The 57,671-nt window shown below is 41.4% G+C and carries 36 protein-coding genes (2 of these 36 cut by a window edge); 14 read left to right on the top strand and 22 right to left on the bottom strand.

What is annotated here, in order from left to right:
- Positions 1–302: the start of a glycoside hydrolase family 130 protein gene (locus tag LQ227_RS24035; protein ID WP_371824755.1), read on the bottom strand. Its footprint begins 730 nt before the window's first position; 302 of the gene's 1,032 nt are visible here — the first part of the coding sequence; its start codon is at positions 300–302; the stop codon falls past the left edge of the window.
- Between the two features lie 199 nt (positions 303–501).
- On the opposite strand from LQ227_RS24035, the gene LQ227_RS24030 reads away from it, so the two are divergent.
- Positions 502–684: a hypothetical protein gene (locus LQ227_RS24030; RefSeq protein ID WP_230151541.1), complete on the top strand. Its 183-nt coding sequence runs from the start codon at positions 502–504 to the stop codon at positions 682–684.
- 238 nt (positions 685–922) lie between these two features.
- On the opposite strand, the gene glgX is transcribed toward LQ227_RS24030, so the two are convergent.
- Complete coding sequence (glgX, locus tag LQ227_RS24025; protein ID WP_230146216.1) at positions 923–3,037, bottom strand: glycogen debranching protein GlgX; 2,115 nt, start codon at positions 3,035–3,037, stop codon at positions 923–925.
- Positions 3,038–3,682: 645 nt separating this feature from the next.
- Between glgX and LQ227_RS24020 the strand changes: the two genes are divergently transcribed.
- From LQ227_RS24020 to LQ227_RS24005, 4 genes are all read left to right on the top strand, one after another.
- Entirely contained in the window at positions 3,683–4,123 is a 441-nt protein-coding gene (locus tag LQ227_RS24020) for an Hsp20/alpha crystallin family protein (protein WP_230146215.1), read from the top strand.
- A 76-nt stretch (positions 4,124–4,199) separates the two neighbouring features.
- Positions 4,200–4,508: a hypothetical protein gene (locus tag LQ227_RS24015; protein WP_230151538.1), complete on the top strand. Its 309-nt coding sequence runs from the start codon at positions 4,200–4,202 to the stop codon at positions 4,506–4,508.
- Between the two features lie 94 nt (positions 4,509–4,602).
- Positions 4,603–5,049 carry a response regulator gene (locus LQ227_RS24010; protein ID WP_230146213.1) on the top strand — a complete coding sequence of 149 codons (447 nt, stop codon included), beginning with the start codon at positions 4,603–4,605 and terminating at the stop codon, positions 5,047–5,049.
- 181 nt (positions 5,050–5,230) lie between these two features.
- On the top strand, positions 5,231–5,863 hold the full coding sequence (locus LQ227_RS24005) for a TetR/AcrR family transcriptional regulator (protein ID WP_230146212.1): 633 nt from the start codon (positions 5,231–5,233) through the stop codon (positions 5,861–5,863).
- Between the two features lie 399 nt (positions 5,864–6,262).
- Here the strand turns inward: LQ227_RS24005 and LQ227_RS24000 are convergent, their stop codons facing one another.
- Positions 6,263–6,907: an alpha-ketoglutarate-dependent dioxygenase AlkB gene (locus tag LQ227_RS24000; RefSeq protein WP_230146211.1), complete on the bottom strand. Its 645-nt coding sequence runs from the start codon at positions 6,905–6,907 to the stop codon at positions 6,263–6,265.
- A 58-nt stretch (positions 6,908–6,965) separates the two neighbouring features.
- Between LQ227_RS24000 and LQ227_RS23995 the strand changes: the two genes are divergently transcribed.
- The 3 genes from LQ227_RS23995 to LQ227_RS23985 are packed head-to-tail and all read left to right on the top strand — an operon-like array spanning position 6,966 to position 12,449.
- Positions 6,966–7,703, top strand: a complete 738-nt coding sequence (locus LQ227_RS23995) for an ImuA family protein (protein WP_230146210.1) — start codon at positions 6,966–6,968, stop codon at positions 7,701–7,703.
- Positions 7,704–7,705: 2 nt separating this feature from the next.
- Positions 7,706–9,202 carry a DNA polymerase Y family protein gene (locus tag LQ227_RS23990; protein ID WP_230151536.1) on the top strand — a complete coding sequence of 499 codons (1,497 nt, stop codon included), beginning with the start codon at positions 7,706–7,708 and terminating at the stop codon, positions 9,200–9,202.
- A 19-nt stretch (positions 9,203–9,221) separates the two neighbouring features.
- On the top strand, positions 9,222–12,449 hold the full coding sequence (locus LQ227_RS23985) for an error-prone DNA polymerase (protein ID WP_230146208.1): 3,228 nt from the start codon (positions 9,222–9,224) through the stop codon (positions 12,447–12,449).
- Between the two features lie 167 nt (positions 12,450–12,616).
- On the opposite strand, the gene LQ227_RS23980 is transcribed toward LQ227_RS23985, so the two are convergent.
- The 3 genes from LQ227_RS23980 to LQ227_RS23970 form a co-directional block, all read right to left on the bottom strand.
- Entirely contained in the window at positions 12,617–13,003 is a 387-nt protein-coding gene (locus LQ227_RS23980) for a hypothetical protein (RefSeq protein ID WP_230032652.1), read from the bottom strand.
- A gap of 22 nt (positions 13,004–13,025) precedes the next feature.
- Positions 13,026–13,709 (bottom strand): lipid-binding SYLF domain-containing protein, encoded by a 684-nt coding sequence (locus tag LQ227_RS23975; protein WP_230146207.1) that lies wholly within the window; start codon positions 13,707–13,709, stop codon positions 13,026–13,028.
- A gap of 410 nt (positions 13,710–14,119) precedes the next feature.
- The gene (locus tag LQ227_RS23970; protein ID WP_230146206.1) at positions 14,120–14,524 is read right to left on the bottom strand and encodes a VOC family protein; all 405 of its coding nucleotides are present in this window, start codon (positions 14,522–14,524) and stop codon (positions 14,120–14,122) included.
- 202 nt (positions 14,525–14,726) lie between these two features.
- On the opposite strand from LQ227_RS23970, the gene LQ227_RS23965 reads away from it, so the two are divergent.
- The gene (locus tag LQ227_RS23965) at positions 14,727–15,629 is read left to right on the top strand and encodes an SDR family oxidoreductase (protein ID WP_230146205.1); all 903 of its coding nucleotides are present in this window, start codon (positions 14,727–14,729) and stop codon (positions 15,627–15,629) included.
- Positions 15,630–15,672: 43 nt separating this feature from the next.
- Positions 15,673–16,587, top strand: a complete 915-nt coding sequence (locus LQ227_RS23960; protein ID WP_230146204.1) for an AraC family transcriptional regulator — start codon at positions 15,673–15,675, stop codon at positions 16,585–16,587.
- A 397-nt stretch (positions 16,588–16,984) separates the two neighbouring features.
- Here the strand turns inward: LQ227_RS23960 and LQ227_RS23955 are convergent, their stop codons facing one another.
- From LQ227_RS23955 to LQ227_RS23940, 4 genes are all read right to left on the bottom strand, one after another.
- Positions 16,985–18,091, bottom strand: coding sequence for a glycoside hydrolase family 105 protein (locus LQ227_RS23955; RefSeq protein ID WP_230146203.1), 1,107 nt, complete (start codon positions 18,089–18,091; stop codon positions 16,985–16,987).
- 197 nt (positions 18,092–18,288) lie between these two features.
- Positions 18,289–19,959, bottom strand: a complete 1,671-nt coding sequence (locus tag LQ227_RS23950; protein ID WP_230146202.1) for a RagB/SusD family nutrient uptake outer membrane protein — start codon at positions 19,957–19,959, stop codon at positions 18,289–18,291.
- Positions 19,960–19,969: 10 nt separating this feature from the next.
- The gene (locus tag LQ227_RS23945; RefSeq protein WP_230151533.1) at positions 19,970–23,035 is read right to left on the bottom strand and encodes a TonB-dependent receptor; all 3,066 of its coding nucleotides are present in this window, start codon (positions 23,033–23,035) and stop codon (positions 19,970–19,972) included.
- 216 nt (positions 23,036–23,251) lie between these two features.
- A complete protein-coding gene (locus LQ227_RS23940) occupies positions 23,252–24,826 on the bottom strand; it encodes a family 43 glycosylhydrolase (protein ID WP_230151531.1) in 1,575 nt (524 codons plus the stop codon).
- A gap of 272 nt (positions 24,827–25,098) precedes the next feature.
- Here LQ227_RS23940 and LQ227_RS23935 point away from each other — a divergent pair, with 272 nt between their 5' ends.
- Both LQ227_RS23935 and LQ227_RS23930 read left to right on the top strand, forming a co-directional pair.
- Positions 25,099–28,281: a two-component regulator propeller domain-containing protein gene (locus tag LQ227_RS23935; protein WP_230146199.1), complete on the top strand. Its 3,183-nt coding sequence runs from the start codon at positions 25,099–25,101 to the stop codon at positions 28,279–28,281.
- A 2-nt stretch (positions 28,282–28,283) separates the two neighbouring features.
- Positions 28,284–29,066, top strand: a complete 783-nt coding sequence (locus tag LQ227_RS23930; protein WP_230151528.1) for a DNA-binding response regulator — start codon at positions 28,284–28,286, stop codon at positions 29,064–29,066.
- Positions 29,067–29,121: 55 nt separating this feature from the next.
- On the opposite strand, the gene LQ227_RS23925 is transcribed toward LQ227_RS23930, so the two are convergent.
- Together LQ227_RS23925 and LQ227_RS23920 are read right to left on the bottom strand one after the other, a co-directional pair.
- Positions 29,122–30,477 carry a Gfo/Idh/MocA family protein gene (locus LQ227_RS23925; protein WP_230151612.1) on the bottom strand — a complete coding sequence of 452 codons (1,356 nt, stop codon included), beginning with the start codon at positions 30,475–30,477 and terminating at the stop codon, positions 29,122–29,124.
- A gap of 8 nt (positions 30,478–30,485) precedes the next feature.
- Positions 30,486–31,223: a DUF1080 domain-containing protein gene (locus tag LQ227_RS23920; RefSeq protein ID WP_371824754.1), complete on the bottom strand. Its 738-nt coding sequence runs from the start codon at positions 31,221–31,223 to the stop codon at positions 30,486–30,488.
- Positions 31,224–31,743: 520 nt separating this feature from the next.
- On the opposite strand from LQ227_RS23920, the gene LQ227_RS23915 reads away from it, so the two are divergent.
- Complete coding sequence (locus LQ227_RS23915; protein ID WP_230151525.1) at positions 31,744–33,474, top strand: glycoside hydrolase family 43 protein; 1,731 nt, start codon at positions 31,744–31,746, stop codon at positions 33,472–33,474.
- Positions 33,475–34,239: 765 nt separating this feature from the next.
- Here the strand turns inward: LQ227_RS23915 and LQ227_RS23910 are convergent.
- Genes LQ227_RS23910 through LQ227_RS23895 form a run of 4 tightly spaced genes read right to left on the bottom strand, consistent with a single transcriptional unit; the run spans position 34,240 to position 41,840 of the window.
- On the bottom strand, positions 34,240–35,241 hold the full coding sequence (locus tag LQ227_RS23910) for a DUF4973 domain-containing protein (protein ID WP_230146195.1): 1,002 nt from the start codon (positions 35,239–35,241) through the stop codon (positions 34,240–34,242).
- 20 nt (positions 35,242–35,261) lie between these two features.
- Positions 35,262–37,340, bottom strand: a complete 2,079-nt coding sequence (locus tag LQ227_RS23905; protein ID WP_230146194.1) for a RagB/SusD family nutrient uptake outer membrane protein — start codon at positions 37,338–37,340, stop codon at positions 35,262–35,264.
- A gap of 12 nt (positions 37,341–37,352) precedes the next feature.
- Positions 37,353–40,430 carry a TonB-dependent receptor gene (locus LQ227_RS23900; protein WP_230151522.1) on the bottom strand — a complete coding sequence of 1,026 codons (3,078 nt, stop codon included), beginning with the start codon at positions 40,428–40,430 and terminating at the stop codon, positions 37,353–37,355.
- 24 nt (positions 40,431–40,454) lie between these two features.
- Positions 40,455–41,840: an IPT/TIG domain-containing protein gene (locus tag LQ227_RS23895; protein WP_230151520.1), complete on the bottom strand. Its 1,386-nt coding sequence runs from the start codon at positions 41,838–41,840 to the stop codon at positions 40,455–40,457.
- A 1,487-nt stretch (positions 41,841–43,327) separates the two neighbouring features.
- Here LQ227_RS23895 and LQ227_RS23890 point away from each other — a divergent pair.
- On the top strand, positions 43,328–44,404 hold the full coding sequence (locus LQ227_RS23890; protein WP_230146191.1) for an RICIN domain-containing protein: 1,077 nt from the start codon (positions 43,328–43,330) through the stop codon (positions 44,402–44,404).
- Positions 44,405–44,847: 443 nt separating this feature from the next.
- Here the strand turns inward: LQ227_RS23890 and LQ227_RS23885 are convergent, their stop codons facing one another.
- The 6 genes from LQ227_RS23885 to LQ227_RS23860 form a co-directional block, all read right to left on the bottom strand.
- Positions 44,848–49,089, bottom strand: coding sequence for a two-component regulator propeller domain-containing protein (locus tag LQ227_RS23885; protein WP_230151518.1), 4,242 nt, complete (start codon positions 49,087–49,089; stop codon positions 44,848–44,850).
- Positions 49,090–49,343: 254 nt separating this feature from the next.
- A complete protein-coding gene (locus tag LQ227_RS23880; protein WP_230151509.1) occupies positions 49,344–51,272 on the bottom strand; it encodes a beta-L-arabinofuranosidase domain-containing protein in 1,929 nt (642 codons plus the stop codon).
- Between the two features lie 32 nt (positions 51,273–51,304).
- Positions 51,305–52,939 carry a glycoside hydrolase 43 family protein gene (locus LQ227_RS23875; protein ID WP_230151506.1) on the bottom strand — a complete coding sequence of 545 codons (1,635 nt, stop codon included), beginning with the start codon at positions 52,937–52,939 and terminating at the stop codon, positions 51,305–51,307.
- Positions 52,940–52,987: 48 nt separating this feature from the next.
- Positions 52,988–54,520, bottom strand: a complete 1,533-nt coding sequence (locus tag LQ227_RS23870; protein WP_230151504.1) for a glycoside hydrolase family 43 protein — start codon at positions 54,518–54,520, stop codon at positions 52,988–52,990.
- A gap of 207 nt (positions 54,521–54,727) precedes the next feature.
- Positions 54,728–56,848, bottom strand: a complete 2,121-nt coding sequence (locus tag LQ227_RS23865) for a hypothetical protein (protein WP_230151502.1) — start codon at positions 56,846–56,848, stop codon at positions 54,728–54,730.
- Between the two features lie 204 nt (positions 56,849–57,052).
- On the bottom strand, positions 57,053–57,671 hold the final stretch of the coding sequence (locus LQ227_RS23860; protein ID WP_230151500.1) for an NPCBM/NEW2 domain-containing protein. 1,415 nt of this gene lie beyond the right edge of the window; only the last 619 of its 2,034 coding nucleotides appear in the window; its start codon lies off the right edge, out of view; its stop codon occupies positions 57,053–57,055.

Genomic DNA, 57,671 nt, shown 5'->3' with positions numbered 1-57,671 from the left:
CTGAGCAATCTGAGATGGGAGACGGTGGTAAGATAATCCAGTCCCCGGTAATTCATAACCCTGGCATCTGTAGAAACCAGATCAGGATCGTTAATGGCAACTTCGATAATTTCCAGCTTGCCCAGTTCGTTCATAACGGGAAAAAACACAAAGCCCTCTTTCTGCGCCTTGTTTTCTGCTACCCTTACCAATAGCCATGTCTTTCCCTTAAAACGGAAAACGCCTGGATTTAACAGGCAGATAACCTGAAGGGAACTATTACTGGGTGTGATATCTTTGGGTAATAAGATCGGATTTGACAAAAATCTTTTAGCAAGGTCTTTCATAATGAAAAAACAACCATCACGTGGCTAAAGTTTTCATATAACATAGTTATAAGACCTGGCCAACCGGAAAAGCAAAAAAATCAACCCTATTTCTGTTTTTTGACGAATGGTCGGGATCATGTCCATAGGTATAAACCTTTATCTGTTTATCATAGTTTCCGAAAATTTAAAGCCTATGTCAATTCCAGGATACGATGCGCCAAAATATCCCTTTCTTGATACGGTTACCTTAAGCTCAAATACCATCGAACTGGAGCGTGCTACGGTTACTTGGAGAATGAAAAAGGTATTAACAGACAATGAAAAGATCAAACTAACAGACGAAAACAGGTATTTATCTCCCTCATTTCCAGTATAAAACCATTTTAGATCAGGCGCTCATGAAGTTAAATTTACGTCATTAAATTAAATCAACGGGACGATTTAGATTAATCAATTTAGCCTTTCAGAAACGAAAGGCTTTTTTTATTAACCCATTTTTCATCGGTGGCAAATTACCCTGAAACAACCCAATGATTTCCCTTTTAAAGTACAGCGTTTAGCAATAGTTTTTTAGCAACCAAGAATGGTCTTCAGGGTTATTAACCTTAGGCCAGCTATCCTGCCTTAAGTACCATTAATGTTCTTCCTCCAACCGCTATACTGCTATCTGCCTCAAATTGCGCTTTCGGATTTATACCTTCATCAGTAGAGATCTCAACAGACCATTTAGGCGCATATTTCTCTTCAGGCAGTTTGAAGGTTACACTTTCATGATGGGCATTGAAGATGAGAAAAAAATGGACATCAAGAATATCCGCTCCATTTTCTGCTTTCCCCTGTATTCCCTCCCCATGAAGAAAAATCCCGATACTCCCAGAACTATCCGATTGCCAATCAGCTGTTTCCATAATTTTACCGCTTGGAGAAAACCAGGCAATATCCAAAAGACCATCCGAATCTATCCTATCACCTACTATCCATTCCTTTCTACGCAGGCTTGGATGTTTTAGGCGGAGTTTGATCAGATCTTGGGTAAACTTCAAAAGTCCCTCATCTTTGTGCTGCCAATCGATCCACGAAATTTCATTGTCCTGGCAATAGGCATTATTGTTGCCTTTTTGGGTCTTTCCTAATTCATCACCCGAGGTGATCATCGGGATACCTTGTGAAAGCAGCAGTGTGGCTAAAAAATTACGTTTTTGTCTTGCTCGGAGCGCGTTTATGTTGTTATCATCCGTTTGTCCTTCCGCACCGCAATTCCACGAATGGTTCTCGGCCTCGCCATCGGTATTATTATCACCATTTGCCATATTGTGCCGCTCATTATAGCTTACCAGATCGTGAAGGGTAAACCCATCGTGTGCCGTAATGAAATTGATGCTCGCTGTTGGCCTTCTATAATCCTGCATATAGATATCAGGACTACCCAAAAATCTTTTTGCAAACTGCCCGAGTGTTCCCTGATCACCTTTCCAGAAACGGCGCATCAGATCACGGTATTTGCCATTCCATTCTGCCCAGCCAGGAGGAAACTTGCCTACCTGGTAGCCACCTTCTCCCAAATCCCAGGGTTCAGCAATCAGTTTTACCGTAGAAATGATCGGATCCTGGTGGATAATATCAAAAAAAGCACCCAACCGGTCAACATCGTGCAGCCCCCTTGCCAAAGTTGAAGCCAGATCGAACCTGAATCCATCTACATGCATCTCCTGTATCCAAAACCTCAGACTATCCATAATAAACCTGAGTACGGTAGGCATTCTTGAGTTTAAGGTATTCCCCGTTCCCGTATAATCTGTATAATATCGTTTGTTGTTTTCTTCAAGCCTATAATAGGTTAAATTATCTATGCCCTTAAAGGAGAGTGTAGGGCCTTTTTCGTTGCCCTCGGCAGTATGGTTATAAACCACATCTAAAATCACCTCTATTCCGGCGGCATGCAGCGCTTTTACCATATCCCTAAACTCCCTGACCTGACTTCCACTGGTACCAGAAGAAGAATACCTGGATTCGGGCGCGAAAAAACCTATGGTATTATACCCCCAATAATTATTCAATCCCCTTTCAATAAGATGGCCATCTGAAACAAATTGGTGTACCGGCATCAGCTCAACGGCAGTAATGCCAAGCGATTTGAGGTATTGGATGCTTGCCGGATGTGCCAACCCCGCATAAGTACCACGTTGAGATTTGGGAATTAAAGGGTTTAACTTAGAAAAACCCTTTACATGAAGTTCGTAGATAACACTTTGGTTATAGGGAATCTGCAAGGGTTTATCATCCTCCCAATCATAGGTCATATCAACAACTACCGATTTGGGCATGTAGGGCGCACTATCGGTTTCCGAGAAACTCAGATCGTCTTTTTCTCCTTCCAGATCATAACCAAAAACTGCAGAACACCATTCCACATCACCAGATATTGCTTTTGCATAAGGATCAATAAGTAATTTATTGGGGTTAAACCTATGGCCATTAATGGGTTCATAATCTCCATGTACCCGATAACCATATAACTGCCCGGGGCCAATATCGGGAATATAGCAGTGAAAAACATGGTGATCACGTTCGGCAATCTCAACCCGCCCAATTTCTGTACCGTGTTCATCGTACAAGCAGAGTTCTACTTTTTGTGCATGCGCAGCAAAAAGCGCAAAGTTAGTCCCTTTGCCATCCCAGATAGATCCAAGCGGATAAGGACGGCCAGGAAGCTGGTAAACTGTATGCATATCAACTGTTATTTAAGTGCATTTATTCACGTTTTCAGTATTACTCATCAGCGAAACCCCGGAAAATTATCAGCCTCCGGGAGTGCGTCTAGTTAATATAAGGTTGAAATCCTTACATAAACCAACAAAATAACTGATGAACAAACAGAAAATCTTCATTTGAAAAATAAGGTCGAAAAGGCAAATAAACGCCTTTTTAATCTTCTGGATTTCCAGCCAGCTCTCCGGATACATTGTTTTCTTTATCACTCCACCTATAAGCCCCGATGAACTTCATTGTCTTCGAGACCTTTAACTGCAGGGCATCGATGTCAAAATATTGATAGTCTGTTCCGTAAATTTTCCCTTTATTAACAATCAAATTATCAAAAAGGTTTAATCGTTGCTGCGCTAAAGTTCAAGAATATAAAATTAACAGCCACTTATAAGCACCCGACCAGCAAACTGAAAATTTTTCAGTTTAAAGCTGAAAAAAGTTCAGAATTTATGAAAATTTTTCAGCAAGGGTTTCTAAAAAGTAGTTGAATATTCTTAAAAGTACCATTGGCACAGCACTTGAAGTTGATATTTCAAAACCGTTTAAAAGGGTTTATAGAAAATTAATTGATTAATAGTCCATTTTTTTTTTTAAAAGGAGAACACACTATGACATTGGTTAAATTCAATCCAGAAAAGAAAAACAGCACATTATTGCCAGGCTTTAATGACATTTTCGAATCCGTACTGGGCGATACTTTTTTTTCAGACCGCCGAATCAACAGCCTTCCAGCTGTAAACATTTTAGAGTCCGGCGAAGAATATGATATCGAGCTTGCCGCTCCCGGCCTGAAAAAAGAAGATTTTAAAATTTCGGTAGAGCGGGATATGCTCACTATTTCTACCGGGCAGTACAGCGAAAACAATACATCGGAAAAAACCTACAACAGACGTGAATTCAGCTACTCGGCTTTCACCAGGGCATTCACACTTCCTGAAAGTGCCGATGTGGACCGTATCCAGGCAAGTTATATCGACGGGGTACTTAAGCTCACACTTCCAAAAAAAGAGGAAGCAAAGGCAGTTTCAAGACAGATTGAGATTCGCTAATAAATTTGAAAATGCCGCACCAAGCGGCATTTTTTTTAATCCCGAAGTATACTGATCATAGAAAAATAAAAACGAAATGGAATCTGCATTTGCAATAATAGTGGTGTTTCATTTAAAGGGCACCAAAATTACCTATGGAAAATTTACGCTTGGAACAGACCGGGACGCTGCACTTGAAACCTTTAACATGCTCAAAGGAAAAAAGGAATTTTTAGGTGCTTGTATGATCCAGATGGAACTTATCCAAGAAATTGCAGGTCTTCCGGTACCTTTAGGAACAATATCCTGTAACCTGGAGCAACTAAAGGAAAACGTAGCGATTATTTCGAAAGAAATCTTCCGGATTGCGCAACTCGATGACCTGGAAATCAAGCCATTGCAATAGACAAAAAAATGATGAACTTTTTGGAGGGCATCAGCACCTATCCGGCCGGAGATTGAACGATTTCAAAATAGCTGATGTTAACAAGGAGAAGACTATGGAAGCAAAAAAAATATTTATTGTAGAGGACGACCTGATGTTACTGGAAACGCTGCAAGAAGTCCTTAAATTGTACGGTTATCAATGCCAAGGCTGCCACGATCCGGAAAAAGCGGTTAAACTAATTGAGCATTACCGTCCGGATCTGGTCATTTTAGACTACATGCTGCCCGAATGGAACGGAGGAGAGCTTTGTAGTGCCATCCGCGCTATCGATGGATTTGAGTACATCCCGATCATCATTATTTCTGCCTATACTAAAATACTATTTTCACTGTCTGATTATGGTTGCGATGCGATATTGGAGAAACCATTTTCTATCCAGGAAATCACCCGCCTCATCAGTACCCTACTTTCAGAAAAACGCAGCGACAGCGGTCTTCTTCCAAAGCTCAAAACGGCTATAAAAAATGTGCTGCAAGAGGTAAAGGCCAAAAATATATAGTGGCTTTATTTATTTACTTTATTTACTGAAACAGGATAAATCAACAAATTGATAAAAAGCAATGCAGCAAAATAGTGCCGTTTAAATGTGTTCTGTTGAAAAAGATGGAACAATTAGCATTGCATTATATATATTTGGATAATCTCCAGATCAAGAAATTGTTGTAACCCAAAATTCCCGAATGACAAGAAAACCTACGAGCGGCCCCATCAGAAATAAAGAATGGACAAAACAAAAACTTCTGACCGCTGTTGGTAAAATCTTAAAAAATGACGGTTTTACTGGCTTAAACGTTAGCAAAGTAGCATTAAATGCCGAAGTTGACCGAAAGTTAGTTTATGATTATTTCGGCAGTATGGAAGGTCTGGTAAAGGAATACCTGAACAACAGCGATTTTTATACTGCAAACATCGATCAGTCAAAAGAAATAATCGAGCAAAACAGAAGTGATCAGGGCAGAGAGATGTTGTATCATTTATTGGAAGATCAGCTCGATTCATTAATTGCAAATGAAGAAATGCGAAAGATCATCAGTTGGGGAGTGTGCGAAAGTTCAAAGGTATTAGAGGAGTTGAATGAGAAACGTGAATCTTTGGGAGAGCTGTTTTTTAGTGAACTTACTGACGAATATTTTAAAGACAAAGACAAAAACATCAGGCCGGTTGCAGCCCTTTTAGTAGGGGGTATATATTACATTACCATGATTGCTCATACGAATAATGGCCTGATCTGTGGAGTTGATATCAGGAAAGAGGAAGCACAGTCCGAAATAAAGAAAACCATTAAACAAATCATTGAATGGGCATACCTGTAGCCATTTCTAAATAAGCTAACCTTCCAGGACAGGAAAGCAATTTAAAGCAAAGCCATAAAACTGTCCCGCAAAGTTCCAAATAAATCCTGTTGAATGAAACCGATAAATATCAGTATTCCAACTGATTTCTTACCATGAAGGAGAGCATACATTTCCGATAGCTTCGCAAAGATTGAAAACCGTCTGCTACTGATCAAATTTTCTGAACAGCAATTAACCCTTGAAAGCGACAAATTACTTTGCCGCTTTTTTTGTGCAAAACAATTCAAATCCTGGCAGAAAAACCAGCACAAAAGGAAAGCTAGAAAAGTATGACCAATTTTGAAACCGGGGATTGACATTTTGCCTGCTCAGCAATAGAAATATAGTGAGCTGAAATCATGAGATTATATGTGAATTTTAAGCCCCAATGATTTTTCTAAAAGTCAGATTGACCCTTGGCCCCATCGGTCTGGCTGATTTTGCAATCCTATGGTCCCACATGGTCTGTAAATCTCCTTTCATCAATAGCAGCGAACCATGTTCAAGCCTGACGGTATATTTTTCAGCATGATCAGTTTTCCGGCGGATATCAAAACCCCTCACCTGCCCGAAAGACACAGATGCGATAACGGGGTGTGAACCCATAACCGTTTCGTTGTCACTATGCCAGGCAACCGAGTCCTGTCCATCGCGGTAATAGTTAAGCAGCACACTATTAAAGCTGATCCCTGCCGTTGCTTCGACAAAAGCTTTCAGTTTTAAAAGTTCAACTGTCCATGGCAAAGGTGTGGATTTTCCAAGAACATTGTAATCCATTCCCTCAGGATCCCCGTACCATGCAGAAAGTCTGGGGGTAATTACCGCTCTATCATACATCTTCACTATCTTCTGCGTCCAGGGTGTAGTTGAAATAAAAGATAAAAGCAAAACGTCTGCCTCTTCAATATCAATAAATCCCGGCATATACTCCAGCACCTCTTTTGGCAGCCCGGGTGTCTGGCCTGATTCCCTAAAAAAACTCAGCTGTTCCATATCCAACACAAATGTGCAAAATAATTTCAAAATACTAATATTTTTAGTATTATATTTGTCCATGTAATTCTAAAAAAGGAGGTTGATCATGGAACAGGCAGTAAAAAAACAGGTCATTGAGGGCTTAAGGGAGCAGATCCTTTCCATGCAGGGTTATAAGACCGTATCCAAAAGTCAACAGAATATCTCAGGTCTTGAGCTTTTTGCTCCTGCTTTTCCAGTCCACAGCTTTCCCCTGCAGGGCATCCATGAATTCATATCGGAAAGCCGCGAACAGACCGCGGCCAGCAGTGGCTTTATCAGCGGAATACTGTCCACACTGATGAAAGACGGCAGTCCTTGTATCTGGATCAGTGCCTCCAGAAAATTCTTCCCGCCAGCGGCCAAAAGATTTTCGCTGAATGCTGCATCGATTATCTTTATTGACCTTCAAAACGAAAAAGAACTCTTATGGGTAACCGAAGAAGCACTTAAGTGCGAAGGGCTCGCTGCTGTGGTCTCAGAAATCCCAGACTTGAATTTTGCCACTTCCAGAAGATTTCAGCTGGTGATCGAAAAAAGCAAGGTCACCGCCCTGTTCTTAAGGGAAAACCCCAGGATTCTTTCCAATACCACCTGTTTAGCCCGCTGGAAGATCAGTCCATTGCCCAGCATATTGCCCGAAGGCATGCCGGGCGTTGGCCAGCCCAGCTGGAAAGCAGAACTACTAAAAGTGCGTAACGGCGCGGGTGGCACCTTTGAAGTATGCTGGTCTGGCAGCACATTCGAGCAGCCACAAAAAGAAAACATCAGGGCCTTACCTATCCATGAACTGCAGGCAGGATAAAGATGACAAAGCGATTCTTAAGCATATGGTTTCCGTTTCTACTAACGGACTGGAAGACTATCCGCCGCCCTGAATGGAAAGAACGGGCAATGGTATGTGCTGGAGCCAGTCACGGCCGTATGATGGTTATCGCTGCAAACAAGGAAGCGAACGCCCAGGGCATCCATAACGGAATGCCACTTGCAGATGCGCGTGCCATTGTCCATGAGCTCGAAGTTTTTGATGAAAAACCGGGAAGAAAAGAAAAACTGCTCGAAGGCCTTGCCAGATGGGCCATCCGTTATACCCCGCTCTCTTCTACCGATCCTGATGGCATCCTACTCGACATCACGGGATGCAGTCATTTATGGGGAGGAGAAGAAGCTTACCTTAAGCACATCACCAGCAGACTCCAGTCATCAGGTTATACCATAAAAGCGGCAATCGCCGATACCATTGGTACTTCCTGGGCACTATCCCGGTATGGTAAAGGAGTTGAGATTGTAGCACCATACCAGCAACACTTTGCTTTACTTCCCCTTTCACCGGCAGCGCTCAGGATCCCCGGTGAAATTACTGAAAAACTGCACAAACTGGGCTTAAACCGAATCGAACGCTTTATCCAGATGCCACGCAGTACCCTGCGCAGAAGGTTTGGCGAGAACCTGCTCATCAAAATAGCACAGGCCATGGGCGATGAACCTGAAGCCTTCATCCCAATTACGATTATTCAGGAATTCGAAGAAAGATTGGCCTGTATGGAACCTATCCGCACAGCTAAGGCTATTGAAATCGCCATCGAAAGACTGCTTGGTAAACTTTGTTTAAGACTTAAAAAAGAAGGCCTGGGCCTGAGAAAAGCAGAACTGAAAGGTTACCGGATAGATGGAAAAACAATATCAACTCCTATCGGCACCAACCGTCCAAGTGATGATCCCATACACCTGATGAAACTCTTTGCGCTCAACATTTCGGGAATTGCACCCGGCATGGGCATTGAGCTTTTCACGCTGAGTGCTGAGAAAACTGAAAAAATGGAACGTCCACAGGAAAAAATCTGGGCCGGTCAGGCCGGCCTAAATAGCCAGCCCTTGGCAGAATTACTGGACCGCGTGGCTGGAAAGGTAGGTAAAAACGCCATCCACCGTTATCTGCCAAAGGCAGACTACTGGCCGGAAAGGGCAGTTAAACAGGCTAAAGATCTCAGCGAAGACAGCGGAATAAGTTTCCACAATCCCTTGAACCGTCCCATACAGCTGCTTCCAAGACCGGAACGCATCGAGGTTACCGCACCTATCCCCGATTATCCGCCCATGCTCTTTATCTACCAGGGTGTGCGCCACAGCATCAAAAAAGCAGACGGGCCGGAAAGACTTGAGCGTGCCTGGTGGCTGGAAGAAGGGGAACACCGCGATTATTATACCGTGGAAGATGAAAAAGGGAACCGTTACTGGCTCTTCCGCGCTGGCCACTATGCAGCAGAAAACTCGGCCTGGTTTATCCATGGATTTTTTGCCTAAACCTTAAAAAAGAATAGAGATGGAATATACCGAACTTCAGGTTACCAGCAACTTTAGCTTCCTCCGTGGCGCCTCGCACCCTGAAGAAATCGTGGAAGAAGCAGCCAGGATGGGTTATAAAAAAATTGCCATTACCGACCACAATACCCTTGCAGGGATCGTGCGTGCACATGCAGCAGCCAGAAAACTTGGTCTCAAGCTCATCCCTGCCTGCAGGTTAAACCTCATGGACGGTGTATCCCTGCTTGCCTACCCTACAGACACCGAAAGTTACGGAAGGCTGTCTGCACTACTCAGCCTTGGCAACCTTCGCACCGAAAAAGGAAGTTGCGAACTTTATAAAAAAGATATATTTGAATATTCAAAAGGTATTATTTTCATCGCCATCGCGCCCGATAGCCTTTCAGAGAATTTTGATTTTCAGGCGGATTTTTATGAAGACCTTCAGCGCTACAAAGAAGCACTCGGGAAAAACTTGTACCTAGGCATTAACAGGAGCTATCAGGGAGAAGACCAGAAGAGGATGTTCCGTCTTTCAGAAACCTCCAAAAAAACCAATATTCCACTGGTGGCAACCAATGATGTTTATTATCATAGCCCCGAAAGACGTGAACTGCAGGATGTGCTGACCTGCGTAAGGGAAAAATGCACCATCCAGAATGCAGGCTACTTGCTTTTCCAGAATGCCGAGCGGCACTTAAAGCCCGAAGAAGAAATGAAAAGGCTTTTCCGCCAATATCCCGATGCGCTGGAAAATGCGGTAAAAATCTCCCAAGCCTGTACCTTCAGTTTGGATAGCCTAAAATACATCTACCCCGAAGAAATTACCTCGGAAGGCAGAACGCCGCAACAGGAACTCGAATACCTGACCATGAATGGGGCCCACGAAATCTTTGGTGAACACCTACCTAAAAAAGTAACAGATAACATCAGCCATGAAATGAAATTTGTGGAGGAAATGAACTATGCTTCCTATTTTCTCACCGTTTATGATATTGTGCGTTTTGCAAGAAGCCAGCATATTCTTTGCCAGGGACGCGGCTCTGCTGCCAATTCCACCATCTGTTACTGTTTGGGTATTACCTCGGTTGACCCCACCAAATTCGATCTTTTATTTGAACGCTTTATCTCTTCCGCCCGCAACGAACCGCCCGACATTGATGTGGACTTTGAACATGAACGCAGGGAAGAAGTAATCCAATACATCTATAGTAAATACGGACGCGACCGCGCGGCGATTGTAGCCACCGTCACCCAGCAGCGCCAGAAAGGCGCAATCCGGGATGTGGGCAAAGTGATGGGGCTATCGGTGGATACCATTAACCGGCTCTCTTCCTCCATCTGGGAATTTACCGATGAATGGTTCGAGGGCGGAAAACTTACCGAACAGGGCCTCAACCCGAATGATCCACTGCTTCGAAAAGTGCTTAGCCTTACCGCCCAGATGATGGGCTTTCCAAGACAGTTGGGTCAGCATACAGGCGGCTTTGTCATCACCAGGGGTAAACTGACCGACCTCTGCCCTATCCTCAATGCCCGTATGGAAGAGCGGACCAATATCGAGTGGAACAAAGACGATATTGACACGTTAGGCTTTTTGAAGATAGATGTACTTGCCCTGGGCATGCTTACCTGCATCCGAAAAGGATTCGATCTGGCCAAAGCACATTATAACCTTGATCTGACCATGGCCAAGATCAACGAAAAAGAAGATCCAAAGGTTTATGAAATGATCAGCCATGCCGATACCCTGGGAGTATTTCAAATCGAAAGCCGTGCACAGATGTCCATGCTCCCACGGTTAAGACCCAAATGTTTTTATGACCTGGTGATCGAAGTGGCCATTGTCCGTCCGGGTCCCATCCAGGGTGATATGGTCCATCCATACTTAAGACGACGTAACGGAGAAGAAAACGTAGAATATCCTTCCGAAGAGTTAAAAGATATCCTGCACCGAACATTGGGCGTTCCCTTGTTTCAGGAACAGGCCATGAAGATCGCCATTGTTGCCGCAGGCTTTACCCCAGCCGAGGCGGATGAACTGCGCAGGAGCATGGCCACCTTTAAGGCCAAGGGCATGGTAACCAGGTTTGAAGAAAAACTCATCACCGGCATGACCAGCAAAGGTTATACCGAGGACTTTGCCAAAAGGGTGTTCAAGCAGCTCGAAGGTTTTGGCAGTTATGGCTTCCCAGAAAGCCACGCGGCCAGTTTTGCCCTGCTGGTCTATGTTTCCTGCTGGCTCAAATGTTATTATCCCGATGTCTTTGCCACCGCCCTGCTCAACAGCATGCCCATGGGCTTTTACCAGCCTGCCCAGATCGTCATCGATGCCAAAAAGCATGGTGTGGAAATCAGGCCCATAGACATCAACTATTCCGGATGGGACAATCTGTTAGAGGAAAAAACCAATAAATACCATGCTTTGCGTCTTGGTTTTAGACAGATCAAGGGCATGAATGCTGAAGATATCGAATACCTGACCAATGGCAGAAAAAAAGCATATAGTCATATCCACGAACTGATGGATGCCGGGCTCAGCCTATCTGCACTGGAACGGCTTGCCGATGCCGATGCCTTCCGCTCCCTTGGCCTGGACAGAAGAGCTGCCCTTTGGGAAGTATCCGCCATGGCTGACCGCCCGGTTGCACTCTTTGAAAACCAGCCTTCAGAAAGCAGCCTGGAAATGCAGGCCACCCTGCCCCTGATGAGCAAAGGCGAACATGTAATCCAGGATTACGCTTCTACTTCCCTGTCACTAAAAGCACATCCGGTCAGTTTTGTACGTGAACAGTTAAGCCTCCTCCGCGTTTTGCCAACCCAGGACCTTGCCCAGGCAAAAGACGGACAGACCGTCAAAGTAGCCGGTCTCGTCCTGGTCCGCCAGCGTCCAGGCACGGCCAAAGGTGTGTGTTTTATTACCATTGAGGATGAAACAGGTTTCACTAACCTGGTCGTATTTGAGAACCTGTTTGAAAAGTTCCGCAAAGAAATCATCCAGTCCAGACTACTTATGGTTGAGGGAAAACTGCAGATAGAAGGCGAAGTGATCCACGTAATCGTTAAACGCTGCTTTGATCTAACCAGCCTGATCCGATCAATGGACAGGGAAGAAAACAATGGTTTCCCGGCAGTCGCTTTCTCAAGATCTGATGAAAGGACCGCACCATACTCCGGCAACAGAGATGTACCAGATAAAGGTGCTCCAGTAGCCTCAGCCATTCCCGGGGGTAGAAATTTCAAGTAAGCTGCATTGTTTCCACCATCATAAAATTTTCCTACATCAGCTTCAACCGAAGCGATCAATCCTTTATCTGTCTGAATTTGTCCATAACTATATCATATAATCTGTTTAAAAATCAAGATATAAATACCACCCGACTTTCACCCTACCGTACTTTTCCCATACAGCAATCACCTCACAGCCCTGGTCGCCTTATCAAAAGACAGCACCAGATTCTTCTGATCAATATCTTTTAACGAAACCTCATGAACACCACTGCCCAGACCTGCAGTAAAATAAACATCAGCCTTAACAGTAGTCCCTTTCTCAAGTCCCTCTTCAAACAAGGCAATCCCGAACAAAGTACTGTCCACCTTAGATGAAACGACTATACTTATCGTACCCAAATCATACTTTCCATTATTCTTCAAGGTAACAACCCCTTGCTTATATGTATAACTCACTCCTTTCAGTGTTTCCAGATAAGTCTTATTCTTACTTGTGATACCCTGATAGGTTTGTGCATAACCTGAAAAACCAGCGATTACCAGCAATAAAACAAAAATGATTTTCTTCATGATCATAAGCATAATAATTCAATTATTTCATTTTCGTAAGCGCGGCTTTAAGCTCTCCTATTTCATCATCAGGATCCCCATCGGAAGCAAAGATTTCCGCAACATCCATATCTTTGCCATATACCACAGCATTTGCAGCCGCATCAATCTCCAGCGATGCGCCATTTACGGAAAGCCCTGCAAAAAGCCCCTTACTACGGGAATAGGAATACACCTCGGCATCGAGTTTGTAATCTGTATTCACAGCAGAACTCCGTCCCAGGGGACCTGCCGCAATAGAAAGATCACCACCAAGGGTAAAGCTGCTTTTCTTGATCGCACTCAGACTATTGGCATGGGTAAAAACAAGCACAAGATCAGTCGACTGTACACCCGCCTGAAGACCTACACTTCCGCCGGTAATGGTTACAAATACAGGATTGCTCCAGGAGCCGTCTGCCCTTTTCACCATAGCAATGCCCCTTCCACGTTTTCCTCCGATCACAAAACCTGCATTGATCAGCTTTGGAACAATAACAATGCCCTGGGTAAGCTCAAGCAGCCTTGAGGGAATAGATTCTTTCATTTTCCCGAAACCCGAAAGTACCTGGACTGAAGCCTTTATTCTTTTTTGCTCCTTATTCTGCGCAACGGCCATAGTAGGAAATAGTAATGCTACGCAGCAGAGCACAGCGAGATTTAGCTTGATCAAATTGATTATGTTCATATATATATCGAAAAAATAACCGGCACTATTCGAGCAGATCTGTGCTTACAAGCGGTCCGGAAATGCAATATTATACCTTTTATTTCTTTTCCCGAACGGTCCACAGGTAAATTACCTTTCTGTGAGAAATCCCCTTTGGTTCAATAAAAATTCAACAATATAACGAAAATGAAACCTATACCGGCGTTGTATATAAAGCAATATTAACTTATTGAACATTACAGCAGCTCAACTGCCCTCATGGAATAAAACAGATAAGCCACAACATCCGTTGCGGCTTATTTACTAAACCAAATGATATAACTAATATGTATATTGTAAAATTAGAAGCCAAACATGAACAAACCATGAAGCCCTGGCGCTGCGTTAATGGTAATGAAGATTGAACTGCTTGTATCGGATAGCTTATTTTATAAGAATTTCTTTTTCGCTTGGTCACTTACGGGAGTGAAAAAATTAATCAAATTACCGTCTGGGTCTCGAAATAGTAAAGAACGATTACCCCAAGGCATTGTTGTCGGTTTCTGAACAATGTCGCCAGTTAAATCTTTAATCCTTTCGTAATCATCATCTACATTCTCAACAAGAAACTCAATGATAATACTTTTGTTATTTCCAGGTTGCGCAACACCTTCTCCGAAGAAAGCCAATGTTCGTGTACTTCCAATTGCCAAAGTAAAAGACTCCAATTTAACCTCCGCAAAGTCATCTGTTGCCCATTCGGCCGTTGTTCCTGTTGCATCCTCAAAAAACTGAACTAATCGTCTTATGTCAGCTGTAATGATTCTCATTGATACTAAATTTGATTTACTCATCCTTCTTTTTGTTTTTAAATTAATATTAGCAAAAGTGCAATGGCATGATGACAACAGTATGTCATTGCATGAAAAATTCACAGGCTAATCCATCTGGAATTCAGAAAGTCATCTAATTAAATTTTCGGCTACAAGAAAGTATTTTTCGGCTACAAGAGTACAGAAACGAAATCTGAACTTTGCTTCATTAAATTATATCAAAATGAAAGTATTTGTTACAGGCGCTACAGGTTTCGTAGGAACTGCCGTAGTACAGGAATTATTAGCCAATGGACACCAGGTTTTGGGATTGGCCCGTTCGCAAGAATCAGTAAACAAATTAATTGCAGCCGGCGCAGAAGTACACCGCGGAGATCTAAACGATTTTGAAAGTTTGAAATCAGGAGCTATCGCTTCAGATGCAGTGATTCATTTAGGATTTGTCCACGATTTTACCAGATTCGAGGAAATGTGTAAACTCGATGGAAAAGTAATTGAAACAATAGGCGAAGCTTTATTGGGAACAGACAAATCTTTTCTCATTACTTCAGGAACTGCACTTTTTTCAAAAGACGGAATCACAACCGAAAAAGATCGCTTTGCAAACAATCCGCATCCCAGAATTGCGACAGAAAATGCAGCCGATGCCGTAGCTGCAAAAGGTGTGAAAGTTGCCGTAGTAAGACTCTCTCCATCTGTTCACGGTAAAGGAGATGTAATTGGTTTTGTTCCGACCTTAATTAATATTGCAAAAGAAAAAAGAAAGGCTGCAATTATTGATGATGGCCATAATTTCTGGCCTGCTGTCCACAGACTTGATGCAGCAGAACTGTACCGGTTAGCTTTGGAAAAACCTTTCATCAGCGGAACGAGATATCACGCAGTTGCAGAACAGGGAATTCCGTTTAAAGACATTACAACTTTTATTGCAGAAAAATTGCAGATTCCAATTGTTTCCCTAACAAACGATGAAGCAGCAGCACATTTCGGCTGGTTTGCACATTTTGCAAAGCTTAATAACCTCACTTCAAGTGAAGCAACTAAGACAACATTAGGTTGGGATCCTCAACACCCAACATTGATGGAAGATTTGCAAAATGATGTTTATTTCTCTGAGGTAAAATAGTCTGTACCTTTATATTCATTAAATTTGATTAAACAATAAACGGATGTCTGATTCGCCAATAAGAATAAAAACCATCTCTCAGTTCCATACTTTACGTGGCTTGCCAAAGCCAAAACATCCGCTCATCAGTGTGATTAATTTTGAAGATATGGCGCCGGCTTTGGAAAATGGAAAGCAGCGTTTGATGTTTGATTTTTATATGATTTCTGTCAAGAGAGATATGAATCATAAATATAGATATGGGCAGCAGGATTACGATTTTGATGAAGGCGTGATGTTCTGTATGGCTCCACATCAGATTCTGAGCGTCATACGAGAAGAAAAGGGCAAAAATCCGTCAGGATGGATGATGATGATTCATCCGGATTTTCTTTGGAATACGCCATTGGCAAGCGCAATCAAGAAATATGAATTCTTTGATTATTCTGTCAATGAAGCATTATTTTTATCCGAAGATGAAGAAATAAAAATCCAGCAAATCACTGATAATATCAAGCAGGAATATCAAACCAACATTGATAAATTCAGTCAGAGCATTATTATTTCTCAGTTGGAAACGCTTTTGAATTATTCTGAAAGGTTTTATCAGCGACAGTTTATTACGCGTCACAAAGTGCATCATCAATTTTTAGAACGACTGGAAATTCTGCTCAAAGATTATTTCGAAGGAAATAACCTCAAAGAACAAGGTTTGCCGAGTGTTCAGTTTCTTTCAGACAGATTCAACATGTCGAAATACTATATGCGGAGTCTTTTAAAAACTTTAACCGGACAAACCACACAACAGCACATCCACGAAAAGCTGATTGAAAAAGCCAAAGAAAAACTCTCAACAACTGAACTTTCAGTGAGTGAAATTGCTTATGAATTGGGGTTTGAGCATTCTCAGTCTTTTAGCAAATTATTTAAAGCTAAAACGGATATTTCGCCTCTGGAATTCAGGAAGTTGTTAAATTGAAATTATTCGAAAGTTATTCTAAGTGTTATTAATTTCAAACATTACCAAAGTGATGTTTTATTTTTTGGTATTTAGTGGCTTTTTTAACCAAATAACGCATATGTGAAAATTCTTCACGAAAATACCAATCTTACTTCTTCCCGGCTTTAATGGCTGTATCGTCATTCACTATTTTGCCATGAGTGCGCTAAGCTTCAATTTTGATCATGAGTTGGGACTACTGCTTAATTTTAAAGATAACCTGGGGACAATGCCCCAGGATTATCACCGTGTGCACTCGCCATTACTATGAGATCTGCCGGCGTTATACCAAATACGGCACACGAAAGATCATTTTTTTTATACAGATGATTGCCTGATTATAAACTATCAAAATTATTTACATTGCTACCATAGTTTACTTTTCCAACAGTGCAAAAACGCACCATAGGTATGGAGATTGTCCGTGCGAGTCGCCAACATTCCGTGGACGGTCGTAATAATACTGTTTATCGTTCTTCTTATTTGTTCCAACGCAAACTTCTGCCACATCCCCTTTTTCGTTGATGTACGGCACCAATGCCAGCCAGGCTTTCCGCGCCACAGGAGCATATTCCTGTTTATCTAACCAGCCATGTTTTACCCCACTAATCAGCGCATAGGTAAACATCGCCGATCCTGATGTTTCGGCCCAACAGTCTGGCTCATCAATCAGCTGGTTCCACATTCCGCTTGGTCTTTGGTAATCTTTCAGGCTTTTCATCATTGTTTCATAGCCTTTAAGTATACGTGGACGGTCTTTATTATCTTTGGGTAACAACCGCAAAAGCTCCGTCATGCCTGCAGCCATCCAACCATTGCCGCGCCCCCAATAAAACGGCACATCAGGTGCATGATAGAAAAGACCGTTAGGCCGCTGTAATTCATCCAGATAAAGCACCATTTCTTTAGCCGCACGATCGATATATTTTTTATCACCGGTAGCTTTGTAAGCCTGGGTCTGAACGATCGTGATCATATACATATCGTCAATCCACAAACGGGTTTGCCATGAAAAACCTTTATCAGCCCATTCCTTTTGCTGTAAACTTGCTTTCTGCGGAACCGCCCATTGGCTATCTGCATACGGCATGCCTAACTCAAAATATTTTTTATCTTTGGTAATCTGATACAATTCCAAAGGAAGGCTGCCAAACATATTCAAATCAACATGGTTCATAATTGGCAATAGTTGCTTTTCCTGTGAAGTTAGTTTCTCAAACCTTTCTTCCAGGTGCGACAAGAGCGCTTTGTCTTTTGTTAATTTAGCATATTTAAGTGCTCCGGTCCAATTGAAAGTTTCGGGATAGCTGATCCATTTCCCCGCGTGGAGCATATGTTTTTTGTCAAGAAAGCGGTAAGCTAATCGTTTCCCTACTTCTTTCGGACCAAATCCCTGAGGAAAATCTTTTAGCAGATTGTTCTGCGCAAACAGGAACTGGGATGAAGTTAAAAGGACAAATAAGGCAATTAATTTTCTACACATATAAATTATAATTTGGTTTAAAGTCTTTTTGATTACAGGAAAAATTTCTCAACTTAGGCTGTATGCTAATGGCCATTACACGATACTATAGCCTAAAAAGATCAGTTAGGACTTCTATTTTTTTACTATTTTTCCGATCATTTTTTCCATACTGTCACCTTTAAAGACAGCTTTTACCTGTAGTAATTATCCTGCGGCTAATAACCCGGGTTTTGCTCCAATTTTGCACCATTATTTCGTTCAATTTCGGAAGCGGGGATTGGCCACAGGTTATAGGTGGTTAAAACATCGTTGTAATAAGGATTACATTTTTTTACACGATCGTAAACCAGTCCCAGCCTCATCAAGGTTATCCGTCTTTTTTCTTCGGAGCCCAGTTCGCGCATACGCTCGTCCAAAATGTAATCCATATTTACATTAGTAGGCAATACAGCCGATGCATTTGATCTGCTGCGTACCACATTGATATCTGCAGCTGCTTTATCCAACTGATTTAAGCCAAAATAAGCTTCGGCTCTTAAAAGATAAGTTTCTGCCAATCGGAACATATACTGATCGGCATAAGTCCCCCCAGCACTTGCCTTAAGCAACAGCTGTGATTTATCCTGGAACATGCCATCAGGATGATCGCCTGGCGTGGTTACTTTTGATTGAAAGGCATAGAAATCTCTTCTTGGTACAGTTATACCCGCAGGTGGATTAATGGTAGATATGGTTTGACCAAAACGTGGGTGTGCAGGATTGGTTACTTTAAATTCGCGTACAAAATTAAAGGGTGCATTCCTAAGGTCGTTATTAAAATCGCTTTGCCATATTACATCCGAAAAATATTTGGTCGGTATGGCCCAACCGATCCCCCTGCCACCAGTATAATCGCTAATTGGATACAGAAATGGCTGAATACTGCTACCAGAGAGTCTAAAGTTTAGAAATTGTGGTGCAAAATGTCTTTCCATTTGATAAGAACCGCTGATACCTGTAGAAACGGCACCACCGCCCGGAACATCGGTTTCAAACTGGATTACCCAAAGACTTTCTTTATTGGTACCATTTTTTCTATTTTGGTTCCCTCTCTGAAAAAGATCCCAATACACATTTTTTGTGGCATCTGATGCTTTAACTCCAAATCTGGTGGTCATTAGGCCAACATTGGGATTACTGATTACAGTAGACGCAGCATCTGCCGCATTTTGAAACTGCCCTGCAGCCAGGTATACTTCTGATAAAAGATGATACGCTGCAAGGTTGTTTACCTCTCCATCCTGCACCAGATTAATGGCCGGCAAATTTAACGATGCAAATTTGAGGTCGCTGATAGCCTGCTCCAGTACTTCGGTTTTGGGTGCCCTTACATAATCTGTTTTGGGCGATACCACTTCTGTTGTATTTAAGGGTACACCGCCATATAGATAGGCAAGGGTACGAAAGGCCATACCCCTGAAAAACTTCGCTCTCGCTTCCATTAGTGTCCTATCGGTTGGTGCCAGTTCAGAAGCTGAGATTCGTCCGATAATGGTATTGGATTCTGCAATAATCTTGTATAGTGAAGTCCAGTGGATCAAAGGGATTTCGGTGCTCAATGGCGAATAGGCGGCAACCATATTAGTGTGCCTCGTGGTAGCCGGCTGACCATCAAAAACCAGATCGCAACCAAATACATAATCGAATGGCCTTTGCTCTCCACTGTTATAAAACTCGCTTCTTACGCGGCTATACAAATTGTTAACTGCAGCATCAAAATCTTTAACAGTGGTGTAGGCATTGGTTGTACTTAAGAAATCGAGCGGTTCTTCATCCAAAAAAGATTTCTTGCAGGAGAAAAACAGGATAGTAGTTGCAGCTATAATGGTAAAGGTTATCTTTTTCATCGCTTTTAGTTTAAAATGTAACATTAAGGCCTACAGAATATCCTTTAAATACAGGCCTTCCGTCGTTGGTTAATCCTTGATTGGTTTCTGGGTCCCAACCGTCCCACTTGGTCCATGTAGCCAGGTTTCTTCCACTTACAAATACATTTAGGTTTTGTAGTTTCATACGCTCAATCAGTTTTCCGCTAAATTTATAGGAGAGCGATACATCCTGTAAGCGCACAAAACTTCGGTTTTGAAAAAGTGGCGGATTTAAGGTTGCCGAAACGATAGAACGGGGATATTTACCATCGGGATGATCAGGCGACCAAAAGTCTATTCCACTGAGGTAATTGTTCCTGATGGAGTTATCATCTCTGATGAGCCTTGGGGTATTGCCGGCGAGATAAGATTTATCGCCGCCCTGCACTGAATTTAAAAATATACTCAAGGTAAAATTCTTATATTGAAAATTATTCAGCAAACTGATCCTGAAGGCCGGAGCTGATGACCCTAAAACAGTTCTATCGCTGGCATTGATTGCCCCATCGCCATTTTGATCTACAATGCGGTAGGTCCCTGGTGAATAGCCCGTTGGGATCTGCTCCCCAACCTGCCAAATTCCATTTACCTGATAGTCGTAAATTACGGCGGTAGGCTGCCCAATGAAAAGGCCACTTTGCGGAAGATCATCTTCAACTCCATCGCCATTAAGATCACCCAAAAGTTTAACCACCTTGTTCACGTTTCTGGCAAAATTTAAGGCAGAAGTCCATTTGAATTCGCCACTATTGATATTTTTCGAGTTTAAAGAAAGTTCAAGTCCTTTGTTGTTCAGTTGCCCAATATTGGTGAGGATATTACTGAAACCCGTAACCACTGGGATATTAACCGAATATAAAAGATCGGTTGTTTTGGTATCGTAATATTCAATTACACCCGATAGCCTATTTTTGAAAAGGGTAAATTCCAAACCCAGATTTGCACCTGTGGTACGCTCCCATCTTAAATCTGGATTAGACAATGAATTTACCTGTTGACCAAACTGCGTAGAACCGCCATCACCAAAAACATAAGCAGCACTCACGCCTACATTGGCCAATGAAGAATATCTTGTGGTTTGATTTCCGGCAACACCATAGCCTACCCTTAATTTAAGGTTATCTACCCAATTAACTTTAAAAAACGATTCTTTCGAAATATCCCAACCTGCTGATATTGATGGAAAAATTCCGTATTTGTTATTTTCTGCAAAGCCAGAAAATCCATCCCTCCTAAGTGTACCGGTAAACAGGTATTTACTTTCGTAATTGTAGTTTAAACGGAACATCTGATAATTAAGGGTTTCTTTCCAGGCATTGGATATCGCAAACCGGTTAGTGCCCTGCTGTAGGTTGTCATAACCGAGGGTCAACCTCGAAAAACCTGTTGAATAAGCCCTGGTATAGCTATTATCGCGTTCAATGGCACCATATAGTAAAGTTCCGGTAAAGCTATGCTTGCCAATAATTTTATTATAAGTTAAAAGGTTATCAAAGGTATAATCGTAATAAGTGGTATTTTCTTTTGAAGCCTGCCCGGTAAGGTTAGCATCGTACATATTTGAAATGTTTTTAAAATCGAGACGGTAATTGTTACCGAAACTAATTTTATAGCTCAAACCTTTAACAGGCAGTTGTACATTGCCGTAAACATTGGCAAAGAAATAATTGTGGCGGTCGTAATCATCAGCTTGGTAATTTAACAGCGGATTGGTTACATTCGTATTAAAAGGATTGATTTTCAGGTTTCCGTTATTATCCCAGGGAAGGATTAATGGCGACATTAAATTGATATCTACGAAATTTGGCTCTACCCCATCCTCATTTACAAAGGTCGCGAACGATTGCAGGCCAATGGTAAGCCAATCTGTTGCTTTGGTTTCGATGTTTGCCCTGATGGTTTTTCTTTTAAAAACATCGTTATTGATAAAACCCGAATTTCTGGTTAAACTGCCTGATAAAAGGTAATTGATCTTATCGGTTCCACCCGAAACACTAAGCTGGTTATCTACAATTGCTCCCGTTTTGGTGGCTTCATCATACCAGCTAAAATCATTCGGCAGCAGGTTTCCCTGCACATCCTTCATCGATGCGTCAACTTTGCTTACCAGATCGAATGCCGGATTTGGTTGTGTAAAGCCAGGAGCAAGAAAGGCTTGGTCATAGTATAAATATTTAATATGATCCAAATATTCATCCCTGGCCATTGGTTTTAAATCGATATTTGGTTTTTGGGTAGCATATTGAGAAGAAAAAGAAATTCTGGTTCTACCAATAGCACCTTTTCTACTGGTAATGAGGATAACACCATTTGCCGCCTGTGCGCCATATACTGCCGTAGCACTTGCATCTTTTAGTACATCTATCGTGGCAATATCATCAGGATTAATAGAAGTTAAGGAACCATTGTATTGTACCCCATCCAAAATAATCAGTACATTTTGGTTGCCACCCAACGTATTTTGTCCCCTGATGCTAATACCTGGTGTTGCACCAGCGCGGTTAACCTGCCCCACATTTAAACCCGGAACCGTTCCCTGTAAAAGGTTGGCCACGTTAGTGGTAGGTGCATTCCTAAAATCATCGAGATTTGCCCTCACTACCGATCCCGTCACATCAGCCTTTTTCTGTGTACCATACCCCACCACCACCACCTCATCAAGGTTAGCTTGTGAAGATTTTAAAACAACATTAATGCTTTTAAGACTGCCTACGGCTACTTCCTGTACATCATAACCGATATAAGAAAACAAAAGAACGGTTTGCTCATTGGCTACATTGATCTTATAAACACCATTTTCGTCGGTTACAGCTGCCGCTGTACCATTTTTCACCTTAACAGAAACACCTGGTATCGGCGATTTTGTTTTTTCGTCTATCACTTTACCAGTTATACTAATATCGGCCTGGCCAATGTCTGTAAACCAAAGTTTTTTATTCAGTATTGTAGTTACACCACCTTTATAATTGGCATTTGCCGTTGTTGCAATGGCCAATATCACGACCTGTAAAAAAGTTACGGCTATAATTCTTTTGGGTAGAACTTTATATTTCATATTTGGTTAGGTTATTATATGTGGAAACCTTAGGGTTAAATCGACATTAAACGGCAAAGTGAAATTTGCAAAGCCGCCAATGTTTTATATTTGGTTTCCTGTATCAAAGTAAAAAAATGCTAGCCGTATAAACTGTTCATTCCTTTGTCGTTTTATCTCAAATTGATCTTTATGGTTATATTTCGAGAAACTTATACCCCATTTAGCCCGATACCATTATTCTCCAACAGGCACCGGAATACTAACTCCTGTTGCAACGGCAGTTCCAAAATTTGGCGAGCCGTCTGCATTCCAGGTCAACTTCTGCATCCGTGGCGTTCTGGATCCATTGGTGGTATTGGCAACACTCCGGGCATGGTAAATAAACCAGTTTTCGCTGTGCAACACCCCATTTGGATCGGTATAGCTACTGGTAAAAAATCCGTTATGGCCAGGTCCATAAACCCCATTGGCATCACTTTTAACAAACACCTGCTTTTTATTGATCCAATCGGCAGGTAGCATGGGGTCGCCACCATCTTTTAACTGTATCTGTGCCAAACAATAATTATCGCTGCTGTATCTACTGGCAGAATAAATAATAAAAACCGGACTGTTGGCATCTTTTCTGAGCATAATCGGCCCCTCGTTAACCCCCGCACCCAATGAGCCGCTTGGTTCGTATTTTTCCCAATTGTTGGTTGGTGATGATATTTTTACCCTATCACTACTAATTGTCCATGGGTTAGCCATCTGCGCGATGTAGATATACTGTTTGTACTTGGTGGCCACATTTTCCCATCCCGACCAAATAAAATAGTTTGTAGTGCCTATGGTTAATACCGAACCATCAATAGCCCATTGATCGCTCGGATCGCTTATTTTCCCTTTAAAAGTCCATGTACCGGTGGTAGGGTCGGCATTAGCGTTTTCCAGCACAAACATGCGGTGGCTAACGTCGCCCCCATCATTTGCCGCAAAGTACAGATACCATTTACCAGAAAGGAAATGTAATTCGGGCGCCCAGATGTTAGAAGAATAAGCAGCACCGGCCGGAGGTGTCCAAACCACAGTTTCTACTGCTGTAGATAACAACGACATTGATCTGGTTTTTCTAAGTCCGATATTATTGCCCCGTGTATACATAAAATAATAATAGCCATCTTTTTGGGCAACATAAGGGTCGGCCCTGCTTGCATTGATCAGCGGGTTCTGGAAATTCGTATCATGGAAATTAAACATCCCTTGTGTACCGGTTAGCGTAGTTTTTTGCCTTATTTTAGCACCGGGTGTACTGCTTTCGGGATCAACGGCCATTTTCATCCCTGTGGCTTTGTTGGTAAGGGTATATACATTATTACTACCCGTATAAGTGATGGCCCATTGTTGCGCATCACTGCCATCGTCAGTACCTTGTTGCAGAATAGCGCCAGATGTTGTTGATGGCGATTTTAAACATTTATTGCTGGTGATATTAATCAGTTTGCAATAAGTGGCATCTGTTTTTACCAGTTTCCATTTCTGCCCGTTGTTAGGAAACCATGACCATTGCTGAATGGCTGCATTTTCTGCCGTTGAGTTACCCGTAACCTCCACCACCGGTCCATCGGGTAAGGATGACATTCCACGGATCCGATATGTTGCACCGTCAATTAAGGTGCCTAAAGGCGGTGCAGCAGCAATTACATTTAATGCAGCCAGTTTTTCAACGCTGTTTAGGGCGTCATTTCTATCGGTTGATGGTCCTTTCTGGCAAGAACCTGTTAAAACCACAAATGCGGTTGCCAAATGAATCAATAATTTATTTCTCATAAAAAATAATAAAACTGCAAAGGCATGGTACGCCGATAGAAGAAATTTGCAGCGGGGTTATTAATTTGGTTAATTTCAAATCAAAGTAAAGGAATGATGCCCGTAAAATTTGTTCATCTTTTTGTCGATATGTCTCAAATCATTTCCCAAAGGCCAGACAAACAACTGATAATCAGACTACAACAAAACTACTGTTTAAAGCCTGATCATAAGGTGCTAAAACATAGATTACACAACAATCCGATTTATATATATTTGATATTAACTTGAATATGCGGTTTGTATTATTTTTCTTGCTATGGAGTACGTTTTTTGCAGTTTCTACCTGCGAGGGACAATCTTATTATTTTAAGCAATACCAGGCAGATGATGGGTTGGCGCATAATTCGGTAAATACGGTTATACAGGATCAAAAAGGCATGATCTGGGTGGGAACCAGAGGTGGTTTAAACCGTTTTGACGGTTATACGTTTAAAACTTTTAAAAACGAAAAAAGCAGATTCGGAAACATCGGCAACAACATTATTGTTAGCCTTGCAGAAGATAAAAATGGCATGTTATGGGTGGGTACAGGTCGCGGGATTTTTAAATATGACCCCGTTAAAGAAGTATTTACCCCACTTGCACCTGGCTTGAAAAAATACATCAATTCCATTTTAGTAGATCATCAAAACAACCTTTTCTTTTTAGCAAACAGGGTGCTTTTTAAATACGTGCAGAAAGATAACAGGGTAATAGACCTTAAAATAAGTGCAGCCTGCATAGCCATTGATGAGCACAGGAACATTGTAATAGGTAATGATGATGGAGAACTGATAACCTACAATCCTCAGGATGGTTCTAAAACCAGTGTAAAAATAATCGGCCAAAATGTACCTGTAAACCTGCGGTCAATCAGTAAAGTATTTCCAACGGGGAATAATAACATATTGGTAGGGTGCTTTAAAAAGGGCTTAAAAAGCTATAATACCAAAACTGGTGCGATTAAATCATTGATTCTTAAAAACAGTGATAATACCGATATTTATGTACGTGATATTACTGCTGGTGAAAACCACGAATATTGGATTGCCACCGAATCGGGCATTTATATCTACAATTTAGCAACCCATGCCAACATCAACTTGCGCAAACGGCCCGGCGACCCTTATTCCATTCCAGATAATGCCGTTTATACGGTTTGTAAAGATAACGAGGGTGGCATGTGGGCAGGTACTTATTTTGGTGGACTGAGTTATTTCTCGAAAAACAATGCACGGTTTAAAAAATATTATCCATTATTGGGCACCAATTCCATTTCAGGAAATGCGGTAAGGGAAATCTGTCCCGATAACAAAGGCAATTTGTGGATTGGTACTGAAGATGCCGGCGTGAACAAATTCAATCCAAAAACCGGAATATTTACCAATTACACCGCCAATGGTAAAGCAGGCAATTTATCCTACCCCAACATTCATGGTTTACTTGCTTTGGGCAATCAACTGCTGGTGGGCCCATTTTTACACGGGATGGAAATTATGGATATTAACAAGGGAAAAGTCATAGACCGTTTTAAAACCATTGGCGAAGAAAACGAAGAGACCAGCGATTTTGTGCTTTCTATACACCTTGCTAAAGACAGTACAATTTATGTGGGTACCGGATACAATATGGGGTCGGGCCTATTTGTTTTTAATCAAAAGAAAAGAACATTTAAACGGATTACACAAATCCCAGTAAATTCTTATGTTTACGACATTTGGGAAGATAGGTTTGGTAATATTTGGACTGGTAGCGTATCGAGGGGAGCGTTTTATTACCACCCTAAAACCGGTAAACATGGCAATATCACCTTTGGCGACAAGCTTAGCAATAAGAGCGTTCACGAATTTCCGGTATGTGGCATTATTGAAGATAGCAACCATGCCATGTGGTTTACTACCGAAGGCGGTGGACTGATCAGGCTTAGTCCGGACAGGAAAGTTTTGAAAAAATTCACCACCGAAAATGGTCTGCCTACCAATATTCTGTTCCGTGTGCTCGAAGACAGTTCAAAACATTTGTGGATAAGCTCTCTTAAAGGCCTGATCTGTTTTGATATGCAGACCGAAAAGTTTAAAATCTACACCAAATCAAATGGTCTAATTACCGATCAGTTTAACTTCAGTTCTGCTTATAAAGATCCAAATGGCAGAATGTATTTCGGATCGGTAAGGGGAATGATTTCTTTTAACCCAAAAGATTTTGAGCAAAAAGATATCGCACCGCCTACTTTTATCACGGGTTTCCAGATCAACAATAAGGAAGTCCTTCCAAATATTGAAAATAGTCCGCTTAGCAAATCAATTTCCTATACCGATACGATTGTACTTGCCTACAACCAGAACAATTTCAGTATCGAATTTGCGGCACTCAACTACTCCTCGCCCGAAGTGACCAGGTATGAGTATGTAATGAAAGGTGTAGATCAGGCCACCACCTACCTGAATAACAATAGAAAAGCTTATTTTACAGATTTGTCTCCAGGCAGTTACACTTTTCTGGTAAGGGCAAAAAGTAATGTAGAGAGCTGGACTGGAAAAGAGCGCCGCCTTTTTATTAAAATCCTTCCACCATTTTGGAAAAGTATTACGGCGTACATTTGCTACCTGTTGATGATCGCAACCGGCCTTTTTCTGGCTATACGCTATTATCACCGTTATATTGAGCGCAAAAACCTCAATAAATTACAGTTATTCGAACACGAAAAGGAAAAGGAGATTTACCAGGCCAAGATCGAATTTTTCACCAATATTGCGCATGAGATACAAACACCGCTGACCTTGATTTTAGGTCCTGTTGAAATGATGCTGGAAGAGACGAAGGAGCAGCCCATAAAAAGCAGTTTGCTCATGGTCGAAAAAAATGCGAACCGCCTGGCCAAACTGACCAATCAACTGCTTGATTTCCGTAAGACAGAAATGCACCAGTTCGGCTTAAATTTTGTAAATACCGATATCAATAACCTGTTAAAAGAACAGGTGAATGCTTTTGAGCAGGAGGCTCAAAAAAGCAATATCTCACTTGATCTTGAACTGCCCAAAACGCACATCATTGCATTTGCCGATAGAGAGGCGCTGATAAAGATTTTTAACAATTTAATCTCGAATGCGATTAAATATGGAACAAGCAAAGCAATTGTTCGGCTCTATACTTCAGGTGAAACAGCAGGCCGTTTTAACGTTACTTTCGCCAATGATGGGAAAGGCATTCCCCAGCAATACCGTGCGCAGATTTTCGAACCGTTTTTCAGGTTATATGGTAAAGATAAACCTGGTACAGGCATTGGGCTTTCGCTGGCAAAATCGTTGGCCGAACTGCATAACGGCTCGCTCACGTTGTTAGAAGGTGATGCTGATAAAGTGGTTTTTGAACTAATTTTGCCTATACATCAAAAATTTGAATTTAAATTGAGTAGTTGGAAAAAGATAAAATAAACATGACTGACAGTATTTTAATTATTGATGATAATGAAGATATTCTTGAGTTTTTAACGCAGGTATTCGGAAACACTTATAAATTGCATTTGGCAATTAACGGAGAAGTTGCGCAGGAAATTCTGGATAAAGAAATCGTAGATCTTATTATTTCCGATATTATGATGCCCGGGATTGATGGTTTTGAACTTTGCAGGCTGATCAAATCAAACGTAGAATATTGCCACATCCCCATTATATTATTGACTTCTAAAAACACGTATAAGGCGCACATTGAAGGGCTGGAAGTGGGCGCTGATCTTTATATCAAAAAGCCATTTTCGCCGCAGCTGTTACGTGTTCAGGTGGCCAACCTGCTCCAGAACCGCTTAAAAATTAAAGCCCATTTTGCAAGTGCGCCTTTCGAAGATGTACGCGTAGTGGCAAACTCAAAAATTGAAGAAGCATTTCTGAAAAGACTGGACGAATATGTGCGTAAAAATATTCAGGATCCCTATCTGGATATCGATCAGCTTGCCGAGCACATGCACATGAGCCGCCCTACCCTTTACCGGAAGATAAAAGCGATTTCTGCCCTATCACCAAAAGAACTGATTGATGTTACCCGCTTAAAAAAGGCCACCAAGCTGATTGCTCAGAACGAATTCAGCTTTTTTGAGATTGCGAAAATGGTGGGTTACAGCTCTCAGAGCCTGTTCAATAAAAATTTTTTAAGGTATTTTAAAGTGACGCCCCAGGAATACATGAATTCGCTCAGTAAGGACACGAAGGGTGAAAAAATTTAAGCAAAACCAAAGATGACCAGATTTAATCCGGCCATCTCTTATCGGTTGAAAGCGGTTAATATTTGAATACTTTTCCCTCTACCATAACCTGCTGACGAGTGGCATCAAAGCTTGCTTTTCCACCAGTATGCACCGCAGCATTAGCCATGATATTGGCGATGGAATGCTGATAACCTGCCTCAACAGGCGCATTAGGCTCTTTTCTACTTCGAATGCACTCCAGCCAGTTGCGCATATGGTTAGAACTTAACACATCTGCACCCGTATTGGCTGATGCCGCCGCCGCAGAAGGTGCAGCAAGTTTAATTTCTGGCAACAGGTTTGGCTTCATTTTCATCGCAGCCGCAGCTTTTGCCGTTAAACCTCCATGAGGCGATATGGTATTGGTAATAAGATTTAATTCTCCCCCATTCGAATAGTAGATTTCTGCCGGCCTTTCATCACCATTATGCATCCTGGAAGTAAATACCACTTGGAAACCTTTAGTGGTATCGTCAAGCGGGCCGTAATCGAAGACAGCAGTAGTGGTATCCCAATTACGGCGACCATCTTTCCATTGATAAATCCCACCGTTTGCGGTTACACTACGCGGGTGAGACAATCCGGTAAACCAATGCACCGTATCAATCTGGTGGCTCATCCATTGTCCGGGCATACCAGAAGAATACGGCCAGAAAAGGCGGTATTCGAGGTATATTCTGGGATCAAAGGCTTCGTACGGCCGGTTTAACAAAAAGCGTTTCCAATCGGTATCCTGCTCTTTCAGTTTCGCTACCAAATCGGGGCGGCGCCAGCGGCCAGGCTGATTTACATTCCAGCTCAATTCTACCATGGTAAGATCTCCAAATTTACCCGCTTTGATAAAATCGGCAGCAGCCTGATAATTTTGTCCACTTCGGCGCTGCGAACCAATCTGCAGAATCTGTTTCGAAGACCTTACTGCTTTCAATGCGGCATTGGCATCATCCATGGTTTCGGCAAAAGGTTTTTCGCAATACACATCTTTTTTGTTTTTAACAGCCTCTATGGCGTGCAAGGCATGTGCAAAATCTGGTGTACTGATGATTACGGCATCAAGATCTTTCAATGCATAAAGCTCATCATTGTTTTTACAGGCAGTAATGCCATGGCCAATTTTGTTTTTAATGTGTTCAGCTCCTAAATCTCGACGGTAATTCCATAGGTCGGAAAGGGCAACAATATCAAAATTAAGTTCTTTGTTATGGTTCAAAAAGCATGGAAACAGCGTATCTTTAAATCGATCGGAAAAACCAACCACGCCAACCCTAACCCGATCATTGGCACCGATAATATTCGCATAACTTTTGGCCGACATCCCAAAAGTACCTACATAAGTTCCTGCTGCGGCAATTGCTGCCTTTTTTATAAAGTCTCTTCTCGATTCTTCCATCATGCTCATTATTTAAGTATTTTGATTTTAATGTTTCTGTACGAAACACTGTTGCCGTGGTCCTGGATTAGGATATGTCCCTTTTTAGCTTCTCCAAAGTTTTTCCATGTTTTATATTTACTTCCAGCTACCAGTTTTTTAAAATCTTCTGACCCGCGCTCATATTCCACTACTTTTACGCCGTTTAACCAATGTTCTACATGGCTGTTCGGATAAACACGAATCTCACCACTGTTCCATTCGCCAATTGCTTTAATTACCGAAGCAGGCTTGTTTGATGGAATAAGATCATATAAAGAGGCAAGCTTTCGGTTACCGTTTTTGCCCAGTTTAGCATCAGGATGTTTTTCATCATCCAGTACCTGGAACTCAAGGCCAATGCCAGACAGATTGGTTTTTTCTTCTTCAGTTACAAAATATTTTATGCCACTGTTGGCACCTACAGTAAGTTTGAAATCGAATTTTAATATAAAGGCCGAATATTCATCCCTGGTTACAATATCGCCGCCCGAACCCTGCTCTTTTCCATTGGATGCCAGTACTGTTAAAATTCCATCTTTCATCTCCCAGCCTTTGGCAGGGAACTGTGCTTTAAATATCGCACGCCAACCGCTAGCATCCTTGCCATTCCATAGTAATTTAAACCCTTCCTTTTTTTCACTTTTGCTGAGTATATTTTGGGCATAAGTTAGGTTTACGACAAAAATGCCCAATATTAGCATGTAAATTAACCTGTAGTTTTTCATTTAATTTATAGTTATTTTATGTGTTTAAAGATTTACGTTTACAATTACTTTTGCGGACGCCTAAAGAACAAAAACCACATAAGTGGATAGCGCTTCATTGGTATCTGCTTGCGGGTAGTTATAGCATTTGCAATATGATTTGATTTATGGGTTTATAATTGGTTATCATGCCAAAGTAAGCCAATGGACCTTGTAAAATATGTTCAATTTATTGTTGATTTGTCTCATTTTACCTGATCAAAAACCTAAAGAAAAGAAGAATCGTAAGATTAAAACCTCGCTTATAAAAAACACAAATAAACAGACAAAAACATAATCAACATATTAAAAATCAATAATTTAAACAGGTAAAATAACTAAAAAAGAAAGTGAAAAAGAGTAGATTGCGCCACGGGGATTAGGAATAAAACATTCATTTATGAGCGATTCTCCAACTTTGGCTCCCCTTCCTTCCTGTGTATAATTGTTTATTTTCGGAAAATAACCAAATATCAAAAAGACAATTTATACCTTGAAATACATGATCACTTTTCGACTATCTAGATTTTTTAAAAAATATGCAAGTGGTGTTCAACCAGCAAAAAAAACAAATAAAATAGCTGTAAAAAAGTCCTATACCTTAACGATACAACATTTGGGCACTCGCCTGGTTTATTTGCTGATTAGCTTTTGCCTGGTTTCCTGCGGATTAAAAAAAACACAGACCGAAAATTCAAACACTGATGGCGCTGCGCACCTGTTGCTAAATCCTGCCCTACCAGGTGATAATCCAGATCCTTCCATTATCAGGGTTGGAAAAGTGTATTACGCTACCTCTACTACAAACGAATGGGCTCCTTATTTTACCATATATAAATCAACCGACCTTAAAAACTGGAAATTGATCAATCATGTTTTTCCGGATGGATTTAAGGATATGAAAAACCAATGGGGCGAAAATAACTTTTGGGCATCGGAACTGGTTTATGATCAAAAACAGCACCGGATTTATGCCTATTATACAGCGCACAACAGGGAAACAAAAGGTAATCCGGGTTTGCAATGCGGCACAGCCTGGATCGATGCAGATAAAATTGAAAGCGGTAAATTTACCGACAATGGCCCTGTTATTATTGAAGATGAATGTGGCGCAATAGATGCGTTTGAATTACAGCACAATGGCAAAGTTTATGCTTTCTGGAAAAATGACGGTAATGGCTGTGGCAAAGAAAGCTGGATCTGGAAACAGGAAATTAACGATAGCCGGACAAAATTGCTCGGGCAAAAGAGCAAAGTATTCACCAATAGCCAGCCATGGGAAACCGGATTGGTTGAAGGCGCCTGTTTTTTTACCTTAGGAGAATATGTGTACAGCCTATATTCTGTTGGTGGCTGCTGTGATGCAAAATGCAATTACAAAACAGGAATTGCCAGAACGAAAGACCTGAACAGCGGTGTGTGGGAGAAATACAGCAACAACCCGATAATGGTAAGTAACGACAAGTGGAATTGCCCCGGCCATGGCACAGTGGTAAAAACCGCAAACAACAGGCTATTTATGCTATACCACGCATTTAACAAAAGTTATGATGTTTTTGTAGGTAGAGAGGGCATTATAGAAGAATTAATTGTTGGTGCTGATGGCTGGCCTGTATTACATAATGCAACCCTCCCCAACCGGCCAAAGGCCGACCTTAATTTTGTCGACAATTTTGAAAATGATCAAAAACTTGATCTTGCCTGGCAATGGCCTTCTAAATCAACGAGGCCATCGATGTCTTTTGATAAAGGGTTAAAATTAGCAGCATCTGATGAAAACCATGCACTTGGCACCTTTCTGGGCCAGTACATTAAGACTGTAAATTTTAGCATCAGTGCCGAAATAAAGCCCGATGCAGCAAAAACAGGCATTTGCCTGGGCGGTGCCATTTTTAAAAGCAAGTGGCCTGGTGAACTCGGTGGAATAGGCATTACAGTCTCGAAAGAGGGCTTTGCTGTTTTTGATAATTTTGAAGGCGCATATAAGATTCTTAAAACATCAAAAGAAAATTTAGCTGGCCCAGTGCAATTAAAAATGCAGATCAGCAATGATGGGAAACAGATAGAATTTTTCCATAAAAAACAAGGAGCAGAATGGCTTAGTTTTTATCGTATAGATTTTTTAGCAGCCAAATATGTACCTTGGGGAATGGGATACAGGGCTGGTATTGTGGTAAAAGGAGATCGTTCGCAAACAGGCACTTTTAACAGCTTTAGATTAATGAATAATTAATGATGCCATTGAAAGCTGAATTATTTTCCGCTTGGAAATGCGTATATTTAATAATACCATTAAAACTCAATTATTCTATCACTAACAGACTTAAATATAAAGATCGTCATTTCGACCGCAGTGGAGAGATCTTTGTCTATGGCTCGGGCTTGCCTCGGTTAGCCACCGAAGGGCTCTTACTTTTTCCTTGATGAAAAAGTAACAAAAAATCAAGGCTTGGATCTGATGTCGGATAAATTCGTCAAAGCTTTTTTGGTCGCCAGCACAAGCCCCCGATGAAAAATCGGGTAGGGCGTGCTGCCTCAGGGTAGTGATAGGTGAAAGGGCTTGCAAAAGCTTTAACGTTTTCTCCTACCATCATACCCTAGGCCGAATAGCAGGGAGCAGAGGAATATTACGCGTAATTTCAACCGCGATCAATCCGTCCTCTCGACCGAAGCAATGCGAAGTGGATGACGATTCCATTATATAGCTGTCATCCTGAGCCTGTCGAAGGACTTACTTAAATTTCTTGCCCCTCGCTGGCTGCATTTTCAAATTGCCTTTTCAGTTCATTCAATGCTATTATTGAGGCATATGGCAATAAAACTATGATTAAATGATATAGAAAAGCATTGGTCTCTTAACTAAAAAAGGCCGTAACTAAAGGCTACGACCTAATTCTTAATACATGGTTTCTTATATTTCACACGGAGCACACGTGTGCTGGCTGGGTTTAGTGTGTAGAAGTCAAGTTTTAAAAACTTGACTTCTATAAATTACCAACTACCATTGAATCTGTTGATCCTGATCTGGTATCAATGTATTCAGGTCGCGCTGCATGGATAACGTACCATCTACCTTATATTTCAACCTTTGTCCGGGCACTGTAGTGTAATCTTCAAACTCGTATGATAAATAGAGTGTGGTATAAATATGTTTCAGGTATGGAAGTTTTGGATCCCAGGCTTCATCTCTGGTATAATAAGATTGGGCTGTGCCAACTTTAAATTTATTGTTTACGGTATTATCACTCCAGATTTCTAATTTTTTCTTCTGGATATCGATATTCTGATCGGTAAACTTAATAAATACCTTATAGTTTTTGCGGTCCAGGTAATCAATATCCCTAATTCCGGCATACAGAAAAATAGTTTTATCATCCACTACAAAAGTTCGGTGGGTATTTAGGGTTAAGGGCTCAGTATCCCCATCGAGAAATATTTTATACAAAGTACCACCATATTCTCCAGAATAATCATTGAAGGGCGTGATCCGCAGCATAGCTCTACGATAATATTTTTGTGGATTGGCCTGATAATCATAAGCAGGGTCGTTTAAGATCTGTAACGGCAATACCCATTTATCAGATTGATCCAGATCTCCTAAAGTAAAATCGATGGGTACAGTAACCGTGCTCACCCCGGCCGGTACATCTATGGTTTGGGGCATGGTGTAATACTTTTTATCCAATTGTTTAAAATACAGCTCCTGCCTGTGCCCATACTGCTCCTGATTTAATTTTGCCAGCGTATCAGGGTCTAAACCGAGATGTATAGTGCGGTTTTTTAGATTTGGTGTAGAACCACTGATGATAATCGGAAGGTTAAACCTCACCTTTCCGTTGGCATTATAACGTAAATAACTCCAACTTACCCCCTGGGCAGTCGGATTTGATTTAAATGATGCCGTTTGAACAAATTGTTCTTCCTTCCATTCATCATTACATGAAACAAAGCATGCCGATGTTGTTATCAATAAAAATAGAATATATATATACTTCTTCATTTTTTTGCAGATTATGATTGTTATTCAGGATTTGTCCAGCCCGGATTTTGTGTCAGGTATTTGTTGCGTTTCAATTCGTCAAAATGAATTGGCCAAAACCACATTTTGAGCGTAAAAATCGAAGGTAACGATGGCGTTTCAACCACGTTGTGGAAAAGGTCTGCCTGCGCTTTAGTGGCATAGGCATTGTAGCCATAAACCGGGGCCGACTCTTCCGACTGCGCATCGGTCCAACGGCGCAGATCGAAATAGCGGTGCCCTTCGGCAAATAACTCTACCTGGCGTTCTCTTTTCAATTTTATACGAAATCTATTTGGATCGGCATAAACATCTCCCGGATAATCGGCTAATCCAGCACGGATGCGGATCGGCTGGATTCCTCTTTTCATTTCAGAAATGTTCCTTGAAATTACCTGTGTTTTACTTCCGTCCCATGATGGAATATTGTAAGATCCGTTCAGCTCATTTAAGGCTTCTGCATAAATCAGTAATACTTCCGCATAACGGATAGCAGGATCAACTTTTTGCTTCATACGGCTTTGATCATAAGCGGTAACAGCTACATTGCTGATATCGTCTGGGTGTACATATTTTTTAATACCCACCCCCGTACGTGGCCAGTAGGTCGTGTTTTTATAACCATTAGGATCGCCACGGTAGTAGAATATCTGAACATTACTTTTTTCATCTCTTACGCTTTCTGCATTGAGGAGATTCCATGTAGAACCGTTATACGATACTGAAGCATAAAAGCGGGGTTCGCGTTGAACGAACTGTTTATTTACGCCAACGCCCAAAGGTCCTAATTCCGGGTATTTGGTCAGTTCCGTCTGCGTTACAAAACCTGTTGTGCGGGGTTGGGTATTATATCGGCCTTCATAACCCTGTCTGCCGGCATACATGCCGTTCATTCCTGGTATATCGCTACCATCATTCATGGCGTAGGCGTCAACCTGCTTTTGGGTCATGCCATGCGAATTGTAGCCCTTGCCCTCCAGGCGCGGCAACTGATGCAGTACCAAAACATTTATGCCTTCTCCGCCCTGGTTTTGGCCATGAGTGAAAATCAGTTCAGGATTTTGATAGGCAGGAACTGTTCCGTTAAACAAAGCGCGGTACGACTCGTAAGGATCGATATCACTCCAGCCCGAAGGCCAGGCACTATTAGAAAAATTACTATCAAATGGAGGCGTAACAGTTGCCGGATAAGCAGCATCGCCAGTTGTTTTTTTATAAGCAACATACAAACGGTATTGGCCCATATCCATTACATCCTTAGCAGCGGCAGCAGCCCTGGCCCATTTGGATTCATCGTAGGTTCGGGAAAGTAAAGGCTTCCCATCTTTGGTAACCAGTGCCGCAGCTACATCAGCAGGTGCTTTGCCGTTGGCCAGCGGACTTGCGGCATACAAAAGTATCCGGGCACGGAGCGCCAATGCTGCACCACGGGTTGGCCTTGCTATCTGTTGTATCCCTTGCTGAAGTGAAAGTCCTTTGGCGGCTTCTACCAGTTCGTTCGAGAGGTAAACAGCACATTCTTCGTAGGTATTCCGTGGCTGTGCAATTTCATCATACTCTTTAGTGTAATCAATCCCCTCATTGGGTACAATTGGCACCGGGCCGTAGGTACGTAACAATACCCAATAAAAGTAGGCTCTTAAAAACCGTGCCTGCCCCTTAAGGTTTGCAATTTCTTTTGCGGTAAACTGCTTATTGATATCGATATTATTAATAAATATAGAAGCCTGACGGATGCCTTTATAGGCTACATTCCAAATTTCTTTGCTTTCGCCATTCAATCCATTTTCAGTGTATTGTCCGTTTTTCCATCTTTTGTATCCGTCGCTTTCATCACCATAATACATATCATCAGCAAAATTAAAGGGCACATATTTCTTGCTGCTTACATCCTGCATAAAATTACTGCCCAGAAAAGAGTAGGCCTGCGCCAACCATCTGTTTGCATAATCGGTATTGGTAAAAACCTCTTCCGTGGTTAACCGCTCATCGAAGAGGTAATCAGAGTCGAGATATTTTTTACATCCGCCTGCGATTAAAATAATACCTGCAAAAGCTAAAACGATAACTATTTTTTTCATATTCTTCTTTGCTTATAAATTAACTGATACCCCTAATGACATTGTTCTGCTAAGCGGATAAACTTTCCCTGTTGAGCTCCCTAATTCCGGATCCCACAGTTTAAATTTGGTAAATGTGAGCAGATTGGTGCCGATAAAAAAGAAACGTACATTATTGAGGTGAGCCTTGTTTACCAAGGTTTTTGGCAGCGAATAGCCAATATCCAATGTCTTTAAACGCAGGTAAGAACCATCTCTCAGCCAAAAGGTAGATGCCCGATAGTTATTGGCATTTGGCCCATAGGTTAACCGGGGATAATCTGCATTGGGATCTTCATTTTCACCTAATTTCCAGCGGTTGCTACTGGCTACATCACTCAGGATATTTCCCCAATTCTGACCTAAGCTGAACATGTAAACAGACGATCCGTTAATAAAATAAGTAGACTTTCCCACACCCTGAAAATGCACATTGATATCAAGACCTTTCCAGCTCGCCGAGAGCCCGAATCCGTAGGTAAGATTTGGTCTGGTTGTTGCCCCAATAGCTACAATATCATTATCATCGATAATACCATCGCCGTTGATATCCTTGTATTTAATATCGCCCGGCATTACCTCACCAAAAGATTGTTTTGGGCTATTGCGGATATCATCATAATCTTTAAACAGGCCTAAATCCATCAGCCCCCTGGCTTGGTCTACCCGATGGCCTTCCTGAAGCTTGTAAGTGTAAATCGTATTTTCTTCATCTCTTTCCAGTATTTCATTTTTGCTATAAGTAACATTGCCGCGTAAGGTAAGATCTACATTGCTTACCTTTTGTTTATAAGTAAAACTGCCATCAAATCCGGCTGCTTTTACCTCGCCCACGTTGGCAGAAGGATTATTCTCCAAACCTACATACCCGGGCAGAAAATTCCGGCTCATGTAAATTCCATCACGGCGTTCGCGGAAATAATCTACTGATCCGCTAAATTTATCATGGAAGAGTGAATAATCGATTCCCAGATCTTGCTTGGTCGCAATTTCCCAGGTAACATTGGGAGACGCTACTGAAGAATAACGGATACCCGTCCATGGATTTGAAGAATCAAAATCACCGAAATTGTATCCTCCTGCAGCCATCTGCTCTAAAGTATAGAGATAAGGAAACCTGATATCGCCTAAGTTGTCGTTCCCTGTTTTTCCATATGAATAACGCACTTTAAACATATCTACCCATCCCAATTTTTTCACGATAGGTTCCTCCCCGATATTCCATGCTCCGGAGATGGCCGGAAAAAATCCGAATCTGTAGTCTTTGTGGAAATTTTCAGAACCCGTATAACCGAAATTGAAATCAACATAATAGCGCGATTTCCAGTTGTAGTTGGCTCGTCCGGCCAATCCCTGATTCCGTCGTGCAATTCCGTTTTTTAAATCCGAACCGATATTCTGGGTAAATACCTTCGATGCCTGACTATACTTAACCATGGCCCCGAAATTATGGTCGCCTATGTTATTGTTATAATGTGTTTCCCATTCAAAAAACTCACGTTTATCACCGTCCGAACCAGAAGTCTGTGTCATTTTCTGTTCTTCCTTTATGCGTTTAAATACCAGGTTGCCTTCGGTATCGCGGTAGCGGTTGGCGCTCCACAGTTCAGGGAACTTGTAGCGCTTGATATAGTTATTGTTATAAGTATCATAACCAAAGCGGCCAACAAAGCGGAGGCCTTTGGTAATGAAATCCAGACCCTGGTTCAGATTTAATGTGGTTTGGATGTTATTGCTCCAACTTTCGTTGTAACCGGTCATGGTACCCTGTACCCAGGGATTAAAGCGGTCCATATCATTGTCTGGATTGGTATCACCATCATCACTTGCTGGGATCTTCCCATCTGAATATACAAGTGGAGAGGTAATTGCATTGTATCCCATCAGCGCCGTCCATATTGCATCACTGCCTACTCCGGGATCATTTTGTTTCCGTAACGAACCCGAAACACCTGCTGTGAGCAACGTAGATTTGGTGATATCCATATCAACGCTTAAGCGATAAGTATACTTGTTAAAACTAGCGTTGGTATTGTAGTCTTTCAACGCATCATCTACTTTATACATCCCCTGCTGATTCTGGTAGCTTCCTGATAAATAATAACGTGCAGTTTTTCCGCCTCCGCTTAAATTGATCATACTGCGCTGGCTCTTTGCTGCATCACGCAACACCACATCCATCCAGTTTACATTGGGGAACAGGTCGGGGTCTAAGCCCAGGCGCAGTATTTCGAGTTCTGGCCTCGAAAAGAGAGGCTCCTGATTTCTAACAATTTTTGCCTCATTGGCCATCGACGCATACGCATAGCCGTCCACAAATTCAGGGAGTTTGGTAAGTGTATTATAAAAGCCTTCTACTTTTGCATTGATATTTACTTTGCCTTCCTTGCCCCGTTTGGTTTTGATTAAAATTACACCGTTTGCACCTCTGCTTCCATAAATAGCCGTTGCTGAAGCGTCTTTTAATACAGAAAAGGATTCCACATCTTCCACATTGATTTCGTTCATGTCACGTTCAAAACCATCAATCAATACCAGCGCTGCATTGCTGGCTCCGAAAGTAGAAATACTGCGCACCCAAAATTCTGAAATGCTGCCCGGGCGCCCTGAGGTTTGCATGGCCTGGATACCTGGTACCACGCCTGCCAGCGCATCTGCCATCGATGTAGAGGGATTAGATTTGAGCCGGTCTACATTTACAGTTGTAATGGCCCCAGTGATGGAGATCTTTTTTTCTGCGCCTGTACCGGTAATTACCACCTCGTTCAATACACTGGCATCTGATTCTTTCAGGCTAACATTTACAACGCGCTGCTCTTTTACCAGTACCTCCTGTTTTTCGTAACCCACATAAGTAAATACCAATGTTTGGTAAGGAGGCATTTTGATACTGAATTTCCCGTCACCGTCTGTAATTGCCCCCAGTCCGGGCAGGTTGGCAACAGATATGCTTACCCCTGGGATGGGTTGTTTGCCAATGTCGGTTACTGTTCCCTTTACGGTTACCTCCTGTGCGAAAACATTAAGGGAGACACCAATCAGCACCATGCACGTTAGTAAAATAAATCTCATCATTATATATTTGGTCTTCATCAATTATTCTTCTTTAGCTATTTTGCGGATAAGCCAATTGCCCGTATCACCGATATAAAAACATTTTTTCACATCATCATAGGCAATGGCCTGCGGGTTATTGAAACGGGCTTCGGTACGTAAATCGCCATCTGCATAACCGCTTGTACCGTTGTTCCCACGTCCGGCGAATGTACTTACCCTTCCTTGTGGTGTTAAAATGCGAACTGCATGGTTGGCCTTATCGCAGAAATAGAAATCGTACTGGTCGCCTCCTGCCGCTTCATATTCTGGATTTTTAACAAATACCCCCTGTACAGGGCTGTTCAAACGCGCATTAGTGCCAATTCCATCAGCATAGCCTGCCGTACCCGCTGCGCCACAGATGGTATATGGCGTTTTGAAGGTTTTCTTGTCACGATCGTAATCGGTCCGCATGATAAAATGTTTTTCAAATTCGACCAGATAGGCATAGTCTCCTGAGGGGTGCATCACCATGTAAACAGCCACTGCACTGTAAGGATTGGAGAACACCAATTTATCTTCTTTGGTATTAAAGTCATACCTGCGGATATCACCAGCTCTGTACCGTGAGTAGTACAACTCTCCGTTTTGTGGATGAACTATTGTACCGTTTACACCCCTGGCATAAACCTCGATTGCTTTTTTCTGAACAAAATTAGATTCACGGGTGAACAGGTAATTGCCATTTTTGGTATCGCTGGAATGGTTGTGGGAAACAATCATGTCCTGATTTCCATCCATCCTCCAGTTTAAAATCGATACCCTGTCGAGATCCGTTCTGAAGTAACTCACATATTGCTTCTCAAAATCAATCAGACGGCAACTGTTTACATCGGCAGAGAAATAGAGGTGGTTATAGTTTTTAGGATCGAAAGTGAGCCACAGTATCCCTTTAAATCCACCACAATCGTTAAAAGGGCCTTCCTTTTCCTCAAAATTACTTGGTACCTGATAGTATTTACCCAAAAAGGTAGAAACGAGCAGTTTTCTGGTATAAGAAAGTGGTTCTTTTGAGGCTCCATAGGCCAATTCCTCATTGTTACCGCCAAGAACACTAACTTTTATATCCCCAGCATAAGCCTTTTCGGGAATGATACAATAAATGGCATTATTTTTTACACCAACAACTTTGGCTGGCTTTCCCCCGATCATCACTTTTATTTTGGAAAGATCGTTCCCGAAATTTTCGCCATATATTACCAGATTGTTTCCTACACTTCCGGCTTTAGGGTAAAAATCGCTGACGGTTACGGGCTTAGATGGATCGTAACCAACTTCTTGCGTCAACTCATCATGTTTACAATGTGTTAAGGAAAGCGCAATCAACCCGAACAGCATCCAACAGATCTGCCAACGCCTGGTTTTAACCTTGTTTTTAATTTTCATATACATATTGCTTTTATCCGGATTTAGCCGGGTTACACTGAATTTTATTATTTCTTTCCCACGCTGAACGCTAACCAATAATGGTTGTGGTATTCCGTAAATTTTCGAAATAGCCGGATCGTAGTACCGTTAAACTGACAACATGCAACAATATTTCCCAGGAATGGACATAGCAATGTCCTTCGGCATTACAACTTGTAATTCCGACCACGGATCGAAAGGAGCCGTTACCTTTTGTAGAAAACATTATTTATCAAGCTGCAGACCCACAAGATTGTGTAGGATGTGCGTAACCCTCTTATTTTAATTAATGGTTTTAGGTCAGCTTAATCAGTAAATCGTTTTATTGTCAATAGCAATAATTTCAGCACATTAATAACATCTGATTGGCACCATACTGCAGTCTAGATGTTCAACTGTGTGCAGCGCTATTGCGACTAAAATTGGCCTATTTTTCAGCATTTTCTTACAGAATCAATACGGATTTGTTTTATTCTGATACGCGGAATGTACCTGAAACTGATAAGTATTTATTTGAGCATAGCATCATTTTAGTCATAATTTCCCTGGTTTATTGGTTTAGATAAATTACTGATTATCAATCGTCTGAAATAAATATTTTGTATCTCATAAAAAGCATTAAAACTGCAAAAGCATAGTGTTGCTGGTGGAAGAAATTTGCAGTAAGGTTTGTTATTTGGTTAATTGAAATCAAAGTAAAGGAATAGCGCCATTATTATCTGTTCAACTTTTTGTCGATTTGTCTCAAATTGTCAAATTGTTATACGCACAGACTTAAGGTAACTAACTGTAAATTAACCGGAATGATATATTTGGTTATTCCCAACCCAGTACCTTGCCCAGGCAAAAGACGGACAGACCGTCAAAGTAGCAGGTCTCGTCCTGGTACAGCCAGCGTCCCGGTACAGCCAAAGGCGTATGTTTTATCACATATACAATTCTTTTTTTGCAGGATGTGTTTTTATGAATTTATAGCGCATAATCGAAGAGATAGCGAACAGGCAGATTTCTCCAAAATCCAGGCAAAATAAACGTAAAAAAGACGCTTATAAAAAGATTGCTTTCCCCTATTTAGCTAAACATCTTGTAATAAAGCAGGGAAACGAGGAGTTTACCCCCTAATTTATATCAGATTACCCCTCACTACAAGCCCATTTTTTATAGTTAATTTGTTTCAACCAAGTATAAAAAATCTGGCAAACTACCAGAAGTATCTTTACAATTATTTTAATCGTTACCGCTGTTTAGGCAGCAGCAGTAAGGAATGGGCACGTGATTACGGGATAAACCAAAAGCCTTATAAAGCAGATCGTTTTAAAAGGCATAACCTTTTTAAAACAAGGCGATTAAATAGTTTTTATTAACCATAAAAAGAGGGGCTCACTTAAAACGAGCAGCATATGTCCTCTTTAAAATAACCAAACGAACATGTTCATATGCCTGTTCATTCATTCTTACCTAATTTTATGAAAACAAAACCATTTACTTTACCCTCAGCCGGCATTTTGATGCTCGGATTTGTTTTATTTTTTGGCAGCTGTAGAAAAAACGATCTCCCGGATCCAGACAGCAAGGATCAGCTTTCAGTGAAGGCAAAACTGAGTGCAATACCACCAAACGAAACCCCACTGTCTATAACCAATGGCACCTTTTATATCGTGAACCGCAAAAGTGGAAAAACACTCGATGTGGGTGGTTTTCAGACTGCTGACGGCTCGAATGTTTCCCAATATGGCGGTACAGGTGGAACAAATCAAAAATGGGCCCTGACCCTGCTTCCTGGTGATTACTATTCGATTATTGGTGTGCATAGCGCCAAAGGACTTCAGGTAGACCAGGCGGGAACAGCTGATGGGGCTAATGTGAATATATCTACCTATTCGGGGGCTACAAACCAGCAATGGCAATTTACCGCTTTGGGCAACGGGTATTACCGTATTATTAACCGAAACAGTGGTAAAGACCTTGAAGTTGCCAACCAGTCAATCGCTGATGGTGCCAATGTTGCGCAATGGGCTTACAATGGCGGAGAAAACCAGCAATGGTCTTTGTTAACGGTTAATGCAGGCGGTCAACTGAATTGGGTGCTTAACAGTACAGGGGTACCGGCTGATGTACTCGCCAGAATTACCAGCGCTATGAATGATGCCTGTGCAAGATATAATGCCGGCGCCAATTGGCCCGCCCGCACACTTACCGTACAATATAACACAGGTGTGCCAACAGCCGATGGCAGTACAAACGGAAACATACGTTTTGGTGCAAATACCAGTTACCAGAATGTGCGTACGGCAATGCACGAAATTGCCCACACCTATGGCGTAGGCCTAAGCTCCGGATGGACATCGAATACCAGTACTGGCGATTTCTTGGGCGCAAACACAGTTGCACTTATCAAAATTTTTGATGGCACTAGTGGTGTAATACATACAGGAGGCGGGCATTTTTGGCCTTACGGTTTAAACTATGACAATGAATGGAGTGAAACAAATGCCTTCAGACATGTAAAATTAGTTTTTGCAATGCGATCAGACGGGATGTAGCGCAGCAGAGCTGTAGCTACCATTGAATGGAAGAGGGTGTATCATAAAGGCGATTTCAGCTCAGATGCTGTCATGTTGTCCAAAGAACTCCTACGGAGAGCCTCCCGATGAAAATCGGGACAAGTCGTCGAAATACTTTAAAGCGTATTTAAACAGGTCCTTCGACAGGCTATCATTGACAGAATCCATGGAAAGCTCGTCATTGCGAGGAACGAAGCAATCTTAATGCGCACGCTAGTAGCGATCGTTGTAAGATTGCTTCGTCGGCTGAAAAAGCCTTCTCGCAATGACGATTCCTCGCAACTTACAATAGGATAAAAACCCCTTGTGTTATTAATATTGATTTTATAAAACAAATTATCCCCTCAGTGTGACAAAATGTTAGATTCGTTAATATAACTTGTCCGCATCAACTCGGATGATAAAAAAGATTTGTTCAGTTTTTAAAGGTCTTTATCTTTATTGGCCTTCCTTTTTTCTGCCATATATTCGGATGGTGCTACATTATATTTTGCTTTAAACGACTTAGCAAAATAATTAGGGGCGCTAAAACCTACCATGTAACATATCTCTGAAACCGTTTTATCGCTTTTCTCTAATAATACGGCTGCTCTCTCCAGCTTAACAGATCGGATAAAATCAACAGGCGTTTTACCCATTACCTGCAAACACTTTCTATACAAAGATACCCTGCTCATCCTCATATGTTTACTTAAATCCTCAACAGACAACTCAGGTTTATCAAGATTTGCATCAATATAAGGCAATACTTCGTTAAGGAACTTAACATCGGTAGATTCGATTTCTATTTCTGGCGCCTGAATACTGATCTGTCTGGAATAAGTTTTCTTAAATGTTTGATGAAGCGTGAGCAGATTCTTTATTTTTGAATGTAAAATTTCAAAATTAAAGGGCTTGGTCATGTAATCGTTCGCTCCGGTTTTTAAGCCTTTAAGCTGCTCTTCTTCAGCAGTTAAAGCTGTTAGTAATATGATCGGGATATGTTTGGTCCTGTCATCCCCTTTCAGTTTTTTACATAATTCTGTACCATTCATTTCAGGCATATTTACATCTGAAACAATAAGATGAGGATGCAATGCGAGGGCCTTTTGCCAGCCTTCCTTACCATTCGAAGCCTCCACTATCTTATAAAAAGATCTTAAGTTATCTTTAAGATAAAACCTAAAATCCTCATTATCTTCAATTAACAGAACAAGGGGCACGTTTGTTCCGGGAATACCGACCTCAGAAGACTCATTTTCATCCTTTTTTTCATTGGAACATAATTGTTCTTCAGTGGTTATGAAGCCATCATAAACATGTTCATTACTATTTGTAAGCGGTATGCTGATAATGGTTTCATTTGATTCTGCATATGGCAATTCAGCATTTTCAAGATCCTTTTGCTCTTGCACTGAAATAGAACTGGAAGCGAGTTTTAAGCGTACGGTAAAACAAGTTTCTACGCCTGGTTCACTTTCAACCAATATTTCACCTCCGTGCATTTTAACAAACTCTTTGGTGATAGACAAACCAATTCCTGACCCCTGGTTAAGGATGGATGAGGCTGTTTCATTTTGAAAAAACCGTTCAAAGATCATTTCCTGCCTATCTTTTGGAATCCCGATTCCAGAATCTAGTACTTTTATCTCCAATGAAACCCAGCCATCTTCTCCCTGATGCGGCAGCTCTTGTAATTCAACACTTATGGTCCCTGCCGACGGTGTAAATTTAAATGCGTTTGAAAGTAAATTGAACAATATCCGCTCAATCTTATCATGATCAAACGATACATGTAGATTTTCAACAGCACTTTTAAAAGCAAACTTGATCTGCTTGCGTTCTGCCAGATCATAAAATGAGTCTGTTGCATCTTTAATAAAGGATACTATCTCGCCATCGCTCTTATTTAATTGCAATTCCTGCTCTTCCATTTTACGAAAATCGAGCAGCTGGTTTACCAGGTTTAATAAACGCTTTCCATTCCTTTTAATCATGGCCAGCTGACCGTAACGTCCAGTCTCTTTGGTCTCCGTTAAAAGTTTATCTACAGGAGCGAGAATCAATGAAATGGGCGTTCTGAATTCATGGCTCAGATTCGTTAAAAATTTAATTTTCAATAAATCTAACTCACGTAACCTTTCAGCTTCTTTACGATCCTGCTGTCTCAACTGCAACGCTTGAATTCTTTCCTGTTCCTGTAACTGCCTGGCCTGAATTCTTTCCTGTTCTAAGGCAAATTCTTTCCTTAACTTTTTGATCCCTCTGTTCCGAATAAATAGCAATGAAAAGCCAATTACTAAAACATAAAATATATATGCCCATGTGGTGCGCCAGAAAGGAGGCAAAATGGTAATTTTCAAGTGCGACTCTGCCAGGGGGATAGGATCGTTTCCATTAAATGCTTTTACATGAAAGGTGTAATTTCCGGGATCAAGATTTGTAAAAGTGGCCTTACGCATTTCTGTAGGAACTGTAAGCCAATGTTTATCGAATCCTTCTAAATTGTATTTATAAGTTATTTTGCTGTGATTAATATAATTGAGCAATGCAAATTCGAGTGAAAAGATGTTTTCTTTATAAGTAAAGGTTAAATTTTCGAGTTCTGTTATTGTTTTTGGCAAAATAATATGGCCGTTAATACTTTCTCCAACCTGTATGTTATGGTTAAACATTTCTAAGCCCGTTATTACCAGTGTTGAAGGATACTGTTCCTTAGTAATTTGGCCCGCCCTAAAAATGTTGAAGCCGTTTGCCCCTCCAAAAATCAGTTCACCGGCTTTTGTTTTGTATACAGCATTCATATTAAATGTAGGGCCTTGCAATCCGTCGGCCTCATTGTATTTACTGTATATAAATCTATAATTTCCCCCTTCAGCAACCACGGATATCTTGTAAAGGCCTTTTTGCGAACTATACCAAATATGATGATTTTCATCTTCAAGCAACTCCAAAACAGCACTTTCGGGCAGCCCGACTTCCTCGGTTAAATTATTAAAGTTTTTTGTTGCAGGATTATATATACTTATACCCTCACGGGTACCTATCCACATCCATCCTCTGCCATCTTCGATAATGGAATGTACATTACCGGGTATCAGGCTGTTCGTATCCTTACTGTTATTAATTAAGTGGGTAAATTTAAAGGTTTTGGGATCCAGTATACTCACTCCACGGGTAGTACCAATCCAGATCCTTTTAAGTTTATCTTCATATAAACAATTAATGATATTAGAATTTAATGTGTTCTTAACTGTCGAATTAAAGTGCCTGAAGGTTTTGGCATTCCGGCCAAACAAGTCCAATCCACTACTTAAAGTACCAACCCAAAGCCTGTTGGATGAATCTTCTAACAGGGCATAAATGCGATTATCGGAAAGGCTGGAAGGATCTGTAGTATGCTTATAATGGGTAAATTTAGTTCCGTCAAAAGAATTAAGCCCACCTAAATAAGTTCCAATCCACAAGAGGCCCGAATGATCGATGTAAAGGCTTACAACAATATCACTACTTAAAGAGTTATTGTTGGCAGGATTATTACGATATACTGTAATTTCACCTGTACTTCTGTTTAAATACAGCAAACCAGTGCCGTTTGTTCCAATCCACAAATTCCCTTTGTTATCTTCCGCAAATGAATTAACGTCTTTATATATCGTATTTTTCCCTGTTAAATACTCATTTCGCGGAAACTTAAAGATGCTTTTATGATAGTAGCAGATCCCTTTTTTAAAGGTGCCAATCCAGATTATTCCGTTATTGTCTTTGTATAAGGTAACAATGCTGTTCTGCTTTAATCCCCTGGGGTCATCTTCTTTACTTAAAATATAACTTATTTTGTTGGTTAGCTTATTTAAGATATTAATTCCACCATGATCGGTCCCGATCCAGATATTTCCGTCATCTCCCTCTGTAATGGAGCTTACATTATTCGAACTGAGGCCTGAATGATCCGGCTTCTTTCCAAAATAACGGAAAGTGTTACTTTTTTCATTAAGATAATATAACCCAAAAGGGTTACTTACATTATAAATAAAAATATTGCCTCCCGAATCGTGACTGAGGTGGAAATCGCTTACCTGATCTGCTAAACGTTTGTTTATTGCAAAATACCTGTTTGTTACCCGCTGTTCTTTCAGGTTAAACCTATCAAGAACGCCGTTGGTATAAATAACCCACAAATTTCCTTTCTGGTCGTCCAAAAAATAGCTTATTTCGTTAGCGTACAGGGAGTTTACTATTCCATTTTTATGAGCATACCTGGTGGTTGTATTGCTTTTCGCATCATAACAAAAAATGCCTTGATTTTCAAGGTAGAAATAGTACTTTCCCTTATTATTGGTTTGTATCTCTTTAAGGTATCCGCCCGGAATTTTATAGTTTTTAAGGTGTTTATCCTGAAATGGCTCAAATTTTTCTGTCAAAGGATTATAAATACTGAAACCGCTGCCAGATTTAATCCATAACTGTTTCTCCGGCCCTTCAAATATGTTTAAAATATAATCATCAGGGATACTGGTACTATCCTTTATGTTATGTTTAAATACTTTGAATTCATGCCCATCATAACGGTTGAGGCCGGCTTGGGTTCCAAACCACATAAATCCTCTATGATCTTTATATATGGCTTTTACCTGATTATCAGATAAGCCGTTAGCAATATCCAGATGAGAAAATTGGTACAAACCTTCTTGAGCAAAAAGAGAATTACACAGTAGGAATGTGCTTATTAAAATTAAAATCCGAAACATATATTCTACTCAATACAGAAGCATTATCACCTTCAAATAATTAATTTGAAGTAAAATTTGGTTACAAAACGGCTGTTTAATATTGACATAACCAAGCTACGCTTATATTTTGATATTTTTTAATAAACACGAAAATTGTAGGCAAGCAGCATGTATAAAGGTGCCTAAATCACCAACAATTAAATGGTCTAATATTCTCTGATCGATGCATAAACACCAAAGGGTGTATTGCTTATGCCATAAAAAGGATGTAGTGTATAAACATGCTTTCCATCCTTCAATTGGAAAGATGCAGAATCAATTATGGATAGGTTTGTTAATAATTCCTCAGGTTTGCTCCTCAATGCGAGTTCGGTATCAGTATCGAAAGCCAACAATGTAGGCCCATAAAAAAAAGCAACTTTGTTCATGTCATCCCGCATGCGCTCGATTCTAAAGCGATAATCAAATACCAATTTAATCTGATCCTTGTTGCTCCATACCCTATCCAGCCGCACAAAAGAATTAGGAACAGCAGTTTGGGATTGCAAGCGCCCATTCACATAAATCTTCAGCTCATTTGCCCATGAAGGAACAAATAAGTTAACAGCGAACCGGATATCCTTTTCAGCTGAAAACGAAAATAAAACTTCCTTGTCTTGGGGGAAATTACCTGTTTGGTTAAGGATAAGCTTTTTTTCACGCCAATTGAGCTGGGAAGGGATATATTGATTGATCCAAAGGCTTGATGAATCCCTGAAATAAATATTGGAACTGAGGCCTGCAAATGCTTCTATTGCCGTTCCATTACAGCAACGAAAATCGTTTTCCTTTAAAAAAGCCTTGGTTCTTGGTGAGCCAAGCGGAAGGTGATAAACACAAGTCCCATTCTGATCATTCTGCGTAGGCAGTACTGCATTATAAAAAGCATTCATATAAGCATCGGCGTACGTTGACTTTCCTGTCCACTCGAACAGCTCAGCAGTAAGCTTTTGGGTATTATGGATAACGCATGATTCAGCAATCTCTTTCGTCATTGTGTTGCTCAGGTGCCCCGGCAGCCCCCAGTGCTCTGCAGAGAGCGAGGTTGGCGTAGTTACATTTGGGCGCGGACCACTACTTGATCCATTGACATAAGTATGGTCATGTTCAAGAATATTCCAAAAATTCACTACCGCATCATGATATGCTTGCTCACCGGTGAGCATATACCGTTGAGCAAAGCCATTAACCAAAACCAAATGGGTATTGGCATGCAGGTCGCTAAGAATGTCATGATTTTTAGAAAGCGGCTGCAGAAACCAATCCCTGTCAAATAGCTTTGCAAGCTCAAAATGCATTGGATTCTTTGTAATCTTATATAATTTGTATAATACCTCATTCATTGCCCCAGGTTCATTTTCGGGGTTTGCCGCTACGGTATAAAGCATTCTTTCAATGGTTTGATTATCAAGCTTTGACATCCTTAATTTCACATATCCTGCCATACCTTTAACGATTTCCAGTGCTTTTTGGTTACCAGTGTGTGCGTAAACATCTAAAAGCCCCTGCATCACTTTATGATAAGTATAATAAGGAGCCCAGACTCCAGTAAATTTTGTCTCCAGTTTCTCAAAATCAGATTCGGGAAATGCGCTGAGATATCCCCTGCCAAGGGCTTGCTGGCATTTGGCAAGCTCAGTAACCATATATTCGAGCCTTTTGGAGAGGACGGGCCCATGATACCTTTCAATCAACATCGAGACAGCCGAAAGGTAGTGGCCAACAAAATGACCACGTAAGCCGATATTGGGACTTTCCCAACCCTCCAATGCCTTTGCCGTCGATGGAAGTCCGGCATTTATCCTAAAATTATGAAGCAATCGATCGGCATCCAGAGAACCAATATAAGTGGTATTTAAGGCCTCCCTTTCGAGGATCCAAGACGCATTTAATTTTACATCCTTTGCCTGGAAAGCGGTGAGCTTAGCCCTACTTTGAGCATTTCCCAGCGTGCAGTTTACCAAAAGCAAAAACAATATGGCTAAACTTTTACCACTTAAACAGCTGTAGCAACGGGGATTATTCCTCCGCAAACCATCCTTAAACAGATAACCTAAGGTTCTGCCAGCTATCGTTTCTCCTAATATTTGGTTCATAATTATTTACAGTCTATAATATTGGAGAAACTTTATTTTTCTGTGGAGATAGAATCCGTTATACGAAAAAAGTCAAAGTCGGCCGCGCCCCCTATATTTTTTGTAGCATAATTAAACAAAGCAAAACGATAGCCCATGAAATGTGGAATGTCGTATTTCATCTTCAAAGGTCGCCCTATTGCTTTCCAAACTTTTCCATCAAGACTGTAAAAGAAACTCGCTTCATCTTTCCCGTTAAGCGCGTAAAGGTTATTGGCTTCATCGTTTTTTCCGGTAAAATCGCAATCGATTCTAAAGTAAATTTGGTCCTGATTCAATGGAATCCGGGTTACTTCGACAGGCTTATCATGACCGGTAGTGATCATTACTATCGATTTTTGACCCGCATCAATTTTAACGCCTACTGATCCATACTCTTTTTGGAAAGCTGAAAGTCCGGCAAAATCGCCGTCTTTCATTTTGGAAACATCAAGAGCAACAGAAGCTGAGCTGGTTGGACCAATAGTGCGTTGTGTAAGTGTATTCCTGGCCTGAAAAAAATCAGTGTCGATTCTTCCTGTTTTGAGGCGCAGAAATCCTTTTCTTTCAGTTACAGACCACAAGCTATTATCAGGGTTATGGTTCCATTGCCAAGCCAGCGGCAAAGCAGGTTCGCCTTTTTTACGGGTAAACTCATCAGAAGCCACAATACCAGGGATTAAACCTCTACTGGCCGGCAGGTCTAGCTGGTCTGGGACTTTACCATTTTCTGCTAATACAGGCCAGCCATCTTCCCATTTGACAGGAACGAGATAAGGAACGCGGCCAACAGCAGCATAATCGCGGAAAAGATAAGAGAACCAACGCCCATCGGGCGTGTTGATCAGTCCGCCTTGAGCAATTCCTCTATCCTGTAAGCCAACTTTTCCTTCCCAAGGGCCGTTGATATGATCTGCCCTATGTATAAGTACAGTTCGCATTCCACCGCGTGGTGCGCAAATATTAAATAAATAATATTTGTCTTTTACTTTAAATAATTGAGATCCTTCAGCTCCAAGACCTACTTCTTTGCCTGTTGGTGCACTGGCGTGCTCGATGAGCACCCGCTCCGGAACGCCTTGTTTAACTTCTGTTAGATCGTCATTTAATTCAACAATTTTTAGTCTTTCTGCATCATAAATTAAATATACCTTGCCGTCATCATCAAAAAACAAGGAATGGTCATGATACGCTGGCTTAAAAGAAATTCGTTCCCAATTTCCTTTTTCTATATCTTTCGTTTTAAAAATATACGTTTCACCTGTGGTTTGTGCAAAAGTACTTACATAATACATCCCCTTGTGATAGCGTAAACTACTTGCCCAGGTGCCTTTACTATAGGCGTTTTTTCCTTCTGTCAAATTTAGCGCCGGCACATCTGCCAAAGCATCATGGGCATAATTGATAATTTTCCAGTTGACAAGATCTGTCGATTTCATAATGGGTACACCGGGGCTCATGTGCATCGTTGTACTGCTCATGTAATAGTTATTGCCTACACGTACTATTGAAATATCCGGTACATCTGCATAAATAATGGGATTTTTGGCTTTTTGTGCGTATAAACACGGTACCATAAGGGTCACAATTAAGGCTATTATGCATAACCTGTAAACCGCTTTTTTCATATTTTCATTTGGGTTTTTCATTCTTTACCGATTTAATTGTAATTAGCATTAATAAGCCTGCAACCGGAATTAACGAATGAATTTCCATTCATCAAACAAAAAGCCATCCCCATTAAACACCAAATAAATATTCTCTACTCCTTTATCTATTTTCAGGTCCATTTTCTTTGAAAGTGTAGTCCATTCCTGCTCATCACATATTAGGGAAACTAAAGGACTACCTTTAAGATTATTTACATAAACATCAATTTTGCCTTTTCCTTTCACCCTGGCTTCGAATTTGGCAGGAATCTGTTTGCTAAAATCGGCTCCCCGCACCATAATACATTGTTGATCTGCTTTTCCTTTTGCAACCATATTGCCAGGGTTACCAACAGCTTCGAACTGAACTTGCCCCGAAGTGCCTGCAGTGGTTTCTGCCTGCTGAAGAACGAATGGATTTAATGGATTAAGTTGTGAGGGACCTTTAAAAGTTGCGTTGACCATGGGGATATTCACATTCTTTTCATCCACCTGTATTGGTTCGATGCCTACATTACGAAAACCACCCTTGGTACCAAAATAATCCTGTAAATACATGGCATGGTAAGCAATATAATATTTCCCTTTAAACTTGAACAGGTGAGTGTGGTTGTTTGTAAAAGGCCCCACGTTAATCTCGCCAGTATTCTTAAAGTAATTATCGCGATACTTCCAGCTCTCCGGACTTAAGGGTGTTTTACTCGTCATATATGACATGTTGCATTTGGTTGGTTTGTCGATATTGCTATAAGGCCATTCTGTGCGTTCTTCCCAATTTGTATTATAGGTGTAAACCCAGGTGCCGTTGATGAAATTAAGGTCGCTTGCCTCGAAGAAATAAGGGGCGGGTATTTTAGCAACATCGCTGGCCAAACTGATCATATCTTTCCCTAGTTTAACGATTCTGGAATTATCCGGCATGTATTTTGTTTTAGGTTTTCCAGCCCCAAAAGCCAGCCAGCCTATACCCTGATCGTCAATCACAACCCCAGGATCGAATGGAGCATCAACATCCACACCGGGAACAGAACGGTCGACTATGTTCTTTCCCAGTGGGTCTTTCCAGGGGCCAACAGGAGAAGTGGAAGTAAGCATGGCTGAGCCACCACCACCATTGGAGTAATACAGATAAAAGTGTGTCTTGCCATCTGCTTCCTTTCTGGATGTAATGGAAGGCGCCCAGGAATTCTGGCTCCATGGTGCCAGCTCGGCAGTATTGATAAGACCATGATAAGTCCAGTTAACCATATCATCGGAAGACATCATCACCAGTGTACGGATCCGCTCGTATGAATTTTTCCCATCTTTTCCTACATGCTCATACTGTTGATGATCATTAGTGGCATATACATAAATTCTTCCATTGTATTCTACAGCTGTTGGATCGGCCGTAAACATAAAATCTAATAAAGGATTGGCATTATTGGAGCTAAGTTTCGGCGAAACATTTGCGAATTTTTCTGCCAGGTTTTCTTTAACCATTTTCGGTTTACCTGCATTCGTCTGCGCTTTTGCGAATTCTCTGCCTCCCAGAAAAGCCATAACAACAGCTGTACTTAACAATACTTTTTTTCTAAACATGTTTTTTATTTATTTAACGAATACCCGTTAAAGGGCTTATTTTCAATTAATTAATTATCGTATCACAGAAATCTCTTTGTCATTAAACCTGGATTTCATCAGGCCATAGCGAACAAGCTCAGCAGACGCACAAAACCGGTCCATAAGCTTACCAAGACGGGGAAACGAAGTAACTTCTTGCCCCAAAGGGATTGTTCGCCGACAGCATTATTTAACGATATAGATCGGCAGTTGTCCTGGTGCTGCAAGAGAAGGTTTCGGCACAGGAGCATTTTTGCCCTTGATCAATAAATTATCGTAAAAAGGTGTACTGAGCTTTTTTCCGTCACCCGCAATCAGTCCTGCCATTCCTTGGGTGTACAAACTATCTGTTACTTGTAATACCTGCTTTTCATCAACGAATGCGCTGATAATAGATCCTTCGAATTGGAGTTTCAGGTTATGCCATTGGCTGTGGGTGATATTTGAAAGTTGTATTTCACCAAGCACCTTTTCTCCACCTGCGCTTTCATCGTTTTGTTTTTTGATAATTGCTTGTTGTTCAGCATCTCCGGTAAGTTCCTTTTTATCTTCTTTTCCCCTGGTTACAATTATGCTGCATTTGCCATTATCTTCAAGCTTTAGGTAATAGCCTTTTGGAATAAATCCATACCCAGTACCAACGTGGTTTACCCTGCCCATAACCCCGGCATTATCGCCTGCATTTAGATAAACATCAGCGCTTACTTCATAGTCCTTCCACTGCGCATCGCCTAAAATACTGTAAGGCCGCCAATCTGGTGCCCAGGAGTTGGTTCCCTCGGGAACAACCTGGCGCAGGCACTTGCCTTTTTTATCCGGGCGTTCAGTGATTTCAAACGCATCGACAATATCAGCAGTATAACGTGGTAAATACCCCCATGCTTTAGGCGAGGAATATTGCTCAAATGTTTCATAATATGGAAATGGGAAAGGCTTTGCATCGGGAATATTAACAAAGTTTCCTTTCTGTTGCCCTCTAGTGGTAGAAAGAGAGTAAACTGAATTGGGCGCTAAGGTAAGCGTAAATGCGCCCTTTGTTGGTTTTATATCAGCTTGCTGTACAAAATGCTCCTTCTCGTTACTACGCCATACGCAAAGTTGTTTTAGAGACAACCCCTCGCTGATCTGAAAACGGATTTGTTGTGGAGCTTTTGCGTTTTTTGTTTCGATAATGATGCTGTAGTCCTTTTCAGGCGACTTTAAGGTTACTAAAGTCCCACCACCTTTAAGCTTAACACTACCCCCATTCAGGTATTGCCATCCAACTTTCGAGAATTGCCCATAATGTGCATAACCCCACAAAGCCTCACGTACCTGGTAGTGCCCACTCCATGGCGACTGCGCCAGTACAGCAGCAGGATCTTCCGAATATGGCTCGATAGGATAAACGCCTGCAATATCATACCAATTCATTATCTTGGTAGCACCACTTTGAATAAAGTTCCGGTTGAAACACTCCACAATACTGATCAGGCAATCGAAGCCTTTCTTATAAACATGATCCTCGGTGTTCCAGATAGGTTTATCAAGTTTCCGAGCCATTTCCTGAACTTGTTGGGAAGCGGTATCTCCTTCATAAAATGTGTGAGCACTGATAATATCTATGGAGTTGCGAAGCTGCTCATCTTTAGACAGGTCCTTAACGAAGTCTAGTTTGTCTTTCCACCAGAGATCAAACCCATGAAGCTTAATTTTTTCAAAGCCATTGGCATTAAGGGTAGAACGGAGTGTCTTCGCAAAATTGTAGTCAGATCCCTTTTCATTGCGGCAGCCAATGGCATCTAATTCAAGGCCATAAACTTTACGAAGTCCCTGAAGCCATTTAACGTAATAGTCGGCTGCATCCTGCGACCAAAAATCCCCGTTCCCAACCCATCCGGGAGCGCTCCACGCGGTAGCATCGAGGCTAAGATCAGGATTGCGCTTTTTGGTTTCCTGTAAAATCCACCAGGTGTAACCCCGGGCGTAATCAAGATCGTTACGCGTGTGCATATGACTCGGCATAGACCCCTGTGTTGAATTACCATCGCCAGGAATCTCAACAAGCAGTGCGCTTACGGAAGCTCCAAATTTTGGTTTATAAAGGAAGTCGAGAATCTGACTGCGTTGGGGTTCGGGATAATCCTTCAGTAGTACCGATGTAGCGCCTCCCCCATTTACCACACCAATTCCATCGAAACGTTTTCCTCCGGCATTGCCCTGTAATTTCACCGTCTGGACAGCATCCTGATGCATGATTTGTTGTGCATTAGATTTAAAGAAAAATAAAAGAAGAATTAGCGGTAGTGAATTAAAAATTGCTTTCATGAATCGGTGTGATAAAATAAATAGGGCCGTTAACGGGCGTTGCTTTAGCTGGCACATGCTTGTCGCATGCGCCAGCTCGGGATCAGTTGTGCAATGCTAATCTAAAGGCAGTAAATATGTACAAAATGAGCAGATTGAAAATTTAAGTTTGATGTATTTATCTTTTATAATGCATTGTCTTTGCTCAGACAAAAGCCTATATAGCTATTTAACCGGTGTAAATTTGTACAATGTCACTCCATGCGCCGGAACCTTAACCGAAAGCGCCTCTTTGTTTGCATGGATCGTTGTAATATCTTTCTGACGCCAAAGATCACGCACCTTTTGCTTTCCTGAAATACCAAGCTTATTCAGATCCTTGTAAGCGATATCCACTTCCTCCAGACCGAAATTGCAAAAGCCTACTGCACGACTGCCGTCCTCCAATTCTTTTGCATAAATGCGCAGGTCTCCGATAGTCTGAATACAGGTAGCCTGTTTGCCAAGCGCATCCTGATTAACAGCAATCACTTCATCGTTTGTCAATAAATTCAGGGTAAAGGCATCTAGCTTTTCCATATCGCAACCAATTAGCAGCGGAGAAGAGAAAAGGCTCCAAAGACTGACGTGAAGATACTGCTCGTCTGGTCTAAGCAAGCTTGGATGAAGGTTACCCCAGCCTACATGTCCTACAACCAGCATGTCGGCATCGTTCCAGTTACCGGGTTTAGCCCAGGCTGCAGACTGATCCTGCGCTAATGCAATGCCTTTAACGTTAGACCAGTTGTCTGTAATATCATTTGTTGTACGCCAGCTGTTTCCGCCTACCGAATCGCCCCATTTC

This window comes from Pedobacter sp. Bi27, assembly GCF_918698255.1.
GTDB lineage: Bacteria > Bacteroidota > Bacteroidia > Sphingobacteriales > Sphingobacteriaceae > Pedobacter.
Note: the sequence above shows the minus strand (reverse complement) of the source record. Positions and strands in the feature narration are given on the sequence as shown.

Coding starts and splice junctions, on each gene's coding strand:
- LQ227_RS24030 (WP_230151541.1), top strand. CDS start 502: ATGTCAATTCCAGGATACGATGCGCCAAAATATCCCTTTCTTGATACG.
- glgX (WP_230146216.1), bottom strand. CDS start 3,037: ATGCATACAGTTTACCAGCTTCCTGGCCGTCCTTATCCGCTTGGATCT.
- LQ227_RS24020 (WP_230146215.1), top strand. CDS start 3,683: ATGACATTGGTTAAATTCAATCCAGAAAAGAAAAACAGCACATTATTG.
- LQ227_RS24015 (WP_230151538.1), top strand. CDS start 4,200: ATGGAATCTGCATTTGCAATAATAGTGGTGTTTCATTTAAAGGGCACC.
- LQ227_RS24010 (WP_230146213.1), top strand. CDS start 4,603: ATGGAAGCAAAAAAAATATTTATTGTAGAGGACGACCTGATGTTACTG.
- LQ227_RS24005 (WP_230146212.1), top strand. CDS start 5,231: ATGACAAGAAAACCTACGAGCGGCCCCATCAGAAATAAAGAATGGACA.
- LQ227_RS23995 (WP_230146210.1), top strand. CDS start 6,966: ATGGAACAGGCAGTAAAAAAACAGGTCATTGAGGGCTTAAGGGAGCAG.
- LQ227_RS23990 (WP_230151536.1), top strand. CDS start 7,706: ATGACAAAGCGATTCTTAAGCATATGGTTTCCGTTTCTACTAACGGAC.
- LQ227_RS23985 (WP_230146208.1), top strand. CDS start 9,222: ATGGAATATACCGAACTTCAGGTTACCAGCAACTTTAGCTTCCTCCGT.
- LQ227_RS23980 (WP_230032652.1), bottom strand. CDS start 13,003: ATGAAGAAAATCATTTTTGTTTTATTGCTGGTAATCGCTGGTTTTTCA.
- LQ227_RS23975 (WP_230146207.1), bottom strand. CDS start 13,709: ATGAACATAATCAATTTGATCAAGCTAAATCTCGCTGTGCTCTGCTGC.
- LQ227_RS23970 (WP_230146206.1), bottom strand. CDS start 14,524: ATGAGTAAATCAAATTTAGTATCAATGAGAATCATTACAGCTGACATA.
- LQ227_RS23965 (WP_230146205.1), top strand. CDS start 14,727: ATGAAAGTATTTGTTACAGGCGCTACAGGTTTCGTAGGAACTGCCGTA.
- LQ227_RS23960 (WP_230146204.1), top strand. CDS start 15,673: ATGTCTGATTCGCCAATAAGAATAAAAACCATCTCTCAGTTCCATACT.
- LQ227_RS23955 (WP_230146203.1), bottom strand. CDS start 18,091: ATGTGTAGAAAATTAATTGCCTTATTTGTCCTTTTAACTTCATCCCAG.
- LQ227_RS23950 (WP_230146202.1), bottom strand. CDS start 19,959: ATGAAAAAGATAACCTTTACCATTATAGCTGCAACTACTATCCTGTTT.
- LQ227_RS23945 (WP_230151533.1), bottom strand. CDS start 23,035: ATGAAATATAAAGTTCTACCCAAAAGAATTATAGCCGTAACTTTTTTA.
- LQ227_RS23940 (WP_230151531.1), bottom strand. CDS start 24,826: ATGAGAAATAAATTATTGATTCATTTGGCAACCGCATTTGTGGTTTTA.
- LQ227_RS23935 (WP_230146199.1), top strand. CDS start 25,099: ATGCGGTTTGTATTATTTTTCTTGCTATGGAGTACGTTTTTTGCAGTT.
- LQ227_RS23930 (WP_230151528.1), top strand. CDS start 28,284: ATGACTGACAGTATTTTAATTATTGATGATAATGAAGATATTCTTGAG.
- LQ227_RS23925 (WP_230151612.1), bottom strand. CDS start 30,477: ATGGAAGAATCGAGAAGAGACTTTATAAAAAAGGCAGCAATTGCCGCA.
- LQ227_RS23920 (WP_371824754.1), bottom strand. CDS start 31,223: ATGAAAAACTACAGGTTAATTTACATGCTAATATTGGGCATTTTTGTC.
- LQ227_RS23915 (WP_230151525.1), top strand. CDS start 31,744: ATGATCACTTTTCGACTATCTAGATTTTTTAAAAAATATGCAAGTGGT.
- LQ227_RS23910 (WP_230146195.1), bottom strand. CDS start 35,241: ATGAAGAAGTATATATATATTCTATTTTTATTGATAACAACATCGGCA.
- LQ227_RS23905 (WP_230146194.1), bottom strand. CDS start 37,340: ATGAAAAAAATAGTTATCGTTTTAGCTTTTGCAGGTATTATTTTAATC.
- LQ227_RS23900 (WP_230151522.1), bottom strand. CDS start 40,430: ATGAGATTTATTTTACTAACGTGCATGGTGCTGATTGGTGTCTCCCTT.
- LQ227_RS23895 (WP_230151520.1), bottom strand. CDS start 41,840: ATGAAAATTAAAAACAAGGTTAAAACCAGGCGTTGGCAGATCTGTTGG.
- LQ227_RS23890 (WP_230146191.1), top strand. CDS start 43,328: ATGAAAACAAAACCATTTACTTTACCCTCAGCCGGCATTTTGATGCTC.
- LQ227_RS23880 (WP_230151509.1), bottom strand. CDS start 51,272: ATGAACCAAATATTAGGAGAAACGATAGCTGGCAGAACCTTAGGTTAT.
- LQ227_RS23875 (WP_230151506.1), bottom strand. CDS start 52,939: ATGAAAAACCCAAATGAAAATATGAAAAAAGCGGTTTACAGGTTATGC.
- LQ227_RS23870 (WP_230151504.1), bottom strand. CDS start 54,520: ATGTTTAGAAAAAAAGTATTGTTAAGTACAGCTGTTGTTATGGCTTTT.
- LQ227_RS23865 (WP_230151502.1), bottom strand. CDS start 56,848: ATGAAAGCAATTTTTAATTCACTACCGCTAATTCTTCTTTTATTTTTC.